The following is a 55757-nucleotide window of genomic DNA, read 5'->3' as shown; positions in this document are numbered from 1 at the left end:
GTCGCCTGGTGGACCACGCCCGAGATGGTGATCGCCATCAGGTCGCTGATGAAGGCGGGGTTGATGCCCGATCCGTGAAAGGAGACGCCGCCTTCCTTCGCGGCGTCGTTCAATGTGTCGAACACCGCCTGGCCATAATAAAGCGGGTAGACGTTGCTCGCGATGGTCACGACGTTGACGCCCTTGCGCAGCATCGCCGCGACCTCGTCATAATCGGTCATCCGCGGGCAATACATGACGCAGTCGGCGCGATCGAAGGGCAGCGCGTCGATATCCACCGTCACCGGCACGCCGATCGGGCCGACGCCGACCAGCTCGCCCGCATCCCTGCCCGCCTTCTCCGCCGAGAAGGCTTTCACCGCGATCACCTCGAACATCGGATTGCTGAGCATCTCGCGCAGCGCGATCGAGCCGACGCCGCCGAGGCCCCACTGGATGATCCTGATCGGGCCGCCCGCCTTGGTCTTCGCCATTCCGCCTCTCCATCTTGTCTTGGGTTTCGGCGCCGCTCAGCCCATGAAGGTCAGCCCGCCGTCGAGCATGAAGGTGCAGCCGGTCATGTAGGCGCTGTCGTCGCTCGCCAGGAACGCGATCGGCCGGCCGATATCCGCCTCGGGATCGCCGATCCGGCCGAGCGGGATGAACTGGACGAGCTGGTCGTGATCGGTGGGGTCGGCGTCGTTGGCGGGGCTTTCGACCATCGGCACCGCCACGTTCACGCGGATCCTGTCCTTGCCCCATTCCACCGCTGCGGCACGGCTGATCGACCGGATCGCGGCCTTGACGCCGGCATAGACGCCGTAATTGGCCGGCCCGAACTCCGCGCCGCTGCCGAAATTGATGATGCTGCCGCCGCCGGCCTTCACCATGTGCGGATGGACGAGGCGCATGAAGGCGAGCGTCGCCGCCGCGCCCGACCGCCACAGCTCGTCGACCACCGCCGGGTCGATCTCGAGCAGCGGCGCGGTGCGCATCTCGGGCGACTGGGCGGCATTCACGAGGATATCCAGCCGGCCAAAGCGTTCGATCGCGAGATCGATCGAGCGCCGGAGATCCGCCTCCACCGTCACGTCGCCGCCGAACGCCACCGCCTTGCCGCCGCGCGCATCGATCTGCGCGGCGACCTTCTCGACCTTGGCAAGGGTCCGCCCGAACAGGATCACCGCGGCGCCCTCCGCCGCCAGCGCCAGCGCGGCGCCCATGCCGGCGCCCTGCCCCGCGCCGGTGACGATCGCGACCTTGCCGTCCAGCTTCCCGTTCATTCGCTTATCCTTTTATCGTTGTCGGCCGCCCTGTCCGTCATGCTGACGAAAGTCAGCATCCATTGACGCTCCGCCTGCATTTTCGAGGGAGCGCGAATGGATCCTGACTTTCGTCAGGATGACGGTGAAGAAGAGAGTTCATCGCAGCCTTACGAATCATACTTGCTCCACGCGATATCCCCGCGCGGCTCGACCGCGTGCTTGGCCTTCAGCGTCGGCATGTCGAGGATGCTCTTGAAGCCCGGCGAGGCCTCGACCACCTCGTTGATCGCGTTGGTGACGAGGTTGGCGGTCCACACGAGGCCATCCTCGGCGGGCACCTCGCCGAGCGGATGGATCTCGGAGCGGACGCCCGGCGAGCCCTCGATCTCGACGACATAGTTGAGCCCCGTCATGGGATAATCCCATTTCTTGTCGAGCTTGTCGGCCATGCGCCAATAGGTCTTGCACTCGATGATCGTCTTGCCGTCGGCGATCGCCTCATAATTGAAATGCTGCCCGCCGACGCGGCCCGCCTTGATCACGCCGGCCGAGGTCGGGCTGTCCTCCAGGGTCAGCGCATATTCGTGGCGCGTGCGATATTCGTCGATCCGCCAGCCGAGCCCCTTGGCCACGGTCTGCATCGTCTCGATGAAGATCTTGCTCATCGTCTCGAGCAGATAGGGCGGCGTGTTGTCCGCCGTCTCCTTGTCCATGTCGAAGCCGAGGGCATGGACCATGTCCGGGCTCTCGCTCATCGTCGCCATGCTGACCAGCTCGTAGATGGTGACCTTGGTGATCTTGTTGCAGAGCGCGGAGAGTACCAGCACCTGCCGGTCGCCCGAGAAGCCGGGATGGATGCCCGAGGCGAACAGGGTCGACTGACCCTTCGCGCAGGCCGCATCGATGCGCTTGCGGCGCTCGGTTCCCTCGACGAGGTAGAAGAAGCCGGAAGGGGTGATCAAGTCCTTGCCCGAGGCGAGGATGTCGCACATGTCGTCGAGATCGACGAACAAGGGCGTGTAGAGCACCACGTCGGCGTCGGTGTCGAGGATCGCCTGCTTGTCGATCCGCGCGGTGACGCCGACCGGGCCGGTGCCGAGAATATCGCCGACATCCTTGCCGTCCTTGGCCTCGGAGAAGACCTTGACGCCGGCGAGCTCGAGGTCCGGCCGGCGCAGCGTCTCGTTGATATTGTACTTGCCGATCGCGCCCGTGCCCCACTGGATCACGCGAATGGGTTCGTTGGCCATGTTCCGTCCTCTCGCCTCGTTCGTCTTTGCGGCAGATCGCCGTTGTCCGGGGCATATTTCCTTCCGGAGCCGATCCTGGTTCAAGGCGGGAGAGTTGTTGTTTCCGGACGAGTCCTTTTGCTCTGGGCGAGCCGCGCTTGCCCCATCATCCTCCCCGGAACGGGGAGGATGATCAGATGATCAGGCGCCTGGATATGCACGCGACGGCTGGCGCACGGCCCGCGAAACGCTTAGGGGCTGCCGACTGCAGAGACCCAAGAAGGAAAATTCATGCGCCCCTCCGGCCGCGCGCCCGATCAAATGCGTGCCATCAGCATCGAAACCGCCTTCACCCGCCACGCCGAGGGATCGTGCCTGATCTCGTTCGGCGACACGCGGGTGCTCGTCACCGCCTCGATCGAGGAGCGCGTGCCGCCCTTCCTGCGCGGCAAGGGCCAAGGCTGGGTCACCGCCGAATATGGCATGCTGCCCCGCGCCACCCACACCCGCGGCAGCCGCGAGGCGGCGAAGGGCAAGCAGTCCGGCCGCACCCAGGAGATCCAGCGACTGATCGGCCGCTCGCTGCGCGCCGTCGTCGATCTGGAGAAGCTCGGCGAGCGCCAGATCACGCTTGATTGCGACGTGATCCAGGCCGACGGCGGTACCCGCACCGCCTCCATCTCGGGCGCCTGGGTGGCGCTGCGCCTCGCGGTCGACAAGCTGATCGCGGGCGGCCAGCTCACCGTCGATCCGATCGTCGCGCAGGTCGCCGCCGTCTCCTGCGGCATCTATGAAGGCACGCCAGTGCTCGACCTCGATTATATCGAGGATTCGAACGCCCATGCCGACGCCAATTTCGTGCTGCTCGACAATGGCAACATCGCCGAGGCGCAGGCGACGGCCGAGGGCGCGACCTATGACGAGGAGGCGCTGCTCCGCCTGCTGCGGCTCGCCCGCATCGGCTGCACGGACATCTTCGCCGCGCAGAAACGGGCCGTCGGACGGTGAGCGGCGGCGCCGAGATCCCGCACCGCAAGCTTGCCCCCGGCAAGCTCGTCATCGCCAGCCACAATCAGGGCAAGGTGCGCGAGATCGAGGCGCTGCTCGGCCCCTACGGCATCCAGCCGGTCTCGGCAGGCGCGCTCGGGCTGCCCGAGCCGGACGAGACCGGCACCACCTTCGCCGCCAATGCCGAGCTCAAGGCGCGGCAGGCGGCGGATCTCTCGGGTCTTCCCGCACTGGCCGACGATTCGGGCCTGTGCGTCGAGGCGCTGAACGGCGATCCGGGCATCTTCTCGGCGCGCTGGGCCGGGCCGACCAAGGATTTCCGCATTGCCATGCAGCGCGTGCAGGACGCGATCCTCGCGGTCGGGCCCGATGCCGGCCATGACGCCCATTTCGTCTGCGCCCTGTCGCTCGCCTGGCCGGACGGCCATGTCGAGACCTTCGAGGGCCGCGTCGACGGCACGCTCGTATGGCCGCCGCGCGGCGACCGCGGCTTCGGCTATGATCCGATGTTCCAGCCCTGGCACCACGCCGTCACCTTCGGCGAGATGGATCCCGACGCGAAGCACGCGATGAGCCACCGCGCCGATGCCTTCGCCAAGCTGGTCAAGGCGGCGTTTTGAGAGTGACCCGTCACCCCAGCGAAAGCTGGGGTCGCTCTCCTGCGGCAACCGGCTGACAGCAGAGAACGATCCCAGCTTTCGCTGGGATGACGTGCTCACGCTCCCTCACGGCATCCCCGTCAACGGATCGCGCCCGACGACATTGCCCGACGGCAGATAGCGGCAGACGAGATAATCATCGGTCGCATTGGCGGCGGTGCCGCAGCCGACCGCGGTCGTCGTCCGCCATACGATCTGCGTATAATGTCCGACGGCGGTCCAGTCGCTGTTGCGGCTGACCTTTGGGAAGCGGCCCGGCTTGAACAGCCGCCGCTCGCCGATCCAGCCGCCGATCATCTCGTCATAGCTGTAGGCCGTCCGGGTCCCCATCCACAGATTCTCGCCCTGGCTGGGCGTACCGCGCGGCACCGGGCTGTGCGCGAAGCGGCGTTCGCGGGCGAGCTGCACGGCATATGCCGCCGCATCACGCGCCAGCGCCTCGCTCCAGGCCAGCGGCGGCACGCCGGCCGCGGCGCGCGCGGCATTATGCGCGGCGAGCATGGATTGGCGGAGCAGCGCCGGCCCGCGCGGCTGCGGCCGGGTGTCGGTCCAGGGCTGCTGCACCAGCTGGTCCGCGGCCTGCGCCGGCGACGCTGCCCCGAAAATTGGCCACAGCGCCAAGAGGACGCTAAAGCGCCTGCCCATCCTCTCCCCGAGTCCTTTCCAGCCGATGGATGCCATCATAACCGAGCCGCTCGCCCTCTATATCCATTGGCCCTTCTGCGTGTCCAAATGCCCTTATTGCGACTTCAACAGCCATGTCCGCGAGGGCGTCGACCAGGCGGCGTGGCGGGCCGCGCTGCTCGCCGATCTCGCGCATGAGGCGGCGCTGCTGCCGGGGCGGACGCTGGGCTCGATCTTCTTCGGCGGCGGCACCCCCTCGCTGATGCCGCCCGCCACGGTCGCCGCGCTGATCGAAGCGGCCGGCCGCCACTGGCGCTTCGCCGGGGATATCGAGATCACGCTGGAGGCGAACCCCTCCTCGGTCGAGGCCGCGCGCTTCGCCGATCTCGCCGCCGCCGGCGTCAACCGGGTCAGCCTCGGCCTGCAATCGCTCAACGATGAAGCGCTGCATTTCCTCGGCCGCGCGCATGGCGTGGAGGAAGGCCTCGCCGCGCTCGCCACCGCGCAGCGCCATTTCGGGCGGGTGAGCTTCGACCTCATCTATGCGCTGCCCGGCCAGAGCGGGGAGGCATGGGAGGCGGAGCTGGAGCGGGCGATCGGCTTCGGCACCGGCCACCTCTCGCTCTACCAGCTGACCATCGAGCCCGGCACGCGCTTCGCGACCCTGGCGCGCGAGGGCAAGCTCACGCCGGCCGATCCCGATTTCGCCGCCGACCTGTTCGAGCTGACCCGCGAGCGCGCCGCCGCCGCAGGCCTTCCCGCCTACGAGATTTCGAATCATGCCCGCCCCGGCGAAGAAAGCCGGCACAATCTCACCTATTGGCGCTACGGCGATTATGCCGGCATCGGCCCCGGCGCGCATGGCCGCCGCGGATCGCGCGCGACGCTGCGCCACCGCAAGCCCGAGAACTGGCTGGGGGCCGTCCAGGGGAGCGGGCACGGCATCGCCGGCGAGGATCCGCTGGATGCGGTCACGCAGGCGCGCGAGGCGATCCTGATGGGGCTGCGGCTGAACGAGGGGCTAGACCTCGCCCGCGTCCGTGCCGCGGGTGCCGGCGAGGCGATCGACGCCGATGCGGCGGCGCGGCTGGAAAGGCTCGGCCTCATCCGGCGCGAGCCCGCGCGCATCGTGGTGCGCGAGGCGGGAATGCTGCTGCTCGACCGGATCGCCGCGGAATTGGTCGGGGTTTGACCTGAAGCCCTCTCTCGCGAGCGGAAGAGGGGGAAATCCCAGCTACTGCCCGAAGCTCTTCGCCGCCGGCGATGCCACCACGATCCCGCCGGGCTCGATCTGCCGGACCTCCAGCGCGCGCTCGGCAATGCCGTTGTCGCCGAAGCGGAAGGCACCGTCGACGCCCGAGAAGCCGTCGGCATCGGTGAGGCGCTGCGCCGGGAAACGGTCGCCGATCTTCCAATCGGCGGCGATGCGCACGGTCAGCAGCACCGCGTCATAGCCGAGACTCGCCAGGCGATAGGGCGCCTTGCCGAAGCGCGCCCGATATTTGGCGGCAAGCTGGCGGTAGAGGCCGTCGGACACGCTGGCGAACCAGGCGCCGTTCAGCGCGGGCTGGGCGGCGAGGCCGGGCTCGGCATTCCACAGCTCCGTACCCATGATATGCGCCGCGACATCGCCGCCCTTGCGGACGAGCGGCACGATCTGCACCGCGATGCGGCCGCCGTCCGCGATCAGCAGCGCGTCGAAATCGGCTTCGCCGGTGAGCTTCTGGGTCGCCGCCTTGATCGACTGCGGCGCGCGGTCATAGGTTTCGAGCGCCAGCATCTTGCCGCCCGAGGATTCGACCGCGCGAATCATCGCGGTGGAGGCGCTGCGACCGTAGAGCCCGGTCGGCGCCAGCGCGGCGAAACGCGTCGCGCCGCGCGAACGGGCGTAACGCACCACCCGGTCGATCGACTGGTTCGGCGTGAACCCCATCAGATAGACGCCATTGCCGGCAACCGTGGCGTCGTTGGAGAAGGCAATCACCGGAACGCCGGACTGGCGCGCCACCGGCGCGACGACGCGCACGTCGTCGGCAAGCAGCGGGCCGAGGAAGAGCCTGTTGCCTTCAGCCACCGCCCGCTGCGCCGCCGCGGCCGCGCCCGCATTGGTGTCATAGGTGGTGATGCGCACCTTGCGGCCGCCCGTATCCAATATTGCGAGATTGGCCGCATTGGCGATCGACTGGCCGACCGCAGCATTGGGGCCGGTCAGCGGCACGAGCAGGGCGACACGCTGGCGCTCCCTGTCTTCGGGCAGGGCGCCCACCGGGCCGGTCTGCTTGGGCGGCGGCGGCGCCTGCGTGCCGGGGCCATGCCCTTTCGGGATCATGCCGCCGCAGCCGGCGAGGAAGAGCGCGAAGGCAAGCCCCGCAAATTTCAGCAACGACCGTCTCGGTTGCGGCCGGGTGGCCTGCTCTGCCATGACATCCATCTTATGAACGACCCCTCGAACGCCGGGTTGGAGCCCGGCCTCTACATTGTCGCGACCCCGATCGGCAATCTCGGCGACCTTAGCCCACGGGCGGCCGCCGTCCTTGCCGGTGCCGATCTGATCGCCGTGGAGGACAGCCGGGTCACCGCAAAGCTGCTCCACCATATCGGCACCAAAAGGCCGATGACCCCCTATCATGATCACAATGCCGATCAAGTGCGCCCCGGCCTGATCGCGCGTATGGGCCGGGAGGCGATAGCGCTGGTCTCCGATGCCGGCACGCCGCTGATCTCCGATCCCGGCTTCAAGCTGGTGCGCGACGCGCGGGCCGCGGGCCATCGCGTGACGACCATCCCCGGCCCCTGCGCGGCCGTCGCGGCGCTCACCCTCACCGGCCTGCCGACCGATCGCTTCCTCTTCGTCGGCTTCCTGCCCGCCAAGGAAAAGGCACGCGGCGAGGCGATCGCCGAGATCGCCGCGGTGCGGGCGACGCTGATCTTCTACGAATCCGGCCCGCGGCTCGGCGCGACGCTGGCCGCGCTCGCCGCCGGGCTCGGCGAGCGCGAGGCCGGCGTCGCGCGCGAGATCAGCAAGACGTTCGAGGAATGCGTCACCGACACGCTCTCCGCGCTCGCCGCGCGCTATGCCGAGGCCCCGCCCAAGGGCGAGATTGTGATCGTCGTCGCGCCGCCCGGACCCCGCCCCGCCGCCTCCGCCGACGATGCCGACACACTGCTGCGCGAAGCGCTGACGCGCATGTCCACCGGCAGCGCGGCGAGCGAAGTCGCCAAGGCGACCGGCCTTCCCCGCCGCGATTTATACGCCCGTGCATTGGCGATGAAGGACGAGGCGTGAGCCGCCAGGCCGCCGAGAGGCGCGGCCGGACGGCCGAAACGCTCGCGGCCTGGTATCTGCGCTTCAAGGGCTATCGCATCGTCGCGCGCCGTGTCCGCACGCCGCTGGGCGAGATCGACCTGGTCGCCCGGCGCGGCGGCACGCTCGCCTTCGTGGAAGTGAAAGCGCGCGCCAGCGAGATGGAACTGGCGCTGGCGATCGACCAGCATCGCCTGCGCCGCGTGGCGGCTGCGGCCAACGCGCTCGCGCCGCGCTTCGCCCGCGCCGACGATGCGATCCGCATCGACGTGATGCTGCTCGCCCCCGGCCGCTGGCCGCGCCATCTCGAAAATGTGTGGCACGGCTGACCCGCCGACACTAGATCACCGTCATTCCCCTTCCGTTCGCCCGAACGGACCCGCAACGCCCCGTTGAGGATCTGCCCATGTCGCTTCGTGTCGCCGTTCAGATGGATCCGCTCGAAACCATCAACATCGCGGGCGATTCCACCTTTGCCGTGATGCTCGGCGCGCAGGCCCGCGGGCATCGGCTGTGGCATTACAGCGCGGGCGACCTCACCTATCGGGACGGCCGCGTCGTCGCGCCGGCACGCCCCGTCACCGTGCAGCGCGTGGCGGGGGACCATTTCTCCTATGACGACTGGCAGACGCTGGATCTCGGCAGCGACGTCGACGTGGTGCTGATGCGCCAGGATCCGCCCTTCGACCTGGCCTATATCACCGCCACCCACCTGCTCGAGCGGATCCAGGGGGAGACGCTGGTGGTCAACGATCCCGCCGCCGTGCGCAACGCGCCCGAAAAGCTGTTCGTGCTCGATTATGCGCAATTCATGCCGCCGACGATCATCACCCGCCGGCTGGAGGAAGCCCGCGCCTTCCACGAGGCGCATGGCGAGGTGGTGGTGAAGCCGCTCTACGGCAATGCCGGCTCGGCCGTGTTCCACGTCGGCCGCAAGGACGCAAATCTCGCCGCGCTGACCGAGCTGTTCGGCCAAGTCTGGCGCGAGCCCTTCATGGTCCAGGCCTTCCTGCCAGACGTCTCCAAGGGCGACAAGCGCATCGTGCTGGTCGACGGCAAGCCGGCGGGCGGCGTCAACCGCCTGCCCAAGCCGGGCGAGATCCGCTCCAACCTCGCCGTCGGCGGCACCGGCGCCGCGACCGAGCTCACCGCGCGCGAGCTGGAGATTTGCGAGGCGATCGGGCCGGAACTCGCCCGCCGCGGCCTGCTCTTCGTCGGCATCGACGTGATCGCGGGGCATCTCACCGAGATCAACGTCACCTCGCCCACCGGCATCGTCGCGATCGATCGGTTCAACGGCACGGACACGCCCGCGCTGATCTGGGACGCGATCGAAGCGAAGGCCCGTATCTGAGGAACTTGGCTGGCGCGCCGCCGTTGCGCCGCAGCATCATCACAAATGCATAACCGGACTATCATTCAATAGTCACGGAGGCGTCACGACGAAGCAACCTCCCATCCCCAAGGCGGCGGCGCACGCGATGATCGCGCTGCACTGCAAAAGGGATGAGACAATATGCTGTCCACCGTCGCCCGCCTGCTCGGCGCGACCGCGCTCGCGCTGGTTCCGGCCTACGCCTATGCGCAATCCGACGCGCCGGTTCAGTTGGCCGCCGCGGATGCGTCCGATGCCGGGGCGCAGAACGAAATCGTCGTGCTCGGCTTCGGCCAGGCCCGCCAGGTGCAGACGCTCGCCGCGAAGGACATAGCGGTGCTGACCCCCGGCAGCAGCCCGCTGAAGGCGATCTCCAAGCTGCCCGGCGTCAATTTCCAGTCGGCCGACGCGTTCGGCGCCTATGAATGGTCGACGCGCATCACGCTGCGCGGCTTCAACCAGAATCAGCTCGGCTTCACGCTCGATGGCGTGCCGCTCGGCGACATGAGCTACGGCAACTATAACGGCCTGCACATCAGCCGCGCGATCATCTCCGAAAATCTGGGCGCGGTGACGGTGGCGCAGGGCGCCGGCTCGCTCGGCACCGCATCGACCAGCAATCTCGGCGGCACGCTGCAGTTCAGCTCGCGCAAGCCCGGCGACCATTTCGACGTCGCCGCCGGCGGCACCTATGGCAGCGACGACACGATCCGCGGCTATGTCCGCCTCGATACCGGCGATCTCACCGGCCACGGCCTCAAGGGCTATCTGAGCTATTCCTATCTCGGCACCGACAAGTGGAAGGGCGACGGCAAGCAGCGCCAGCACCAGGTCAACGCCAAGCTCGTCCAGGAGCTCGACCGCGGCAGCATCACCGCCTGGTTCAACTTCTCGGATCGCCGCGAGAACGACTATCAGGACATGAGCAAGGCGATGATCGCGCGGCTCGGCTATAATTGGGACAATATCTCGGACGATTGGGCGCTGGCCAAGCGGATCGCCCATATCGCGGCCAATCGCGGCGACGTGGCGAGCTATCCCGATCCCTCGCTCGGCACCACCTATCCAGGCGCGATCGAGACCGTGGATGACGCCTATTTCAACGCAGCCGGCCTCCGGAAGGACTATATCGGCGCGGTCACCTTCGAATCGCACCTGACCGACGCCGTCTCCGCCAAGCTGACCGGCTATGCCCACCACAATGAAGGCCAGGGCATCTGGTTCACGCCCTACGTCCCCACGCTGCCGGGCGCGCAGAATCAGGACGGATCGGTGATCACCAATCCGGCGCCGATCTCGGTCCGCACCACCGAATATGACATCACCCGCGGCGGCGCGATCGCCTCGGTCGCCGTCGAAACCGGGCGGAATCGTCTCGAAGTCGGCGGCTGGTACGAAAGCAACAGCTTCCGCAACGCCCGGCGCTTCTACGGCCTGACCGATGCCGACACCGTCTCGCGCGACAGCCTGGAGTTCCAGAAGAACCCGTTCGCAACCCAGTGGGACATCAAATATGATACGGAGACGATCCAGTATTTCGTGCAGGACAGACTGGATCTCGGTCGCGTCACGCTGACCGGCGGCTGGAAGGGCTACAAGGTCACCAACAGCGCCAATCCGATCGTCTCGGGCGGTCTCGCCACCGGCAGGATCGACGCGACCGACTGGTTCCTGCCGCAGGTCGGCGGCGTCTTCCACGTCACCGACGATGCCGAGCTGTTCGCGACCTTCACCCAGAATATGCGCGCCTTCGTCTCGGCGGCCACGGGCGGCCCTTTCTCGACCACCCAGGCGGGCTTCGACAACATTAAGAACACGCTGAAGCCCGAGCGTTCGGATACCTATGAGTTCGGCGGCCGCTTCCGCGCAGGCGGCTTCCAGGCCTCGATCGCCGGCTATTATGTGAACTTCACCAACCGCCTGCTCGCCTTCCAGAATGGCGCGGGCATCCTCGGTAATCCCGCCGTGCTGCAGAATGTCGGCGGCGTGCACAGCTACGGCGCCGAACTCTCGCTGCTCTACAAGCTGAACTCGGTGCTCTCGCTGCTCGGCACCTATTCGTACAACCACTCGACCTATCAGGACGATGTCATCGACAAAAGCGGCAAGCTGATCGCCGCCACCAAGGGCAAGACTACCGTCGACAGCCCGCGCAACATGGCGACGGCCGAGATCAGCTATGACGACGGCCACATCATGGGCCGGATCGGCGCCAACTACATGTCGAAGCGCTTCTACACCTATGAGAACGACCAGTCGGTCGGCGGGCGCGTGCTGGTGGATGCCAGCATCGGCTATCGCTTCACCGACGTCGGCCCGATCGGCGACTTCTCGATCGAAGGCAGCGTCACCAACCTGACCGACAAGCGCTACATCTCGACGATCGGCTCCAACGGCTTCGGCGCGCGGGGCGATGCCCAGACGCTGCTGCCGGGCGCGCCGCGCCAATGGTTCGTCACCGTGCGCAAGGGTTTCTGAAAATGAAGCGCCAGTCGCGTGCCTTCTTACCACACGCGTTGCTTGCCCTCGCCGCTTTTGCGGCGGCGGCAGGCGCGGGCCCGGCCGAGGCCGCGCCGGTCCTCCTCGTCTCGCTCGACGGGCTACGGCCCGCCGACGTGATCGAGGCGGACGCGCGGGGCATCAAGGTACCCGTGCTCCGCCGGATCATGGCCGAAGGCGCCTATTCCAGCGGCGTGCGCGGCGTGCTGCCGACATTGACCTATCCCAGCCACGCGACGCTGATCACCGGCGTCGCCCCCGGCAAGCACGGCATTTCGAACAATCTCACCTTCGATCCCACCGGCATCAATCAGATCGGCTGGGATTGGTATGCCAGCGATTTCCGCGTCGCGACCCTGTGGGACGCTGCAAAGGCCAAGGGCCTCGTCTCGGTCAACGTCCACTGGCCGGTCAGTGTCGGCGGTGCGGCTGACTTTAATCTGCCGCAGATCTGGCGCACCGGCCACGACGACGACCGCAAGCTGCTGACCGCCCTCGCGACACCCGGGCTGGTGAAGAGTCTCGAGGCGAAGCTCGGGCCCTATGCGATGGGCATCGACGAATCGGTCGAAGGCGACGCGGTCCGCACCCGCTTCGCCGCCGAACTGATTACCGAGAAGCATCCCGCACTCACCACCGTCTATTTCGCCGGCATCGACCATATCGAGCATCTCCACGGCCCCGGCTCTCCGGAAGCCAAGCAGGCGATCGAGGCGACCGACGCGCTGGTCGGCCAGCTCGTCGACGCGGCGCGCAAGGCCGATCGGACGACGGTGATCGCGGTCGTCTCCGACCATGGCTTCCAGCCGGTGGAGACCGACGTCAACCTGTTCGCGCCCTTCGTCCAGGCCGGGCTGATCCGCATCGACGCGGCCGGCAAGGTGACCGGCTGGGACGCCGAGCCCTGGCTTGCCGGCGGCTCGGCCGGCGTCGTGCTGGCGCGGCCCGACGACGCCGCGCTGGTCGCCAAGGTGCGGGCGCTGCTCGACACGATCAAGGCCGATCCTGCCTATGGCATCGCCAGCGTGATCGACCGCGCCGAGATCGCCCGCCGCGGCGGCCCGCGCGAGGCGAGCTTCTTCATCGACCTCAAGCCCGGCTACGAGACCGGCCGCAACCCCGCCGGCCCGATCGCCGGCCCGAGCGGCTACAAGGGCATGCACGGCTATTTTCCGGAGGCGGCGACGATGCGCTCCTCGCTGTTCGTCACCGGTCCCGACCTCGCCCGCCACGGTGACCTCGGCGAGATCGACATGCGCGACATCGCCCCCTCGCTGGCGCGGGTGCTCGGCGTCAGCCTGCCGGAGGCGGAGGGCAAGCCGGTGTTTTGAGCCTGTGTTTTGACCCTGGGGGACGCGCCTCGCGCGCCGATCCCGATCATTTTTTTACACATATCAACGTGTTTGAAGTGATGAATGGATCCAGATCATATCTTACAAAATAGAATGGATAGAGATATTGTCCGCTTTTTCGGAAATTTATAAGATTATATATTAAGCCTATCCTCCCCCCACGCTCATTATAGGAATTATGTTCCTGGGAAAATTTATCGAGAGGCAACGGATGTTTATCTCTTAACGTGAGTTGATAGGAAAATTCTTCTCCTTTTCGAAGAAGCACCACATCCTCTTTCTTCATGGCTTCGAGGAGATAGGGGATGTTGTAGCCATCGCCGATCGTGCTCGTTACTTTTCCCTTGACCAGGATCCTGGCGGTGAACAGGGAACCAAAACCAACACCGCCGTTCCTGGGCAGAGCCAGCTCTTTGTCGCCCACGTTGCGGACGATCGCCCGGATATTTCCGTCGGGATTGCAGGCCGGTCCATCCCATTCGATCCGCAAGGCAAGAGGCACGGCCGCGGCGGATTCCGGCGTCGTTTCGTTCGGTGCCAGCAGCATCAACAGCAGCGTCAAGGCAGACAACGGAACTTGCAATATGATCTCCCAGGCGTTCCACGTTGCAGCTCATCAAAATGGCTGACTAAGCCGCCGCTCGATTGCTACCGGCATTTATTCATAAACCCTGATACGCTCCACCTTCGTCGAAATATCATCAAAGGTGCATTCGCTTAAATATATACTCATGGACCCATCATCATCTGATTCTATTTCGATAAATCCACGGTCTTCATCTATATAAACGCTAAGATAATATTGCGATTGAACATCATATTGCGTCCCCCATGGCTCGATCGCTACTATAATTTGGTGATCGCGCCTGTTAATCACTCGGCATATTTCACCCATAGGTCACCATCTTCTTACTATCTGCTGCAAATAATAGCTTCTAAACGCCGCTGCTTCGTTGCCTATGTCGCGGAAGGCAGTGTAACTATAAAAATCGGCAACCTTTGACACTTCGCTTTTCGTAATTCCCGCACTTTTCAGCCTCCTTATCCCAGCTTCGGTTTCCGCTCGCGTAAAAACCCTCCACCCTCTGTCCGCCTTCGAAAGACCCGCAAGGCTACCAAATTCAGCTTGACCTATTCCAGCGCCGTTGGTGGGAAATTTGATCTTTGGCATGGCGTACCTAAAGGTTTCACGTAGCGCTTCGCGCACGAGGCCCGCCAACCCTCCTCGTGGACGAAAGCCAATTTGGTGAAAATCTGAATCGGACGATAATTCTAAATTATTGCCGTCCAATTCTGGCTTCGACTCGCCGAAGCTCATATCGCCAGCGTATTCATTCGCTGACTTCGCTGACCACATATTTGTCAACCGCTGCTTGAGACCATCGGCAATCATCGGGTTGAGCCCCATCGCATCCACCGCAGCATGCTGGGCCGGCAGGTCACCGCCCTCGTCACGGATCAAGTCGGCCAACCCCTCCTGCTGCTGCTCGGCCACATAGGGCTGCATCATCCGGCTGAGCCGATCCACTTCCACCGGATCGGCGATCATTCCGGCATGCGCGTTCAGCCACGCTTGCGCCCGTTGCGGATCGTGCTGCGTCAAATGCTCCACTACATCCGCATGCGCCGCGCCGCGCGCGTCCGTCTCCGCCGCACTTGCCGCATCGGGATCGAGGCCCTGCCGCCGGCTGCGCCCGCGCACCTCGCCGACGAGGCGCCGCTCGCCTTCTGCCACCGCGCGCATATCGCCCAGCCGCGCGCCGCGGCGCATCGCTTCCAGCGCGATATCCTGGCGCCTCTGCGACTCCGCATCGTTGAACGCCTGGGTCTCGCGCTCCGCATGAGCGCGCGCCTCGTCGCCCCAGGCCGAAAGGCGCGGACCCATGATGTCGCGATACATATTCCGCTGCCACACCGTATCCAGCTCGCCGAGCGGCCGGCGCACGATCTCGTTCAGCGACTGCTCGATATCCTTCCAGCGCGACGCGGCATCCCCGCCGCGCGCGGCAAACCACGGGCCGGACAGTGTCTTCCAGCGGTCGACCGTGTCATTGTCGGCCTTGCGCACCAGCGCCTCGTCGAGGTGCAGCTGGATCGGATCGTCGTCCTCCGGCAGGCCGGAGACAACGGGGGTTGCGGGGCTATCCGGCACGGTGGGCGTGTCGGCCCAGACGACGGGATAGAGCGGATCGGGGTGTGGGACTCTTGGCATGGCCAACTCGTCCCACCGAGCCGCGGATTGCCGCCAGGGTTGCGCGTGCCATGCTACGAATCAAGATCCGTGCGCCCCCGTCTCTCCGGTTCGATATGCCTCGGGGAATCTGCCAGCCCACATCGGTGAAGCGCGCGTCGCGAACAATTTCATCGTTCAACGTGATGAGCGGTCGGGGCCACGGCTCCTTCAACGGCGCGGCGGAGTTGCGGCTCGATCATGCGTGGGGCATGGGCCTTGCCGCACGGATCGGCGCGATAGCGGGATGATTGCACAAGAGCAGGCCGAACCGCTCCGTAATCCCCGACGGCGTATCCGACTGTTACCAAAGTCATTTACATCTGCCGCTGGAACGGGCGATGCTCGGCCAGGCTGTAGGGCTGTATTGATCCGGGGAGAGGAAAGCCGATGATCGGTTGGATAATGATCGGCATTGTCGTTCTGCTGCTGCTTTACCTGGTGGCGATCTATAATCGGCTCGTGCGGCTCCGCGCTCTGGTACGCGAAGGGTTCAGCGGGATTACCGTGCAGCTTCGCCGCCGGGCCGATCTGGTGCCCAATCTCGTCGCGACCGTAGAGGGCTATGCCGCGCATGAGCGCGAACTGATCGAGCAGGTGACCGCGCACAGGGCAGATGCGATCGCGGCCAAGGGGGTGGATGCCACTGCACGCGCGGACGCGCAGATGAGCGGCATGCTGGGGCGGCTGGTGGCCGTCGCCGAGGCCTATCCCGAGCTCAAGGCAGATGCCAATTTCCGCCAGCTCCAGCAGGAGCTGGCGGATATCGAGGAGCAGCTGTCCGGCGCCCGACGTTATTACAATGCCACCGTGCGCGATCTGAACACGGGCGTGCAATCCTTTCCCAACATCCTGATCGCACGACCGATGGGCTTCCACGAAGAGGAGCCCTATGCGGACGACGTCGTGGCGCTGCAGACCGCCCCGCAGGTGCGCTTCGGCAGCGGCAAGAGCTGAGCCGTGCGCGTCATCGCGCGGCTGATCGCCGCGGTCCTGTTGCTGCTCGCCGGGCTGGCGCGCGCGCAGGACATGTCCGACGATGGCGGGCAGACCGCCGGGAGCGAGCGCATCCTTTCCTTCCAAAGCGACGTTTCGATCGCGCGCAACGGCGATCTGGATGTGACCGAGACGATCCGCGTCGTCGCGCTCGGCGACAGGATCAACCACGGCATCTACCGGGATTTCCCGACCAGCTACACAAGCCGATATGGCCAGCGCACGCATGTCGGCTTCGCGCTCGCCTCGGTCGAGCGAGACGGTGCTGCCGAGCCCTACAGAGTGGAACATGCTTCCAACGGCCTGCACATCCTGATCGGCGACAAGGATCGGCTCGTGCCGCACGGCGAGCACGTCTATGTGCTTCATTACCGGACGACGCGGCAGATCGCCTATGGCAGGGACAGCGACGAACTCCATTGGAACGTCACCGGCAATGGCTGGATCTTCCCGATCGACAGCGCCGAGGCGCGTATCCGCCTGCCCTCCGCCGTCCCTTTCGGAAACCGCGCCGTCTATACCGGACCGCAAGGCGCGACCGACCACAATGCCGCGGTGGTGGTGGAGCAGCCGGGACTGATCGTTTTCCGCACTACCCGGCCGCTCGACAGCCATGAGGGGCTCACCGTCGCCGCGGCCTTTCCCAAGGGCGTGCTCGACAGGCCGGGCACGGATCGCCGGCTCGGCTGGTGGCTGCAGGACTGGGCAGCCTTCGGCGCAGCCCTTCTCTCCCTGACCGGCATCGCCGGCTATTATCTCCGCGCCTGGGCCAAGGCGGGACGCAATCCCCGTCCAGGCCCGGTGGTTCCGCTGTTCACGCCGCCGGACGGGCTCAGCGCCGCCGCCTGCCGCTACATCAGCCGGATGAAGCTGGACAATCGCGCGTTCACCGCCGCGATCGTCCAGCTGGGCGTGCTCGGCCGGCTGCACATCCGCAAGGCGAAGGACGGCTGGCTCAGCACCGGCACGACGACACTGGAACGCCAGCCCGGCGACGGTACCGCGCCTCCGCCGGAAGAGGCGATGCTCGGAGCGCTCTTCCCGGGCAGCGGCGACACGCTGGAACTGAAGCAGGCCAATCACAGCACGCTGCAGGGTGCGCGCCGGGCACTGGAGCGAGGCCTGGAGGCGGAGTATCTGGGCCCGCTATTCCTGCGAAACAGCGATTGGGCGATCTATGGCCTGTTCCTGATTCCGCTTGCCGTGCTGGCTACGTCGTGGATCGCGATCCTCGTGCAGCCGGATGGCGGCGGCGGGGCGGCGATGCCGGCGCTCGGCGGCATCGCGCTGCTCGGCGCCGCGTGGTGGCTGTTCAGCTTCTCGTCCCGTGCCTCGGGCGGGACGAAGCTGCTCGCCTGGCTGGGCCTCGTCCTCGCCCTCGCCTTCGGCTCGATCCTGGCGCTGACGGCACTGATCGCCGCGCTTGGCGCAGGCCAATGGGCGGTGCTGCTGCCGCTGATCGCGATCCCCCTTGCCCTCTCCGCCTTCGTCTGGATGTACGCGCCGACCGCGAAGGGACGCGAGGTGATGGATCGCATCGCTGGCTTCCGCCACTATCTCGGCATCACAGAGGAAGACCGGCTCGAAACGCTGCATCCTCCGGAAAAGACACCGGAGCTGTTCGAACGCTATCTTCCTTATGCGATCGCGCTCGACGTGGAGAATCGCTGGGCGGACCGCTTCGCCGGCGTCCTTGCCGCGGCAGCGGCCACGGGCGCCGCTGCCCATGGCATGGGCTGGTATTCGGGCGACGGTAGCAGCGTCTGGAGCGATCCGGGCGATTTCGCGAACAGCGTCGGCTCCGCCCTCACCAGCACCATCTCCTCGGCCTCGGCCTCGCCAAGCAGCAGCAGTGGCTCGGGCGGCGGCGGTTCCTCAGGCGGAGGCGGCGGGGGTGGCGGTGGCGGCGGATGGTAGCGCGGCCGCCCCTGCTAACCCGAACCATATGGAATAAGCACGAAATCCCTCCATCTTCGCGCCATTTTCGGGCTGACCCGCGGGGGCTTTCCGGCTAGACCGGCCCCGGGGCGAGGGGTTTCGATGATCATAGGAATCGATCTCGGCACGACGAACAGTGCCGTGGGCATCTGGCGCGACGGCAAGGCGGAACTGATTCCCAACGCGCAGGGCGATCTGCTTACGCCCTCCGCAGTGAGCCTCACCGAGGACGGCACCGTGCTCGTCGGCATCGCCGCCCGCGACCGGATGGCAACGCACAGCGGCCGGACCGTCACGGCCTTCAAGCGCCGCATGGGCACGCAGCAGACGGTGAAGCTCGGCAAGACCGAATTCACCGCCGAGGATCTCTCTTCGCTGGTGCTCCGCAGCCTCAAGGCGGATGCCGAGGCTTATCTAGGCGAGACGGTGACGGGTGCGGTCGTCACCGTTCCGGCCTATTTCAACGACAAGCAGCGCAAGGCGACGCGCCGCGCTGGCGAGCTGGCCGGGCTCAAGATCGAACGGCTGCTCAACGAACCCACCGCCGCCGCCCTCGCCTACGGCATTCAGGACCGGGAGGAGAAGGAGCCCTTCCTGGTCTTCGATCTGGGCGGCGGCACCTTCGACGTCTCGATCGTCGAGGTGTTCGACGGCATCGTCGAGGTCCGCGCCTCGGCCGGCGACAACCGGCTGGGCGGAGAGGATTTCAACGCCTGCGTCGCCGCCATAGCGCGGCCACGCATGGATCCGGACGGGATACTCTACCGCCTGCCCGCGGCCGACCAGACGGCCCTGCTTTCCGCGGCGGCGGAGCGTACCCGACGTGCGCTGAGCGAGGCCGACCGGGCCGAATGCATCGTGGTTGCCGAAGGCCATCGGCTCGGCACCGAAGTGACCGCGGCCGAGTTCGAAACCGCCGCCGAACCGCTGATCTCACGCCTGCGCGAGCCCGTGCTGCGCTCGCTGCGCGACAGCGGCATCCGCGTCGAGACGCTGAGCGAGATCGTGCTGGTCGGCGGCGCCACCCGCATGCCGATCGTGCGGCGCGCGATCACCCGCATGTTCGGCCGCTTCCCCAACACGGCGGTGCATCCCGACCACGCCATCGCGCTCGGCGCCGCCGTGCAGGCCGGTCTGCTGGCGCGCGACAGTGCGCTGGACGAAGTGCGGCTGACCGACGTCTGCCCCTTCACCCTCGGCGTCGACCACACCGAGATCGACGCGCGCGGCAACTATCATCAGGGGCTGTTCTCGCCCATCATCGAGCGCAACACGCCGATCCCTGCCAGCCGGATGAAGCAATATCGGACGATCTCCGATAATCAGCGCGAGGTCCATTTCAACATCTACCAGGGCGAGGCGCGCGAGGTATCCGGCAATGTGAAGCTGGGATCGCTCCGCATCCCGGTGCCGCCCCGGCGGGCCGGCGAAGTGGTCGTCGATTGCCGCTTCAGCTACGATACGAGCGGCCTGCTCGAGGTGGACGTCGCCGTGCCGCTGACCGGCGAATCCCACAATCTGCTGATCGCGGACGAGGCGGATGCGATGACGCCGGCAGAGCTGGAGAAGCGGCGCGAGACATTGGCCGCGCTCAAGATCCACCCGCGCGAGGATCAGGAGAATGCCGCGCTGCTGGCACGCGCCACCCGCTGCTACGAATCCTTCCTGGGCGATGCGCGCCACGCGATCGGCCAGTGGATCACGGCGTTCGAAGCCGTGCTGGACGGACAGAATCTGCGCGCCATCGCCCAGGCGCGCGAGGAACTGACCCGCCAGCTCGATGCCCTGGAAGGCGAGCGTTTCCTGTGAGACGCGGCGGCTATTGGGCCGAGCTCGGCATCGATCCCACCGACGATGCGCGCGCGATCAAGCGCGCCTATGCCGGCCGGCTCAAGCAGATCGACATGGACGCCGATCCGGACGCCTATATCGCGCTGCGCGATGCGCGCGACGCGGCGCTCGCGGCCGCCGCAGCGGGTCTGATCGACGTCGGCGGCCATGCGGACCAGGACAATGCCGGGATCGAGGTCCCGCAAGTCCCGAACCGCTTCGATCCGACGCTGCTCGCCACCCTGCCCCCGATCGTCGTCGTCAGCGGCTTCGGAACGCCCACGCTGCTGGCCTTCTACGGATCGCTGCCGGAGGGGCTTCGCGTTGCCCTGCCGGCCGCGCCTCCGGACGGAGAATGGCTGTATCGGCGCGAGCCCGTGGCCCATGCGGCGGAGGGCGAAATCGAGCCGACGCCTCTCGCAAATCGGTTGCGGCTCACCGCGCCCACGGTGGATCCCACCGGCCTCGCGCCCGGCGACATCATCATCGCCCCGCGCGAGCAGGCGACCGACTATCAGGCCCATTATGATGCGCTCCTTGCGATCCTGCGGCCCAATGACGAACAGCATCCTGCCGCGGATTTCGCCGAGCAATCGGCGATGCAGCATCATTTCACCACCCTGCTCGGCGATCCGCGCATGCAGGAGATCGGCTTCTTCGCCGAAGCCGAGCGCTTCTTCGCCGGCCTGATCGCGCGCGCCGCGCCGCGATCGGACGCGCTGCTCGAACGCGCGGCAAGCCATTTCGGCTGGTCGGAAGACGCCGACACGGTGGACCAGTCGGCAGAGATCGCCTGGAACATCGCCCGGCGGAAGACGCTGCGCTTCCGCGACGAGATGAGCCAGCGCAGCCATCCGTATCACCGCGAATGGCGCGAGCTGACGACGCCGGCCAACGAACATTCGAAGCGCAACCGGAGCCTGTCCCGCAAGAAAGTGCGGCAGTTCCTCGCGACGATCCGCCGCGATCATCCCAGCCTGGAAAGCGATTTCGACTGGTATCGCGTCGCCATGTGGGAAAAGGATATTCCCGCCGCCGGCAAGTTCGGTGGCTTGGCGGTCGCGCTCTACATCCTCTTCACGATCATTCGCATCGCGGCCAACGACACATCCCATCCGCCTTCGCAGCCCGTCACGTCACCGCCCGTCTCCGGTGGTCTGGAAGCCCGCTATGCCGACATCGACGTGGCGCTTGAGCAGAATTTCGGCGACGCGCTGAATGCATCGACGCTCCGGGACGACAATCCCAAGTTGTACGCGCTTCTCGATGACCGGTGGTCCACCGCCGCGGCAGCCGGCCGATCGCGCATGGATTTCGCCGACGAGATCGGGAAATTGCTATTCGCCCGCTTCCGGTCCGATCTCGACCGCGCTCCCTATCCTCTCGTTTCTGAGTATCGTCGCATTTCCCTGGAGCGGCTCAAGCTGGCACGAACAAATGGTTGGGACACTTGCGACGCCGTCTTGAGCGGCCGGCCGTATCTAGGTTTTGTCGTTTCGGACGAACTGTTGAAGCGATACAGGTCCGCCGTGGCACAGGTGCTGCTGAAAGTGGATGATGGCGGGAGCCTACCGGCAACGAATGGGCAATTCTCGGTATCGACGAAAGTGCTCGACGCCGCTGCCAAGCAAGCGGGGCTCACGCATGAAGCCATGGTCGATGCGCTGCGGGACGTCGGCACCAACGAGGCGCGCTGCAATGCCAGGATTGCTCTCACCGACGTGGCATTGACGCTCCCCCGCAAAGAGGGGCTGCCATTGCTCCGTGGAATGTGATGTCCGAAGGCGATGTCCCGACGATCCGGCCGCTGAAAGACCCGGCCGGAGAGAAGCGCAAGCTACACGAATTGGTCGAGCGGCTGCGGGCATTGCCTCATCCGGACGAAGTCGAACAACGCGAACTGATCGAATTTCCGGATCGGCCGGGTCTCTATTGATACCGATTCTCTGTAGAGCGCCCTTGGCGCCGAGAAGAAATTACCCCTCGTCCCCCATGCGAAGCGCGGCGATGAAGGCCTCCTGCGGGATCTGCACGCTGCCATATTCGCGCATCCGCTTCTTGCCTTCCTTCTGCTTCTCCAGCAGCTTCCGCTTGCGGGTGATGTCGCCGCCATAGCATTTGGCGGTCACGTCCTTGCGCAGCGCCGCGATCGTCTCGCGCGCGATCACCTTGCCGCCGATCGCCGCCTGGATCGGGATCTTGAACAGGTGCCTGGGGATCAGGTCCTTCAGCCGCTCGCACATGTGCCGTCCGCGCGCCTCGGCCGCGGAGCGGTGGACGATCATGCTGAGCGCATCGACCGGCTCGTTGTTGACGAGGATCGACATCTTGACGAGATCGCCCTCGCGATAGCCGGTCTGGTGATAGTCGAAGCTCGCATAGCCGCGGGTGATCGATTTCAGCCGGTCGTAGAAATCGAACACCACCTCATTGAGCGGCAGTTCGTAGGTCACCTGCGCACGGCCGCCCACATAAGTCAGGTTCTTCTGGATGCCGCGGCGATCCTGGCAGAGCTTGAGGATCGAGCCGAGATATTCGTCAGGCACGTAGATGGTCGCCTCGATCCACGGCTCGTAGATCGATTCGATCCGGCTGGGATCGGGCATGTCGGCCGGGTTGTGCAGCTCCAGCTCGCCCGCCCCGTGGGTCAGCACGATGCGGTAGACCACCGAAGGTGCGGTGGTGATCAGGTCGAGATCATATTCGCGGGTCAACCGCTCCTGGATGATCTCCAGGTGCAAGAGGCCGAGGAAGCCGCAGCGGAAGCCGAAGCCGAGCGCGGCGCTGGTCTCCATCTCGAAGGTGAAGCTGGCATCGTTGAGGCGCAGCTTGGAGATGGATTCGCGCAGCTTCTCGAAATCGTTGGCATCGACGGGGAACAGGCCGCAGAACACCACCGACTGGACTTCCTTGAAGCCGGGCAGCGCCTCGGCCGCGGGCTTGCGCGCATCTGTGATGGTGTCGCCGACCATCGTCTGCGCGACTTCCTTGATCTGCGCGGTGATGAAGCCGATCTCCCCAGGCGACAGCTCGGTCAATTGCTCGATCTTCGGGCGGAAGCAGCCGACGCGGTCCACGAGATGCGTGGTGCCGGCGTTCATGAACTTGATCTGCTGGCCCTTCTTCAACACGCCGTCGACGACACGCACGAGGATGACGACGCCCAGATAGGGATCGTACCAGCTGTCGACCAGCATCGCCTTGAGCGGCGCCGTCGCATCGCCCTTGGGCGGCGGGATCTTGGCGACCACCGCGTCGAGTATCTCGTCGATGCCGATGCCGGTCTTGGCGCTGGCGAGCACCGCCTCCGAGGCGTCGAGCCCGATCACCTCCTCGATCTCGGCCCGCACCTTCTCGGGCTCGGCCGCAGGCAGGTCGATCTTGTTGATAACCGGCACGATCTCATGGTCATGCTCGATCGACTGATAGACGTTGGCGAGGGTCTGCGCCTCCACGCCCTGCGCCGCATCGACGACGAGCAGCGCGCCTTCGCAGGCGGCGAGGCTGCGGCTCACCTCATAGGCGAAGTCGACATGGCCGGGCGTGTCCATCAGGTTGAGGACATGCCCCTTCCAGTCGAGGCGCACGGTCTGCGCCTTGATCGTGATGCCGCGTTCCTTCTCGATATCCATGTTATCGAGCACCTGCGCGGACATCTCGCGCTCGGAAAGGCCGCCGGTGCGCTGGATCAGCCGGTCGGCCAGGGTCGACTTGCCATGGTCGATATGCGCGATGATCGAGAAATTACGGATCTTGTCGAGTGGAGTCATGGCGGGCCGTTAGCGTAAAAGCGCGCCGGGGGTAAGCCCGTCGCGCAACGGGCGCGCATCCACGGCAGAAAGATGCCCGCAGAAAGATGATCTGCCAGAATCTGTTCGCGCGGCGTCAGGCCTTCCTGAGCGCCTTAGCCTTGTGCGCCGCTCGTTTGCCGTCGCCAGTCTCGACGATATATTCGGGATTGTCCTTCGATGCGGCCACCTTGTGGCCCTTGATCGTCATCGGGCGGGTCTGCTTGCGGACCACCTTGCCCTCGGCGGTACCGCCATGGCTCTTCCAGCGTACCGCGTCGCCCTTATGCAGTTCCTTGGCCATGCTATGCCTCCGTGGCCATCAATGCACGGCCGCAGACAATGTTTCGCCAAATGCCGGCTTGCCCTCCCGGGCCGCGGGTCTAGCATCCGTGCCAAAAGCAGAGGAGAGCAACCGGCATGCGCCAGATCGCCGTAATCGGTTCGGGCCCCGCGGGCTATTATACCGCGGAAGCCTGCCAGAAGCAGTTCGGCGGCGACGTCGCCATCGATATCATCGACCGGCTTCCGGTTCCCTACGGCCTGATCCGCTTCGGCGTCGCGCCGGACCATCAATCGATCAAGGCCGTCTCGCGGCGCTACGAGGCGGTCTCCCTCAGCAACAATGTCCGCTTCGCCGGTAATGTCTCGGTCGGCGAGCATGTCTCGATCGCGGAGCTCAAGGAGCTGTACGATGCAGTCATCCTGGCAACCGGCGCTCCGGCAGACAGGCCGCTCGGCATCCCCGGCGACGATCTGCCGGGCGTGATCGGATCGGCGGCATTCGTCGGCTGGTATAATGGCCATCCGGAATTCACCCATCTCGATCCGCCGCTCGACATCCGCGACGTCACGGTGATCGGCAACGGCAACGTGGCGCTGGATGTCGGCCGGATCCTCGCCAAGACACCCGAGGAATTCACCGGATCGGACATCGTCAAACACGCCTTCGACGCGCTGGGAAAGAGCGCGGTGAAGCGCGTGACCTTCGTCGGCCGGCGCGGTCCGCACCAGATCCAGATGACACCCAAGGAGTTGGGCGAGCTCGGCCATCTCACCCGGGCCGCACCGTTCGTCGACCCCGCTGACCTGCCGCCGATAGAAGCGGATGCCGCACTGGAGCCGGGCCAGCGCAAGTCGGTCAACCATCTGCGCGATTTTGCCGCCCATCCGCGCGCGGCGGAGGTGGAGGTGATCTTCGATTTCTTCGCCAAGCCGCTGCGCGTGGAGGGCGACGGCAAGGTCGAGCGTCTGATCGTCGAGCGGACGCATCTCACCGCGGAGGGCAATGCCGAGGGCACGGGCGAGATCTACGCCATAGACTGCGGCATGGTCGTCTCCTGTATCGGCTATCGCACGCCGCCGATTCCCGACGTGCCCTATGACGAGCGCGCCGGCCGATTCGCGAACACCGACGGGCGAATAGCAGACAATCTCTATTGCGTCGGCTGGGCGCGGCGCGGCCCGACCGGCACGATCGGCACCAATCGGCCGGACGGCTTCATGATCGCCGAGACGATCGCCGCCGATCAGCCCGCGCCAACGCCCGGCAAGAAGGGTGGCGCCGGCCTGGACGCGTTGCTCGGCGAGCGGGGCGTGGACCAGGTGAGCTTCGAGGAATGGCAGAAGATCGAAGCCGCGGAGAATGCGCGCGCCCGCGATGGCGCGCCGCGCGAGAAGTTCGTCGAGGTCGCCGAAATGTTGGCTGCAAGAAGCTGAAGAAAGGTGCTTGAACGGCGCGGAAGCCACGGCTATAGGCGCCGCTCTTGGCTCAACCGGTCGGCTCCCGAGGCCACTTCAGACCGGACTCCGTCGGGGAGTAGCTCAGCCTGGTAGAGCACTGTCTTCGGGAGGCAGGGGCCGGAGGTTCGAATCCTCTCTCCCCGACCATTTTCCTGCCGCTTCGCTTGGGAAGCGTGCAGGGAAGCGGCCCTGATCCCGCCCTTTTCAAGCTTTCGGCCACGCCGCAGACCGCAGTATATCCTTGTGGCGCCGATGATCGGCCTGCGGCTGCCCGTACCCCCGATGCGCCCTTGGCCAGCCGGACCCCGACGCAGAGACCGCCACGCGCCTGTGGAGCCTCATTGGTAGGCTATGATGGCCGGCAAGCCCATCAGGGCCGCATCCGCCTGCGGGCCTGCGACCGGTCATGGTATCCCCTATCGTAGAGGGAGCGGCGCGCTACCTCCACGCGAAGCCGGGATCGCAGGCGATTGCTCCGCTGCTCCGGCCTCGGCGATTTGCCGGCACCGCGATTGGGTGCAAAAAAACGGCCCCCGCGCGAGGCGAGAGCCGCTTCGATGGAAATAGCGGAGCTTGTGCCTGCGGCGCGGGCTCAGTGGCCTCCGCCGCCGGCGAGCTCCTTCACCATGTCCGCAGTCACCGCCTTGGCATCGCCGAACAGCATCTGGGTATTCTGATTATAGTAAATCGGATTGTCGATGCCGGCGAAGCCCGCATTCATGCTGCGCTTGATCACGAACACCGTCTTGGCCTTGTCCGCCTCGATGATCGGCATGCCCGCGATCAGGCTCTTCGGATCGTCGCGCGCCGAGGGGTTCACCGTGTCGTTGGCGCCGATGATCAGCGCCACGTCGGTCTGCGGCAGCTCGGGATTGATGTCCTCCAGCTCGACGAGCTGCTCATAGGGCACGTTCGCTTCGGCCAGCAGCACGTTCATATGGCCGGGCATGCGGCCTGCGACCGGATGGATCGCGAACTTCACGTCGACCTTCTTCTTGGTCAGCGCCTGATAGAGCTCGCTCACCTTGTGCTGCGCCTGGGCGACGGCCATGCCGTAACCGGGGATGATCACGACGCTGTCCGCATTCTCCAGCACCATCGCCGCTTCCTCGGCCGAGGCCGAACGGACCGGGCGATCGTCCTTGCCGCCGGCGGAGCCTGCCGCGAGCGTTCCGAAGCCGCCGAACATCACATTGGCGAAGGAACGGTTCATCGCGCGGCACATGATCACCGCGAGAATGAAGCCAGACGCGCCGTCCAGCGCGCCCGCCACGATCAGCAGCTTGTTGCCGAGCGCGAAACCCATCGCGCTGGCCGCAAGGCCGGCATAGCTGTTGAGCAGCGCGATCACGGTCGGCATGTCCGCGCCGCCGATGGGGATCACCAGCAGGATGCCGAACAGCAGCGCCAGGCCGACGAAGAGTGGAAACAGGGCCGTGTTGGTCGGCGCGAAGATCAGCGTGATCGCAACGCCGAGCGCCGCCGCCGCGATCAGCGCATTCACCACCCGCTGCCCGCCGAAGATGATGGGTCGGGTCGGCATGATCTCCTGAAGCTTGGCGAAGGCGATGACGCTGGCCGTGCAGGTGAGGAAACCGAGCAGCATCTCGAGCATCAGCGCCCAGAAGACGAAGCTGCCCGGCGCCGCGACGTGCGCATATTTATAATATTCGGCGGCGCCGATCAGGCCGACGGCAAGCGCGCCGAAGGCGTGGCTGATCGCGGTCCGCTGCGGAATCGCGGTCATCGGCATCAGATAGGCCATGGGTACGCCGACGACCGTGCCGATCGCCATCGCGATGAGGATCAGGTTGTAATCGACGATCTCATGATGGACGAGCGTGCCGATGATCGCGATCACCATGCCGATCTCGCCGGCGCGCACGCCTCGGCGCGCGGTCGATGGATGGCTCATCCACATCAGCGCCAGGATGAACAGCGCGCAAGTGGCGATCAGAGAGAGCTGGACGATGAGCTGTTCCATCTCAGCCGTCCTTCCGCTTGAACATCTTGAGCATGCGATCGGTGATCAGGAAGCCCGAGACCAGGTTGATCGTCGCGGCGAGCACGGCGACGAAGCCGAGCGTCTTGGCCAGCGGCGTCGCACCTTCCTCACCCGTGATCGTGATGGCGCCGACGATCACCACCGCCGCAATGGCGTTGGTGAGAGACATCAGCGGCGAATGCAACAGCGGCGAAACACGCTTAATAAGCTGGAAGCCCAGGAAGGCCGCCAGCATGAAGACGAAGAGATAGTCTGGATTGAAACCATCCACCATGCGAACCTCGAATTGCTCGGGGCCATGTGTTCGACACGCATGTCTCCCCCCCAACATGGTTCCGATGGACGATGACATGCCCCTACGTCAACCGGACTGGGTCCGTCATCATCCTATCAAAATGATTTACTGACTCAAAAAAACTGCACCACGTTGCAATAATAACCGTTAAAATTGCACGTCGTTGCAATTATGCCACGCGATGTGTCTGCCCGCTCGCCGAGCATGGGCGGAAAGCGCGGCAAATCAGTGTAGCCGCCCGGCCGCGCCGCTGCCTGATTCGGACCGGCGCAGAAACCGGAAACGTCCAGGCGTCTGTCCGGTCTCGTGCCGAAAGGCGGTGGAGAAGTTCGCCGCGCTCGAAAAACCGAGGCGCCACGCGATTTCCTTGAGCGGCAGATCGCCCTCCGCCAGCAGCTGCTGCGCCCGCAGCAGCCGCCATTCGATGAGATAACGCCCGAGGCTCTGGCCCGTCGTCTGGCGGAACAGCTTGGCGAAATAATGGGTGCTGTAGCCGCACAGCCGGGCCAGGTCGGCGGGCTGCGGCATACCCGCCTCCACCGCGTCCAGATATTCCTCGATCATGCGCAGATGGCGGGGCTCCATGACGTGGCGATCATTGGCCAGATCCGACGGAATGGCGCGAAAAATCTGCCGCGCGCATTCGACCAGCAGCAGCGAAGCGATCGAATCGATTACGATCTGGCCGCCGAATCCGGGATGCTGCGCCTCCTGGATCAACCGCCGCATCAGCGCGCCGATCGCGACGTTGCCTACGTCCAGGGCGCGACACAGCTCGGCATCGGTGAACTCCTCGGCCGGCGACAGCAGCTCCTGGTACAGCCGCCGATCGAAGATGCAGCGCGCCGCCTTGATCCGCCCGCCGGTGCCGCGGCCGAGCAGCTCACGGTCCGGCGGCAGGATGAAGGTGCGTCCGATCTCGGCATAACCCGATCCGCGCGAACCGGCGAAGCGGCCCTCCTGGCGATAGGAGCGAGGCATGAACATCATCGAGAGCACCGGCTGCGGCGCCGTCCAGGCGAGCTCGACAGGTTTCGGCCATTCCGCCTGCGCCAGCTCGAAGCGGCAGGACGGCGTGTCGACGCAGGTCACGGTCTCCAGCAGGCCCATATCTCTCTCCCTCGGCTCACGCCGGACCGCGGCGCCGATTCTTCCGGTTTGCCGCTCCCCCATCTATGTCGCCGGTAGGCGCATTCGGCAATCTGGCCCTTCTTTTGCGCCATGTGGGCGAGATTTGCGGTGTCGACTGCCGTGTCCCCGCTCGACAAGGGCGCGCGGAGGCTTCACCACCCCCGCGCATTTGTGCAGCGCAAGGGGCCGCCCCCGACGCCCGAACCGCCGACGGAGACCTATGCAGAACCGCCGAACCTTCCTCGCTCTTTCCAGCGCCACCTTCGCCGCCGCCTCGCTCGGCGGCATCGCCGAAGCCGCCCGCGGCGGCGGCCTGCGCTATGGCAAGCCGGCGCCTTTCTCTTTCGACACACTGATCGCCGAAGCGCGCGCCGCGGCCGGCAAGCCCTATGCGGCGCCCCACGCGGCACTGCCCGACGCGCTGCTCGACCGGATCGACTATGCCGCGCTCGGCCATATCCAGTTCGATACCGATCACGCGCTCTATCGCGATGGCCCCGGCCAGTTCCCGGTCACATTCTTCACGCTCGGCCGCTTCTTCCGCACGCCGGTACGGATGTACGCGCTCAGCGGCGCAGGCGCGGGCGCCAGCGCGCGCGAGATCGTCTACGACAGCAGCTATTTCTCCATGCCCGCGAACAGCCCCGCGCACGCGCTGCCGACGAATGCGGGCTTTGCCGGCTTCCGTTTCCAGGAAAGCCGGCACGGCGACCAGAAGGCGCTGGACTGGCGCCGCAACGACTGGGTCGCCTTTCTCGGCGCCTCCTATTTTCGTGCGATCGGCGAGCTCTACCAATATGGCCTCTCCGCGCGCGGCATCGCGATCGACGTCGCCGTGCCCGACCGCCCGGAGGAGTTTCCGGCTTTCACCCGCTTTTATTTCGAGCCGCCGGCGGACGGCAGCGACACCGTCGTCGTCCACGCCTTCCTCGAGGGGCCGAGCATCAGCGGCGCCTATCGCTTCACCATGCGTCGCGACAAGGCGGTGGTCACGGACGTGGAGGCGCACATTTTCCTGCGCCGTGCGGTCGAACGGCTTGGCCTCGCGCCGCTCACCTCCATGTACTGGTTCTCCGAGACGGTGAAGCAGACCGCGATCGACTGGCGGCCGGAGGTCCATGATTCGGATGGTCTCGCGCTCTGGACCGGAGGCGGCGAGCGCATCTGGCGGCCGCTGGTCAATCCGCCGGCGACCACCGCGTCCGCCTTCGGCGACACCCATCCGCGCGGCTTCGGGCTGATGCAGCGCGACCGGCTGTTCGATCATTATCAGGATGGCGTGCGCTACGAGAACCGGCCGAGCCTCTGGGTCGAGCCGCTCGAGGATTGGGGCGAAGGCTCCGTCCAGCTGATCGAGATCCCGACCGACGACGAGATCAACGACAATATCGTGCTGGCGTGGGTGCCCAAGGCGCCGGCGCGGGCGGGATCGAGCTATCATCTGCGCTATCGGCTCCACTGGACGGCGAACGATCCCTTCCCGCCGAACATCGCAACCTGCGTCGCGACGCGGATCGGGCGCGGCGGCCAGCCGGGGCAGCCGCGGCCAAAGGGCCGGGAGAAGTTCGTGGTCGAATTTTACGGCCAGACACTGGCAGGTCTGCCCTTTGGCACCCTGCCGGAGGCGGTGCTCTCCTCATCGGCCGGGAGCTTCTCCGACGTGTTCACCGAGGCCGTGCCGGACGGCGTCGCCGGCCACTGGCGCGCGCAATTCGATTTCGCACCCGCCGGCCCCGGGCCGGTGGACATGCGTCTCTATCTGAAGCTGGGCGACCGGACGCTCAGCGAGACCTGGCTCTACCACTATGACCCGGCCAGCCTGAAAGGCTGAGCAGGTCAGAACAGCAGCTTGCGGATCGACAGGCGGATCTGCCGGCCAAGCGGATCCAGATAGTCGGGCTGGTAGCTGAGCGGCGTCTCGCCAGAGGCGTCGCGCACGCGAATGCGCTGGTTGGTGAGGTTGGTGACCGACAGCGTCACCCGCATGCCCCGCGCCCAGCGATTCTTCATCAGCGAGGGTATCTGACCGAGATTGGCGAAGAGCCGCAAATTGGCCGTGCCGAGCGAGGAGAAACGCAGATCGCCGAGCGCGCTGCTGCCGGTGCCGCCGGTGACGGTCGTGCCACTCTGCCAGTTCACGCTCAGTCGCGCGCCGAGGCCGTTGTTGGAATAGCCTGCCTGCACCTCCACCTTGTGGCGCGGCGCGCCGCCCGAATTGCCGGTGGCGCCACCGTTCAACAGATCGATCACCGGCACGCCTTCGCGCACCAGCATGTCGTCGCGGAACAGCCAGGTGTGATAGACGGCGAATTGCAGCGCGCCGCCCCCACCGCCACCGCGCCCGCCGAAGCCGCCGCGCCCGCCGCCAAAGCCACCGCCTCCGCCCGGGCCTCCGCCGCCCGGCCCCCCGCCGGCATTTGCACCGCCCTGGCCGCCGCCTGCCGTGCCGCTGCCGCCTGAACCGGAGCCGCCCGCGCCGAAATTGCGATTGGCTTCGCCGCCGGGTGGTCCACCTTCCGCGCCATCGCGCCGGGGGAACTGCAATGCGCCGGATTCGCGCAGCGCCCGGAAAGCGTCGATCACCTTCTGGCTGGTCTTCAATCGCTTCGAGAAATTGAAGCCCCAGCGCAGCTGCTCGCGATCCTCGCGCGCGAAATTGACCGGCCGATTGTCGATGGTGACGAGATTGCCCTCATCGTCGCGGATGAAATGATCGGGGAATGCCGCCTCGATCTGCGCAGTCGGCGCCGGCAGCGAGGCGATCGCGTTGCGGATGCGGCTGCGAATATAGTTGGCGGTGAAGCTGAGATCGGTGGATTTGAACGGCTTGAAGGTAAAGCCGAGCTTGGTGATGCGCCGATCGTCATGCTTCAGCGACGCATTGCCGCCATCGATCTGGGTGACGCTGGCCGTTTGCCCGCGCACATAATCGAATACGCGCACGTCGAACGTCTCGACCTGCGGGTTGCCGAGTTGCTGCACCGTCGGCGCGCCCTGGTCGTGCGTCACCGACCAGATGAGGGTGAGGTTCGTGCGCGGCTTCCAGGTGACGCCGTAGCCGATCGTGGTGAGCGTGCCGAAATCCGAGACACGATCGATCGCGCCGTTGAAATTTGCCGAGAGGTCGCCGATCGCGGCGAGGAAATTGTTGCGCCGGCTGGTGATCGGCAGGTCAAGGTTGATCTGCGCGTTGGCATCGTTGCGCGACAGGTTGACCGTGCCCGACCTCGTCGAACGCGTGTCGAACCAGCTCGCCTCGTTGCCGAACTTGATCGAGGTCGAGAGATCGCCGGCCGGCACCGAAGCCAGCTTGCCCATTAGCACGGCCTGGATGTTGCCGGTGTTCGACGTGGCATGGGCCTTGTCCGCCGGCAGCATGCCGATCAGGTTCGACGGCAACGCGCCGAAGGGGTTCAGCGTCAGGCTGAGCGCATCGAGCTGATCCTGGATGGCGGAGACGTCGACGCCACGCTGCGTAGTCGTGCGGGTATCGCTGAAATCGTAATTGCCCGTGACCGTCCAGCGCCATTTCGCGAGATCGCCGTTGAGCGTGAAGCCAAGATGCGCCGTCTCGCCGGCTACATGCTGGCGCAGCGCGGTACCGTCCAGATATCGATTGAGCAGGACGTCGTTCGAGAAGGGCGAGAAGGGATCGCCCGCCGGTACGGTCAGCAACGTGCTTGCGGGACCGCGCAACGCCGTGCTGCCGCTGGCGCCGAAGCTGCCGTTGATCGTGGCCGAGACATTGCCGAAGATGGTGCGGGCGAGCACCGCATTAGCCGAGAACTGGTCGCTGGCCGGGCTGAGCGTGCGCGCACGGGTGATGTCGCTCATATCGACCCGGCCAGCGGTGGCCGCAAAATCGGCGAGCGTCGGCATGGTGTTCGGCACGCCGGCAATGCTGGGCGCCCCTCCAACGAGCGCGCTGAGCGCCGGATCGATCGCACCACCTCCGGCACCGGTGACGTTGCCGGCATAGGCATAGGGCGAGCGGCCTTGATCCGCGATGTCACGCTGGCTTTCGAGCAGCCGCGCGCTCGCCTGATAGTTGAGGTCCAGGGTAAAGCGGTTGTCGCCGCGGATGCGCAGCAGGCTGGCATCGGCCTTGCCCGTCTCCCCGCCGCCGTCGGTCGTGGTGGTGCCGTTGAACTCCCCGGTCAGCGCGCGGAAGCGGCGGCGGAGCACGACGTTCACCACCTTCTGGTTCGCCGGATATCCATATTTGAGCGCCACCTCCTCCGGCAGGATCTCGACGCGCATGATCGCCTCGGTCGGGATGTCGCGAATTTCGGACAGGCTGGAGATGCGCTTGCCATTCAACAGCACGACGGGGGATTCCCCGCCCCGCCCCCGGCCGCTTTCGGTCTCGGGCGACAGTTCGTTGAGCAGATCCGTGATCGTGCTGACGCCGTAGGAGCGGATTTCGGCCTGCCCGATCGTCACCTCGGGCGGGATATCGCCGATCACCGATCCGGGCAGCTTCTGCCCCGCGCCGTTGACGACGATGGTATCCTCATCCTCATAGTCCGTCGACGGCTTGTGCGCGGACGATCGCTGTCCTTCTGCTCCCCCCTGCGCCTGAAGCGCGGCCGGTATCGCGCCGGCCAGCAGTATCATTGCCGTCGACGCACGCAATCTGATCACGCGGAAATAACCCCGTATGCCTGTCCCACTCCTGCCCCCTAGCAGCGGATTTTATTCGATGGATTTCAACATTGAATTTTTGGCGCCGGGTCGGCAGCCACGCGTCCATCGGCACCCTTCCCGAAAGCCACGATCCCGCCGCACGCCGGAATCACGATGAAGCCTTAACCTCCTTCGATTAGAGGAGCGGCACTGAACAGGGCAATGGGCGGATCGATGGCGATTTTGATAACGGGTGCGGCGGGCTTCATCGGGTCTCATGTCGCCGAGCGGTTGATGGCCCGCGGCGATGCCGTGATCGGCATCGACAGTCTCAACGACTATTACAGCGTCGCTCTGAAGCAGGACCGGCTCGCACGGTTACGCGAGCGCTATGGCGATCTGTTCCGCTTCGCGCAGGTCGACTTTTCCAATCATGTGGCGCTGGACGCGGCGCTGACGGATGCCGACATCACCGGCATCGTCCATCTCGGCGCGCAGGCAGGCGTGCGCTACTCGCTCGAAAATCCGCGCGCCTATGTGCAGGCCAATCTGGTCGGCCACGTCAACATGCTGGAGGTAGCGCGTGCGCGCAAAGGCGTGCCGATGGTCTATGCCTCCTCCTCCTCCGTCTATGGCGGCAACGAGACGCTGCCCTTCCGCGTCGAGGACCGGGTGGACCATCCCCTCTCGCTCTACGCCGCCACCAAGAAGGCGGACGAGCTGATGAGCGAGACCTATGCCCATCTCTACCGCATGCCGCTGACCGGTCTGCGCTTCTTCACCGTCTACGGGCCTTGGGGACGGCCCGACATGGCGATGTGGATCTTCACCAAGGCGATCCTTGCCGGCCAGCCCATTCCGGTTTTCAACCACGGGCGGATGCAGCGCGATTTCACCTATATCGAGGATATCGTGACCGGGGTCGTCGCCGCCCTCGACAATCCGCCGCCCGACGACGGCGCAGAAAAGGCGGGCGGCAGTCGTGCCCCGCACCGGCTCTACAATATAGGCAACCATCGATCCGAGGAGTTGACCAAGGTCATCAGCCTGATCGAGACCGCCTGCGGACGCGAGGCGCTGCGCGACTATCAGCCGATCCAGCCCGGCGACGTGCCGGCAACCTATGCCGACATCAGCGCCATCCAGCGCGATCTCGGCTTCGCGCCCACCACCACGATCGACGTCGGCGTGCCGGCCTTCGTCTCCTGGTACCGCGACTATCATGGCGCGTGAATTTCCGTCGTCGCGGAGAAGACCCCCGCGCATCTGCTATTTCCGGTCCCGCGGCGCCTTGCGGCGCCGAGTAAACCGGGCGAACGCGCCCCGCGCATCCGCTATTTCCGGTCCCGCGGCGCCTTGCGGCGCCGAGTAAACCGGGCGAACGCGCCCCGCGCGTCCGCTATTTCCGGTTTACTCCCACTCGATCGTGCCCGGCGGTTTGCTCGTATAGTCGTAGGTGACGCGGTTGATGCCCTTCACCTCATTCACGATCCGCGTCGCGACACGGCTCAGGAATGCGGCATCGAAGGGATAGACGTCGGCAGTCATGCCGTCCGTCGAGGTGACCGCACGTAGCGCGCAGACGGAATCATAGGTGCGCCCGTCGCCCATCACGCCGACGGTACGGACCGGCAGGAGTACGGCGAAGGCCTGCCAGATCGCATCGTAAAGGCCCGCGTTGCGGATCTCCTCGAGATAGATGGCGTCGGCCTTGCGCAATATGTCGCAGCGCGCCTTGGTCACCTCCCCCGGAATGCGGATGGCCAGGCCCGGACCCGGGAAAGGGTGGCGTCCGACGAATATCTCGGGCAGGCCGAGTTCGCGGCCGAGAGCGCGAACTTCGTCCTTGAACAGCTCGCGCAGCGGCTCCACGAGCTTCATGTTCATCCGCTCGGGCAAACCGCCGACATTATGGTGGCTCTTGATCGTGACGGAGGGGCCGCCGGTGAAGCTGACGCTCTCGATCACGTCGGGATAGAGGGTGCCCTGGGCCAGGAAATCGGCGCCGCCGATCTTGCGCGCCTCCGCCTCGAACACATCGATGAAGGTCTTGCCGATGAACTTGCGCTTGGCCTCGGGGTCGGTGACGCCGGCAAGGCCGTTCAGGAACAGCGTCTCGGCATTCACGTGAACGAGCGGGATTCCGTAATGCTCGCGGAACAGGCTCACCACCTGATCCGCCTCGCCCATGCGCATCAGCCCGTGATCGACGAACACGCAGGTCAGCTGGTCGCCGATCGCCTCATGGATCAGCACGGCGGCAACCGCGGAATCGACGCCTCCGGAGAGGCCACAGATGACGCGCGAGGAGCCGACCTGCTCGCGGATCTCGGCGATCTTGGTTTCGCGGAACTCGGCCATCGTCCAGTCGCCGCGCAGGCCGCAGACATGGCGCGCGAAATTGGCGATCAGCTTGCCGCCGTCGGGCGTGTGGACCACCTCGGGGTGGAACTGCACGCCGTAGAAGCGCCGCTTCTCGTCCGAAGTGACGGCGAAGGGCGCTCCCTCCGACACCGCGATCGGCGCGAAGCCCGATGGCAGCGCATCCACCTTATCGCCGTGGCTCATCCACACTTGATGGCGCTCGCCCTCTTTCCAGAGCCCGTCGAACAGGGCGGAGCGCGCCTTGACCTCGACGAAGGCGCGGCCGAACTCGCGCCCGTCGCTGGACGGAGCGACCGAGCCGCCGAGTTGCTGGCACATGGTCTGCTGGCCATAGCAGATGCCGAGGATGGGAATGCCCGCCTCGAAGAAATGCTGCGGCGCACGGGGCGAGCCGGCCTCGGCCACCGAGGCGGGGCCTCCGGAGAGGATGATGCCCCGGGGCTTCAGCCGATCGAATGCTGCCTCGGCGGCATTGAACGGAGCGATCTCGCTGTAAACGCCGGCCTCGCGCACGCGGCGCGCGATGAGCTGCGTCACCTGGCTGCCGAAATCGACGATGAGGATAGATTCGTTGGGCTGGACTGTCATGGGCAGCCGATAAAAGCCCGCCCGCCGCTTGTCCAGCTTATGAAAGCCGGGCCGCCCGCCGCCAGACAGGGAACGGCGCGGGCGACCCGGCCCTCGTCGATCAGCGCTCGGTGGACTGATCGACGAACTGGATGAAATTGACTCGTGCGGAGCGTACGCCGCAGACGAAGTGATGGCGGATCTGGCCCTTGTAACCGGTGCCGACATTGCCCTCGACGCGCCAGCCCTGGCCGTCGCGGCCGGAATAGGTGATGTCGTCGACGCGCGCGTCGCGATCGTACCGGGTGGCCGCCTGTGCGCCGGCCGCATCGGCGCAGGCATCGACGGCAACATCCTCTTCGGTGCGCGGCGCGTCTCCGCGGCCATCGTCCGCATAGGGGCCGCCCGGCGGCGGCACGTCGTCATAGCCGCGCTCGGCCTGGCCGGCGACCTTGTTCCTGTTGGCCGAAGAGACGGCAGCGATCACGCCGCCGGCCACGATCGCGCCGAGCAGGAAATTGCCCAAACCATCGCCGCCGCCGCGATGCCAATGACGATGCGGGTAATAGCCCCAGGGCCGCGCCGCCGCAGGAGCCGCCGCCCCGACGAGCATCGCCGCGATCGCCACCGTCCCGATCAACCTGCGCGCCTTCGCCATTGCCAAAAGAACCTCTCAGTCGCTGCAGCGCGGCAAATGCGCCCTGTCGCCCTGGATCGTTAGGATAGCGTGGCTGTCGGCACGATGAACCGGTCTGCATCAAGGACGAACCGGTTCATCGATCTGTGCACCGGCTGAAGGCCGGGCGACGACCTATTCCGTCTTCATCCCCGTCCACTTGGCCGCAAAGGCCCACATGTCGGCGAATTCCTCGATGATCTTGTCGGTCGGCTTGCCGGAGCCGTGGCCGGCGCGCGTCTCGATACGGATCAAGTGGGGCTTAGCGCCGATTTCGGCCGCCTGCAGCGCGGCGGCATATTTAAAGCTGTGTCCCGGCACGACACGGTCGTCGGTGTCCGCCGTCGAGACTAGGATCGCCGGGTAATCCTGGCCCGCTCGGATATTATGGTAGGGCGAATAGGCATAGAGCGTCCGGAAATCGGCTTCGCGATCGGGATAGCCATAATCGTCGACCCAATAGCGGCCGGCAGTGAAGCGATCGAAGCGCAGCATGTCCATCACACCGACCTGCGGCAGCGCGGCCGCGAACAGGTCCGGCCGCTGGTTGACCACCGCGCCTATCAGAAGCCCGCCATTGGAGCCGCCCCGGATGGCGAGCTTGCCCTTGGCGCTGATGCCCTGAGCGATCAGATATTCGCCGGCCGCGATGAAATCGTCGAAAACATTCTGCTTGTTGGCGAGACGGCCTCCATCGTGCCACGCCTTGCCATATTCGCCACCGCCGCGAATGTTGGCGAGCGCAAAGACGCCGCCTTGCTCCATCCAGGCGAGATTGGCGGGATTGAAGCTCGGGGGCAGCGAGACGTTGAAGCCGCCATAGGCATAAAGCAGCGTCGGCGCGCCGCCCTTGAGGTTCAGCCCCTTTTTGTGGACGACGAAGATCGGCACGCGCGTGCTGTCCTTCGAGGCGTAGAAATGCTGCTCGACGACATAATCGTCGGGGCTGAATGCGACCTTCGGTGCAGCGAAGGACGTCACCGCGCCGCTCGCCACGTCATAGCGATAGATGGTACCCGGCACGTTGAAGCTGGAGAAGGCGAAGAAGGTCTCCGGATCGCCGGCCTTGCCGCCGAAGCCGCCGACCGATCCGATGCCGGGAAGCGGCACGACGCCGTCCGCCTTGCCCTCCAGCGTGAAGCGGCGCACCTCGCTCTTGGCGTCGACCAGATAGGAGACGAGCAACCGATCGCCGACTAGCGCGGCACCGTCGATCGTCGACTTCGCCTCCGGCACGATCGGACGCGGCGCCGCGGCGGGATGCGCAGCATCGATCGCTACGATCTTCTGGAGCGGCGCGTCCTTGTTAGTGATGAAATAGAGGGTATCGCCGATCGATCCGGCGAGGTGCCAATTATAGTCGAGTCCCTTGATGAGGGTGATCGGTTTCGCATCCGACCTGCGCAGGTCCTGAACCGTGATCTCATAGCGATCGTCGGTGCCCGCCGAGGAGGTAATCACCAGCCAGGCGCCATCGTCCGTCACCTCCGCGAAATGGCCGAGCTTCGGCCGGTCGGGCGTGTGGTAGACAAGCCTGTCGGCCGATTGCTGCGTGCCGATACGGTGGAAATAGACCTCCTGATTCTCGTTCAGCGCCTGGAAGGCCTGGCCGGACGCCGGCTCGGCGAAACGCGAATAATAAAGACCCGTCCCGTCATGCGCCCAGGCGATGTTGGAGAATTTCACCCATTTGAGCTCGTCGGCGAGCGGCTGGGCGGTTGCAACGTCGAGCACACGCACGGTGCGCCAGTCGGTGCCGCCGTCCTGGACGGCGTAGGCAAGCCTGCTGCCGTCATGCGAGGCGACCCACTCGGCGAGCGCGGTGGCGCCGTCCTTCGACCATGTGTTGGGATCGATCAGCTGGCGTGGCGCGCTGTCGAGTCCGGAGCGCACGAACAGCACCGCCTGATTCTGCAAGCCGCTGTTGCGCGTGTAGAAATAGTTTGCACCCTCCTTTTCGGGCACACTGAATCGCTCATAATTCCAGAGCTGCTCCAATCGCGCCTTGAACGCGGCCCGGCCCGGCAGGGTCGCCAGATAAGCGTCGGTGACCTTGTTCTCGGCCGTCACCCAATCCCGCACCGCGGGATCGGTACGCACGTCATTCTCCAGCCAGCGATAGGGATCATGGACCGTGATGCCGAAATGCGTCTCGACGACGTCGGCGCGCTTGGTGTCGGGATAGGGCAGCGGCATGACGGGCTTCTCGTTGGGAGCGGCGAAAGCCGCGACGGCGAAGGAAAGCAGCGGGAGGATGAGGGCGGTACGCAACGGCAACCTCCGGACATGGAAAAGGGGCCGCGAGCGTAACAGCCGCGGCCCCTTTCTCAAGCCTTGCGATGAAGCGAAGACGTGCCGATCAGGCCGCTTCGTCGAGATCCTCGTCGCCCTGCACCGGACCCGAATCCTGGCCCTTGGCCGAGACGTCGCGATCGACGAACTCGATGATCGCCATCGGTGCCGCGTCCGAAGCGCGGATACCCGCCTTCACGATGCGGGTGTAGCCGCCGGCGCGCGACGCGTAACGATCGGCCAGCACGTCGAACAGCTTCACCAGCTGCGCATCGTCCAGCAGTCGGGCGTGGGCGAGACGGCGATTGGCGAGGCCGCCCTTCTTGGCCAAGGTCACGAGCTTCTCGACATAGGGGCGAAGCTCCTTCGCCTTGGCGAGCGTGGTCGTGATCTGCTCATGCTTGATGAGCGCGGCCGCCTGATTGCGGAACAGGGCGGTACGATGAGAGGCGGTGCGCTGAAGCTTCCGACCGCCGACGCGATGACGCATGCTATCTTCCTTCGTTCGTCAGGGGGCCGTCCAAGGTACCCCAAGCCAGGCGGTGCAAACGGGGGCCACCGCCCAAAGCCCACGCCCTCTCCCTTGAGGGAGAAAGGGAAATGCTCAGAATTCCTGCTCGAGCTTCTTGGCCATTTCCTCGATGTTCTCAGGCGGCCAGCCCGGGATTTCCATGCCGAGGCGCAGGCCCATCGAGGCAAGCACTTCCTTGATCTCGTTGAGCGACTTGCGGCCGAAATTCGGCGTGCGCAGCATCTCGGCCTCGGTCTTGCCGACCAGATCGCCGATATAGATGATGTTGTCGTTCTTGAGGCAGTTGGCCGAGCGGACCGAAAGCTCCAGCTCATCCACCTTCTTGAGCAGATAGCGGTTGATCTGGTTCGAATCGGCTTCCGGCTCGCCGCCGCCCGACATCGCCGGCAGGCCCGCGGGCACGGTGGCCGGGACTAGCTGATCGTCGAAGTGCACGAAGAGCTGGAGCTGATCCTGCAGGATGCGCGCGGAATAAGCGAGCGCGTCCTCCGGCGTCACCGTGCCATCGGTCTCGATGGTGATGGTGAGCTTGTCATAATCCAGTTCCTGGCCGACGCGGGTGTTCTCCACCTTGTAGGCGACCTGGCGAACCGGCGAATAGAGCGCATCGACCGGGATCAGCCCGATCGGCGCGTCCGCCGGACGGTTGGACGCCGCCGGGACATAGCCCTTGCCGACATCGGCGGTGAATTCCATGTTCAGCGTCGCGCCATCGTCGAGGTGGCACAACACCAGATCGGGGTTCATCACCTCGATGTCACCGGAGGTCGCGATCAGACCGGCGGTGACCTCGGCCGGGCCGGTCGCCGAAAGCTGAAGCCGCTTCGGGCCTTCGCCCTGCATCTTCAGCGCGATCTGCTTCACGTTCAGGACGATATCGGTCACATCCTCGCGCACGCCGGCGAGGCTGGAGAATTCGTGCAGCACATTCTCGATCTTGATCGAGGTGACTGCCGCACCCTGCAGCGAGGACAGGAGAACGCGGCGAAGCGAATTGCCGAGCGTGAGACCGAAGCCGCGTTCCAGAGGCTCGGCGACGAAGGTCGCGCGGCGACGTCCATCGCCACCGGCCTTCTTCTCGAGGCCATTCGGCTTCTTCAGTTCCTGCCAGTTTTTCGCGTTGACAGCCATGGACTTCCCCTTGGGGGTTTGGGCCGGGACGCGTCCGTCCCAGGCCGGGACAATAAGGCGGAAGGCGACCCCTTCCGCAAACAGATTCAGACGCGGCGGCGCTTGGACGGCCGCACGCCGTTGTGCGGAATGGGCGTCACGTCGCGGATGGAGGTGATGTGGAAACCGACCGCCTGCAGCGCGCGCAGCGCCGACTCGCGGCCCGAACCCGGGCCCTTCACCTCTACTTCGAGCGTGCGGACACCATGTTCCGCGGCCTTCTTGCCGGCGTCTTCGGCCGCGACCTGGGCGGCATAGGGCGTCGACTTGCGGCTGCCCTTGAAACCCATCATGCCGGCGGACGACCAGGCGATGGCGTTGCCCTGCGCGTCCGTGATGGTGATCATGGTGTTGTTGAAGCTGGCGTTCACATGGGCGACGCCGGCGGTGATGTTCTTGCGTTCGCGCCGACGAAGGCGCTGCGGTTCACGTGCCATAGTATCGAATCCTGACCCTGATGTGCGTTACGCCGGGACGGCGCCAAGGGCGGCCTGCCTCCGGCGGAGACATAAGCGCCCCGCGCTTATTTCTTCTTACCGGCGATCGGCTTCGCCTTGCCCTTGCGGGTGCGCGCATTGGTATGCGTGCGCTGGCCGCGGACGGGCAGGCCCTTGCGGTGACGCAGGCCGCGATAGCAGGCCAGGTCCATCAGGCGCTTGATGTTCATCGCGACTTCGCGGCGAAGATCGCCTTCCACAGTGTAGCCGGCGTCGATCGTCTCGCGGATCTGAAGGACTTCCTGGTCCGACAGGTCCTGCACGCGGCGCTCGCGCGCGATGCCGAGCTTCTCGGTGATCTCCTTGGCTTTGGCCGGGCCGATGCCATGGATATAGGTCAGCGCGATCTCGACGCGCTTGTTGGTCGGGATATTGACACCCGCAATACGTGCCACTTTCTCTTTCTCCTGCTCCACGGGGCGGATTGGCGTACCGCCCCATCTCGACGCTCAGTCCCAAGAGGGAACGAAAAAACGGCGCACGCCGAAGCGCCGCCGGGGCCGGTCTCTTGGGAGGTGCCGCACCTAGGATGCAGGGACCGGACTGTCAAGCGCCGAACTCGCGGGAATTGCGATCACCGCGCGGAGCCCGGGATTATTGCTTTCCAGCACCAGCTGGCCGGCGTGCAGATGCGCCACGGCCTCGACGAGCGCAAGCCCGAGGCCGGCCCCCGGGGTCGATCGCGACGAATCAAGCCGGCCGAATCGGCGCCGCGCCTCCGCCTCATCGCCCGGCGCGATGCCGGGGCCGCTGTCCGCCACCCCGATGCGCACCTCATCCCCGCCATGGCCAAAGAGCCGGATGGTGCCGCCGCGGCCGCCATATTTGAAGGCATTGTCCACGAGGTTGCTGATCGCCTGGGCGAGAAGCTGGCGATGACCGAACAACGGCGGCACGCCCGCGCAATCCAGGATCAGCGTCACGCCCGCCTCGTCCGCCAGCGGCTCATACATGTCCGCCAGCTCGGTCAGCAGTTCGGCGGGATCCAGCCAGGCGAACTGCTTGCGTCCCGCCATCGCCTCCGACCGGCCGATATCGACGACGGTCGACAGGATCCGCATCAGCGCATCGGCCTCCTGGATGACACCACCCAGCGCGGCCTCGCGCTGCGCCTCGTCGGACACCGTCATGGCGCGTTCGATCCGCGCGCGCAGCCGGCTGACCGGAGAGCGCAGATCATGGGCGAGGCTGTCGGTGAGGAGGCGGATCTCTTCCATCAGCCCGACGATGCGATCGAGCATGAGGTTGATCCGCGCAGAGAGTTGATCGAATGCATCGCCAGCCCCGCTGATCGGCGCGCGACGGGACAGGTCGCCGCCGCCGACGCGATCGGCGACATGCACGATCTCCTCCACGCGCCGCCCGACATAGGAAGCGAGCACGAGGCCGCAGATCATGCCCAGCAGCACGGACATAGCGAGGGCGAGCAGCAGGGACCGCTCCAGCGTCCGTTCCAGACTCAGCCTTTCGTTCAGGTTGCGCCCGGTGATCAGCCAGTCCCCGTTCGCAAGCGGCCGGATCACGACGCCGGCCTCGATCGGCGTCGCGCGCCCGCGGACGCGCAGCTTTACGATCTGGAACTCGAGATGATCCCGCGTAGATGGCGGCGGAAGGGTGGTGACGTTACCGATGATCTGCTGGTTGGGTCCGTGCAGCAGACTGAGCACCAGCTGTGGATCGCGCGCGCGCAACGCATCGCGGATTGCCGCCTTCAGCGCGTCCTGACCGCCGACGCGATAGACGTGGCTCAGCGCCTGCGTCTCCTCTTCCACCCGCTGACGCAGGCCGCCCATCGATTCATCGTGGGTGCGGATGTGGATGAAACCGAGGAGCGCAAGATTGGAGAGCAGCGCGAGCAGCATCGACAGCGCCGCGACGCGCACGGTGGTAGGGATCGGACGGCCGAGCATCAGAACACGCCCGGTACGGCGCATCGGGCGCGGCCTGCGGCGGCGCCCGATGGCTCGCCTTGCGATGGCCGGCCGGATCGGCGACGCGGCAGGCTAATGGCGGGGTTCAAACCCTAGCCCGCGGCATCCAGCCGATAGCCCGCGCCGCGTACGGTGTGCAGGATGGGCAGATCGAACCCCTCCTCCAGCTTGCGCCGCAGCCGGCTGACGTGCACGTCGATCACGTTCGTGCCTGGATCGAAATGATAGTCCCACACCTGCTCCAGCAGCATGGTGCGGGTGACCACCCGGCCCGCATTGCGCGCAAGATACTCGAGCAGCAGATATTCGCGCGGCTTGAGCTCGATCGTCTTGCCACTGCGCTTCACCATGCGCGCCAGCAGATCGATCTCGAGGTCGCCGACGGTCAGTCGCGTTTCGGTGGAGGCAGCCGCCCCTTCGCTGCGGCGGAGCAGCGCGTTCACGCGCGCCAGCAGCTCGGCGAAGGAGAAGGGCTTGACCAGATAATCGTCCGAGCCGCCTTCCAGCCCCTCGATCCGATCGTCGACCGAGGCCAGCGCGGAGAGCATCACGACCGGCGTACCGACCCCCGCAGCGCGTAGGGCGCGCATCAGCGAGAGGCCGTCGAGGCCGGGGAGCATGCGATCCAGGATGACGAGATCGAAGCTGCCGTCGCTGGCGAGGAACAGGCCGTCGCGGCCGTTGGCGGCATGATCGACGACATGGCCCTGCTCGGCGAGGCCCTTGACGATGTAATCGGCGGTCTCGTCATCGTCTTCGACAAGAAGGATTTTACGGCCCATGGCGTTTCCCGTCTCCGCTACGCCGGGCATAGGTCCGATCGCTTCCGCACGGCAAGTCTACTCTAACGACTCTACACTAACGACCTGATCCAAATCGCCCGACGGATCTTGCGATCCGTCGGGCGCAGGGACTGACAGGGACTTCATCAGGCCGATCCCGGAGTTCCCGGCGATGCCGCGCGAAAAGCATCGGCGGTCGTTCCGGCATCGGCCCGAACAGGGTGCGAAGAGTGGCGCCCTGTAGGCAAAGATATAGGTTTGGGGCGCGGTCCGGAGCGTGGCCGGAACATGAAACTCCTGTAACCCGCGAGTTCATGAGCATCGACTTGCCGACAAGTCATCTTCGCACGGGCGTGGGCAGGAGAGACTGGTGCCCTGACCGTCACCCTCCAAGCCGAGGCCGGCGACGGTGAGATGCGAATCGCTACCGTCCGACGGCAGCGATTCGCATAAACAGCCGCCGGCGTACCCACCGACACCAAGCCGGCCCGCGTCGCCCGACCATTTATGCTACGGGTTCCATCACGTGAACGACCTCAGCAGCGGCGTCCACACGGCCGCGGGAGGAGCCGCAATGGCTATGGCGTCGCCAACATCGAAACCGCCTGCATCCGCCACCACGATCCTGGGGCTGACCGGGACTGCCGGACGGGAGCCGCCAGAACGACGATTGCGAAACGCCGAGTTGCCCCCCGGCGGTGGGCTATTTGCCGGAAAGGATCGCTTCGATCTGGGCGCTGACCTGCTCGATATCGGCCATGCCATCGACGCGCTTCACGAGGCCGCGCGCTTCGTAAATCGGCAGGATCGGCGCGGTCTTGGCGCGGTACTCGGCCATGCGCGTGCGCACGGTTTCCTCATTGTCGTCCGGGCGGCGCTTGAACTCGGTCGAGCCGCACACGTCGCACACGCCGGCGACTTTCGGCAGCTTATAGCGATCATGATAGCCCTCGCCGCACTTGGCGCACGAGAAGCGGCCGGTGATACGATCCACCAGCGCGTCCTCGTTAACCTCCAGCTCGATGACGTGATCGAGTGTCCGGCCGCGGGACGCCAATATGCCGTCGAGCGATTCGGCCTGTGCCGCAGTGCGGGGATAGCCGTCGAAGATCGCGCCTTCGTCGGGCTTCATGCTGTCGAGCTTCTCGCCGATCAGGCCGGAGACGATCTCGTCCGAAACGAGCTGTCCCGCATCCATCACCGCCTTGGCCTGCAATCCGATCGGCGTGCCCGCCTTGACGGCCGCGCGCAGCATGTCGCCCGTGGAAAGCTGCACCATGCCATGGTCGGCGACCAGCCGGCTCGCTTGCGTGCCCTTCCCCGCCCCCGGCGGACCCAGCAAGATGATATTCATGCCTTCCACTGTCCCTGTCGTTTCTATTTTGTCTAGAGCGCTTTCCGCCTGCGCGGAACCGATCTAGTTTCCTGGATGAGGCGATACTGCTTAAGACCGGAGATACCCGCCGGTTTTTGCCTCACCGGCGGTTGCGGCCCTTCAGTTTCGCCTTCTTGATCAGGCTGTCATATTGCAGCGCCAGAAGATGGCTCTGGATCTGCGTCACGGTGTCCATTGTGACATTGACCACGATCAGAAGGCTAGTCCCACCAAGGTAGAAGGGAATGCCGAGCTTGGAGATCGCGAACTCCGGCACAAGGCATATCAGCGTGAGGTAGATCGCGCCGATCACGGTGATGCGGACGAGCACATAATCGAGATAGTCGGCCGTGCTCTTGCCTGGGCGAATGCCGGGGATGAAGCCGCCGTAGCGCTTCAGATTGTCTGCCGTCTCTTCCGGATTGAAGACCACCGCGGTGTAGAAGAAGCAGAAGAAGATGATCCCGGCCGCGTAGAGCAGCATGTACAGCGGCGCGCCGTGCTGCAGCGCGGTCGTCACCGTGATCATGATGTCACCCCACCGGCTTTCGCCCGCGGTGTGCTTGCCGGCGAACTGCGCGATGGTGAGCGGCATGAGCAGCAGCGAGGAGGCGAAGATCGGCGGGATCACGCCAGCCGTGTTGATCTTCAGCGGCAAATGGCTCTTTTCGGCCTGCATGCCGTGCTGGGTCTGCCGCTTGGGATATTGGATCAACACCCGGCGCTGGGCGCGCTCCATGAAGCAGATGAAGAGGATGAGGCCGAACACCACCACGACGGTCGCAATGATCAGCGGCGCCGACATCTGGCCGGTGCGGCCATTCTCGAACAGCGCAGCGAGCGCGTGCGGAAGCTGCGCCACGATACCGGCCATGATGATCAGCGAGGTGCCGTTGCCGATGCCCCGGCTGGTGATCTGCTCGCCCAGCCACATCAGGAACATGGTGCCGCCGATCAACGAGATGACCGTGGTGATGCGGAACAGGAGGCCCGGATCGATCACGGCGGACGCGCCCGACGAGGCGCCCCAGCTCTCCAGCCCGACGGAGATGAAATAGCCCTGGATCGCGGTGAGCGCGACCGTGCCGTAGCGGGTGTACTGGTTCAGCGTCTTGCGGCCCGCCTCGCCTTCCTTCTTCAGCGCGGCCAGGGCCGGCGAGAGCGAGGTGGCGAGCTGCACCACGATCGAGGCGGTGATGTAGGGCGTCACGCCGAGCGCGATCAGCGACATGCGCGACAGCGCGCCGCCCGAGAAGGTGTTGAAGAAATCGAGCACGCCGCCCTGCGTGGTCGAGAAGAGCGATTCCATCGCACGCGGATCGATACCCGGCAGCGGAATGAAGCTCAGCAGGCGGAAGACGATCAGCGCGCCGAGGGTGAACCAGAGCCGCTTCTTGAGCTCGGTCGCCTGGGCGAAATTCGCCAGGCTGATATTGGCGGCCATCTGTTCGGCTGCGGATGCCATGTACGTTCGACCCCGGAAATGAAACGGCGGCGGGATGCGTGTCTCGCCCCCCGCCGCCTCATATAGTGTCCGGCCCGCGCTTGTCTAAGGCGAACCGAGGCAGCGCTCAGGCCTTTTTCTTCGCAGCCTTGGCCGTGCCCTTCTTCGCCGCGGCCTTCTCGGCGGCCGGAACCACCTCGATCACCTCGACGGAACCGCCCGCCTTCTCGATCGCCTCGCGGGCGCTCTTGGAGACGCCAGCGACCTTGAAGCTCAGCTTGGCCGAGAATTCGCCCTTGGCGAGGATACGCACGCCGTCCTTGCCGCCGCGCGCGATACCCGCCGCCTTGAGCGCGGCATGATCGATCACGCCGTCGGAGGCCAGTTTGCCGCCGTCGACCAGCTTCTGGATCGCGCCGAGATTGGCCTCGGCATAATCCTTCGCGAAGATGTTGTTGAAGCCGCGCTTCGGGAGCCGCATGTGCAGCGGCATCTGGCCGCCCTCGAAGCCCTTGATCGAAACGCCCTCGCGGCTCTTCTGACCCTTCTGGCCGCGGCCGGCGGTCTTGCCGAGGCCGGAGCCGATGCCACGGCCGACGCGGACGCGATCCTTGCGGGCGCCCAGATTGTCACGAATATCGTTCAGTTTCATCGTCTGCACTCGCTTTCGCTTTTGTCGCGCAAGGCCTGACCGCCGGTAGCGATCAGGCCATCGCCCCGGCGAAAGCCGGGGCCGCTTGCCGTAAGAGCAATGCCCTCTTGGCGGAACATCCCAGCTCTCGCTGGGATGATGGAGGGTTTCAGCCCTCCACCTTCACCATATGCTGCACCTTGCGGATCATGCCGCGCACCTCGGGGGTGTCGGTCAGCTCGCGGGTGCGATGCATCTTGTTGAGGCCGAGGCCAATCAGCGTCGCGCGCTGATCCTTGGTCCGGCGGATCGGCGAACCGACCTGCGTCACCTTGATGGTCGCCATCGTCTGTTACTCCGTGACGGCCGCCGCATCGGCTTCGGCAACTTCCGGAGCCGAACCACCGCGACCGAGGAGGTCGGCGATCTTCTTGCCACGACGCTGCGCCACCGACTTGGGGCTGGTCTGCTCCGTAAGCGCCTCGAAGGTCGCACGGATCATGTTGTAAGGGTTGGAGGTGCCGACCGACTTGGTCACCACGTCATGCACGCCCAGGCTCTCGAAGATGGCGCGCATCGGGCCACCCGCGATGATGCCGGTGCCCGGGGGCGCCGTGCGCAACGTCACCCGGCCCGCGCCGAAATGGCCGTTGCCGTCGTGATGCAGAGTGCGGCCCTCGCGCAGCGGAACGCGGATCATCGCCTTCTTGGCGGCCGCGGTCGCCTTGGAGATCGCTTCCGGAACCTCGCGCGCCTTGCCATGGCCGAAGCCGGCCCGGCCCTTGCCGTCGCCCACGACGACCAGCGCCGCGAAGCCGAAGCGCTTGCCGCCCTTCACCGTCTTGGAGACACGGTTGATGTGGACGAGCTTCTCGATGAGCTCCTCGCCCTGCTCTTCGTTGTTGCGACGATCGTCGCGACGGCCACGGCCGTCCCGACCACGACCGCCACGATCACCGCCCGGGCCGCGCCCACGACCGCCGCGACCGCGACGCTCGGGTTGCTGCTCGCCGCCCTCGGCCGGCGCAGCCGCCTGGATTTCGGTTTCGTCTGCCATATCAGAACTCCAGTCCGCCCTCACGGGCGGCATCGGCCAGGGCCTTCACCCGGCCATGAAACAGGAAGCCACCGCGATCGAACACCACCTGGGTGATGCCGGCCTTCACGGCACGCTCGGCCACGCGCTTGCCGACCTCGGCCGCAGCCTCGGAGGTCGCGCCGGTCTGGCCGCGCACGTCCTTGTCGAGGGTCGAGGCTGCAGCGACGGTACGGCCCTGCGCATCGTCGATGATCTGCGCGTAGATGTGCCGGCCCGAACGATGGATCGACAGCCGTGGGCGGCTGCCGCTGCGCGCGCGGAGCGCGGTGCGGACGCGCTGGCGACGCTTGGCGAAGAGAGAGAGCTTGGCCATCTTACTTCTTCTTTCCTTCCTTGCGGAAGATGAACTCGCCCGCGTACTTGATACCCTTGCCCTTATAGGGCTCGGGCTTGCGCCAGCGGCGGATCTCGGCGGCGACCTGGCCGACCTTCTGCTTGTCGATCCCTGAGATGTTCACCGTCGTCTGATCCGGCGTCGCGATCGTGATGCCTTCGGGCACCGCGAAATCGACGTCGTGGCTGTAGCCGAGCTGCAGCTTCAGATTCTTGCCCTGAAGGTTCGCGCGGTAACCGACGCCGGTGATGTTGAGGGTCTTGGTGAAGCCCTCGGTCACGCCGGTGATCAGGTTCTGCACGAGCGTACGCTGCATGCCCCAGAAGGAACGGGCGCGCTTGGTGTCGTTCGCCGGCTGCACCGAAATGCTGCCATCCTCGAGCGCGTAGCTGACCTCATCGGCCAGCGGCATCGAAAGGGTGCCCTTCGGGCCCTTGACCGAGAGCGTTCCGCCCTCGATCGTCGCGGTCACCCCTGCGGGCACCGGGACCGGCTTCTTGCCGATGCGGCTCATCAGAATACCTCCGCCAGGACCTCGCCGCCGACATTCTTCTCGCGCGCTTCCGCGTCGGAGAGAACGCCCTGAGGCGTGGACACGATGGTGATGCCGAGGCCGTTGCGCACGCGGGGCAGCTCCTTGCTGCCCGAATAGACGCGGCGGCCGGGCTTGGACACGCGAGCCAGATGCTGAATCGCGGGCTGTCCTTCGAAATATTTCAGCTCGATGCGTAGGCCGGCGTGGCCAGCGACATCTTCCTCGACATAGCCGCGGATGTAGCCTTCGCGCTTCAGCACGTCGAGCACGCGGGCACGCAGCTTGGACGCGGGCGTGACCACGCTGTCCTTGCGGGCGCGCTGGCCGTTGCGGATGCGGGTGAGCAGGTCACCCAGGGGATCGGTCAGAGCCATCTATGCTATCCTTACCAGCTCGACTTCGTGACGCCGGGGATGAGGCCCTTGTTGGCCAGTTCCCGGAGCTGCACGCGGCACAGCCGGAATTTCCGGTAATAGGCGCGCGGGCGGCCGGTCATCTCGCAGCGGTTGCGCACCCGCGTGGGGTTCGCATTGCGCGGAATCTCGGCGAGCTTCAGGCGGGCGATGAGGCGCTCCGTCTCGTCGACGCTCTCGTCGTCCGCGATCGCCTTCAGCCGCGCATATTTGCCCGCATACTGCTTCACGAGCTTCTTGCGACGCTCGTTCTTGTTGATCGAACTCAGTTTCGCCATGACTTAAGTTCTCTTTCCTCTAGCGCCCTCAGGCGGCCTTCTTCTGATCAGCCTGCGGCTGCGGGAACGGGAAACCGAACAGGCGGAGAAGCTCGCGCGCCTCCTCGTCGGTCTTGGCGCTGGTCGCGACGATCACGTCCATGCCACGAATCTTGTCGACCTTGTCGTAGCTGATCTCCGGGAAGATCAGCTGCTCCTTGAGGCCGGTCGCGTAATTGCCGCGGCCGTCGAACGACTTGTCCGAAAGCCCGCGGAAGTCGCGGACGCGCGGCAGCGCGATCGTGACGAAGCGGTCGAGGAACTCGTACATGCGCTCGCGGCGCAAGGTGACCTTGCAGCCGATCGGCATGCCCTCGCGCAGCTTGAACTGTGCGATCGACTTTTTCGCCTTGGTGATCACGGCCTTCTGCCCGGCGATCGCGGTCATTTCCTGAGCCGCGGTCTCGACGCGCTTCTTGTCCTGGGTGGCCTCACCGACGCCCATGTTCAGGACGATCTTGGTGATCTTCGGCACTTCCATGACGTTCTTGTAGCCGAACTTCTCGGTCATCGCCTTGGCGATGCTGTCCTCGTACAGCTTCTTGAGACGAGGCTTGTAAGCGTCAGCCATTGATCTTCTCCCCGGACCGGACGGCCACACGGACCTTCTTGCCGTCCTGGACCTCGAAACGGACGCGCGTCGGCTTTCCGGTCTTCGGATCCTCAAGCGCAACCTTCGACACGTGCAGCGGCGCCTCGATGCGCTCCAGCCCGCCCTGCGGGTTGGCCTGCGTCGGCTTGCGATGACGCGTCGCGACGTTGACGCCGGAAACGATCACCTTCCCCTCCTTGGGAAAAGCGCGCGTCACCTCGCCATGCTTGCCCTTGTCCTTGCCGGACAGGACGACGACCTTGTCGCCTTTCTTGATCTTCAGCGCGGACATCACAGCACCTCAGGCGCGAGCGAAATGATCTTCATGTGACCACGGCCGCGGAGCTCGCGGACGACCGGGCCGAAGATGCGGGTGCCGATCGGCTCCCCGCTGTTCTTGTTGATCAGCACCGCGGCGTTGCCGTCGAAGCGGATCGTGCTGCCGTCCGGACGATGAATGTCCTTGGCGGTGCGCACGATGACCGCGCGGTGCACGTCACCCTTCTTCACCTTGCCGCGCGGCGCCGCTTCCTTGATCGAGACGACGATCACGTCGCCCACGGTCGCGAAACGCCGCTTGGAGCCGCCGAGCACCTTGATGCACTGGACGCGCTTGGCGCCCGAGTTGTCGGCGACGTCGAGGGTGGACTGCATCTGGATCATGGTTCAGTCCTCCTTCAGGCGGCTGCAGTGGTCTTGTCCAGGACGCGCCACGTCTTCAGCTTCGAGATCGGCGCGCATTCCTCGATGCGGACGGTCTCGCCTTCCTTGAAGACGTTGCCCTCGTCATGGGCATGATATTTCTTCGAACGGCGGATGATCTTGCCGTAGAGCGGGTGCTTCACCTTGCGCTCGACCAGCACCACCACCGTCTTGTCGGTCTTGTCGGAGACCACCGTTCCCGTCAGCACACGCTTCGGCATCGTGCGATCCTCCTTACTTGCCCGCTTGAGACGCGCGCTGCGTCTGAAGCGTCTTGATCTGCGCGATCGTACGGCGGACGACACGAACCCGGCTCGGCTTTTCGAGCTGGTTGGTCGCGGCCTGGAAGCGCAGGTTGAACTGCTCGCGCTTGAGCTCGCCGAGCTGGGTCGCGAGCTCATCGTCGGTCTTGGCGACCAGATCCGAATAAATGCTCATGTCAGGCGGCCTCGTGCACGGACTCGCCCAGGCGGGCGACGACCTTGGTCTTGATCGGCAGCTTCTCCATCGCGCGCTCGAAAGCGACGCGGGCGAGCGGACCGGGCACGCCGTCCAGCTCGAACAGGATGCGGCCGGGCTTCACGCGGGCGACCCAGAATTCGGGCGCGCCCTTACCGGAGCCCATGCGAACCTCGGCGGGCTTCGACGAGACCGGCACGTCCGGGAAGATGCGGATCCAGAGGCGACCCTGGCGCTTGATATGACGCGTGATCGCGCGGCGGGCCGCCTCGATCTGGCGGGCGGTGATCCGATCCGGCTCCAGCGCCTTCAGGCCGAACGCGCCGAAGTTCAGCGCGGTGCCGCCCTTGGCGTCGCCGTGGATGCGGCCCTTATGGGCCTTGCGGAATTTGGTGCGCTTCGGTTGCAGCATTGTCCTGTTCCTATCAGCGCGCCGGGCGGACGCCGGAGGTTTGAGCCTCCATCATCAGCCGGTCCTGCGCGAGGGGATCGTGGCCGAGAATCTCGCCCTTGAAGATCCACACCTTGATGCCGCAGACGCCATAGGCGGTGTGCGCCTCGGCCTCGGCATAATCGACGTTCGCGCGGAGCGTGTGCAGCGGCACGCGGCCCTCGCGATACCACTCGGTCCGGGCGATCTCAGCGCCGCCGAGACGGCCGGCGCAGGTGATCCGGATGCCCTCGGCGCCGAGACGCAGCGCCGACTGCACCGCGCGCTTCATCGCGCGACGGAAGGCGATGCGGCGCTCGAGCTGGTCGGCGACGCCCTGGGCAACGAGCTTCGCGTCGATCTCCGGCTTGCGGATCTCGACGATGTTGAGGCTGACGTCCGAGGTCGTCATCTTGCCGAGCGCGCGGCGCAGCTTCTCGATGTCCGCGCCCTTCTTGCCGATGATCACGCCAGGGCGCGCGGCATAGATGGAGATGCGGCACAGCTTTGCCGGACGCTCGATCACCACCTTCGAGATGGCGGCTTGCGGGATCGACTTCATGATGTGCTGGCGGATCTTGAGATCCTCGAGCAGCAGGCGGCCATAGTCCTGGCCATCCGCATACCAGCGGCTGTCCCAGGTGCGGTTGATCTGCAACCGCATGCCGATCGGGTTTGACTTCTGACCCATGATCTTATGCCTCTTCCTGCTCGCGCACGACCACGCGGATCCGCGAGAACGGCTTCACGATGCGCGTGGAGCGGCCGCGGGCGCGGGTCGCGAAACGCTTCATCGAGATCGACTTGCCGACCGACGCTTCCTTCACGACGAGCGCGTCGACATCGAGATTGTGGTTGTTCTCGGCATTGGCGATCGCCGAAGCGAGCACCTTGCGCACGTCCACCGCCATCGCCTTCTTGGAGAAGGTGAGAATGTTCAGTGCGTCGCCGGCTTTCTTGCCGCGGATCAGGCCCGCGACGAGATTGAGCTTATAGGCCGAACCGCGCACGGTGGTCGCGACCGCCAGCGCTTCCTTTTCGCCGACCTTGCGGGGGGATGCAGGCTTGCTCATCAGCGCTTGCCCTTCTTGTCCGCGGCGTGGCCGGGGAAGTAGCGCGTCGGCGCGAATTCACCCAGCTTCATGCCGACCATGTCCTCATTGACCGTCACCGGCACGAACTTGCGGCCGTTGTAGACGTTGAAGGTCAGGCCGACGAACTGCGGCAGGATCGTGGAACGACGCGACCAGGTCTTGATCGGCGCGCGGCCATTGGCTTCCTGCGCGGTCTCCGCCTTCCGCAGAAGGTGCAGGTCGACGAACGGACCTTTCCAGACGGAACGGGCCATGATTACCTCTTCTTCTTCGCGTGGCGCGAACGGATGATAAACTTGTCCGTCGCCTTGTTGTGGCGGGTGCGCGCACCCTTAGTCGGCTTGCCCCAGGGGGTCACCGGATGACGGCCGCCCGAGGTCCGGCCCTCACCACCGCCATGGGGATGGTCGACCGGGTTCTTGGCGACGCCGCGGGTGAGCGGACGCTTGCCGAGCCAGCGGTTACGGCCGGCCTTGGCGAGGTTCTGGTTGGCGTTGTCGGGGTTCGACACCGCGCCCACCGTCGCCATGCAGTCCGAACGGACATAGCGCTGCTCGCCCGAGTTCAGGCGAACCATCACCATGCCCTTGTCGCGGCCGACGATCTGCACATAAGTGCCCGCCGCGCGCGCCAGCTGGCCGCCCTTGCCGGGCTTCAGCTCGACATTGTGGACGATCGTACCGACCGGCGCCTGGCCGATCTCCATCGCGTTACCCGGCTTGACGTCGGTCTTCTTGCCCGCGACCACCTGATCGCCGACGCCGAGGCGCTGCGGCGCGATGATGTAGGCGAGCTCGCCATCCTCATACTTCACCAGCGCGATGAACGCCGAACGGTTGGGGTCATATTCCAGACGCTCGACAGTCGCGGGCTGATCCCACTTGCGGCGCTTGAAGTCGACGATGCGATACTTCTGCTTGTGGCCGCCCGCGATGCCGCGCGCCGTGGCGTGGCCCTGGTTGTTGCGGCCGCCGGACTTGCGCTTGCCTTCGGTCAGCGCCTTGACCGGCTTGCCCTTCCACAGCGCCGACTTGTCGACGAGTATGAGGCCGCGGCGGGCCGGGCTCGTCGGGTTATAATGCTTGAGCGCCATGGCGTCAGATCCCCGTCGTCACGTCGATCGACTGACCTTCGGCCAGCGTCACGATCGCTTTCTTCACGTCCGTGCGCGTGTAGGGCTGCCCCTTCCAGCGCTTCGTCTTGCCCTTCTGGACGATCGTGTTGACGCCCGTCACCGTGACGCTGAACAGCGCCTCGACGGCCGCCTTGATCTCGGGCTTGGTCGCGTCGCCCGCGACCTTGAAGACGACCGCGTTATGCTCGCTGAGCAGCGTCGACTTCTCGGTGATGTGCGGGGCCAGCACCACGTCATAGTGGCGGATGGCAACCGCTTCCTGCTTCTTCTTAGCCATTGAGCCGCGCCTCCAGAGTCTCGACCGACGCGCGCGTCAGGACGAGAGTCTCGTGCTTGAGGATGTCGTAAACATTGGCGCCGATCACCGGCAGCAGGTTCACCGACTTCAGGTTGGACGAAGCGAGGGCGAAGGGGCTCTCCACCGCCGCATTGTCGATGACGAGCGCGCTCTTGCCGAAGCCGAGCGCCGCGATCTGAGCCGCCAGCGCC

General features: G+C 65.7%; 59 protein-coding genes and 1 tRNA gene (2 of these 60 running past the window's edge). 17 read left to right on the top strand and 43 right to left on the bottom strand.

The features are described from left to right. The 3 genes from GQY20_RS04115 to GQY20_RS04105 form a co-directional block, all read right to left on the bottom strand. Positions 1-473, bottom strand: the 5' portion of a protein-coding gene (locus GQY20_RS04115) for an NAD(P)H-dependent amine dehydrogenase family protein (RefSeq protein WP_157215731.1). 640 nt of this gene lie to the left of the window's left edge; only the first 473 of its 1113 coding nucleotides appear in the window; its start codon is at positions 471-473; the stop codon falls past the left edge of the window. A gap of 36 nt (positions 474-509) precedes the next feature. Next, positions 510-1262, bottom strand: a complete 753-nt coding sequence (locus tag GQY20_RS04110) for an SDR family NAD(P)-dependent oxidoreductase (RefSeq protein ID WP_157215730.1) — start codon at positions 1260-1262, stop codon at positions 510-512. Between the two features lie 149 nt (positions 1263-1411). Then, positions 1412-2494 carry an NAD(P)H-dependent amine dehydrogenase family protein gene (locus tag GQY20_RS04105; protein WP_157215729.1) on the bottom strand — a complete coding sequence of 361 codons (1083 nt, stop codon included), beginning with the start codon at positions 2492-2494 and terminating at the stop codon, positions 1412-1414. A gap of 270 nt (positions 2495-2764) precedes the next feature. On the opposite strand from GQY20_RS04105, the gene rph reads away from it, so the two are divergent. Both rph and rdgB read left to right on the top strand, forming a co-directional pair. Then, the gene (gene rph, locus GQY20_RS04100; RefSeq protein WP_157215728.1) at positions 2765-3481 is read left to right on the top strand and encodes a ribonuclease PH; all 717 of its coding nucleotides are present in this window, start codon (positions 2765-2767) and stop codon (positions 3479-3481) included. Then, positions 3478-4101, top strand: a complete 624-nt coding sequence (gene rdgB / locus GQY20_RS04095; RefSeq protein ID WP_157215727.1) for an RdgB/HAM1 family non-canonical purine NTP pyrophosphatase — start codon at positions 3478-3480, stop codon at positions 4099-4101. Before rph ends, rdgB begins: the two co-directional genes overlap by 4 nt. 105 nt (positions 4102-4206) lie before the next feature. On the opposite strand, the gene GQY20_RS04090 is transcribed toward rdgB, so the two are convergent. Further along, positions 4207-4785 (bottom strand): CAP domain-containing protein, encoded by a 579-nt coding sequence (locus GQY20_RS04090; RefSeq protein WP_157215726.1) that lies wholly within the window; start codon positions 4783-4785, stop codon positions 4207-4209. Positions 4786-4810: 25 nt separating this feature from the next. On the opposite strand from GQY20_RS04090, the gene hemW reads away from it, so the two are divergent. Continuing rightward, complete coding sequence (hemW, locus tag GQY20_RS04085) at positions 4811-5956, top strand: radical SAM family heme chaperone HemW (RefSeq protein ID WP_157215725.1); 1146 nt, start codon at positions 4811-4813, stop codon at positions 5954-5956. 42 nt (positions 5957-5998) lie between these two features. Here the strand turns inward: hemW and GQY20_RS04080 are convergent, their stop codons facing one another. Continuing rightward, positions 5999-7186, bottom strand: a complete 1188-nt coding sequence (locus GQY20_RS04080; protein ID WP_157215724.1) for a penicillin-binding protein activator — start codon at positions 7184-7186, stop codon at positions 5999-6001. A gap of 12 nt (positions 7187-7198) precedes the next feature. Between GQY20_RS04080 and rsmI the strand changes: the two genes are divergently transcribed. From rsmI to GQY20_RS04055, 5 genes are all read left to right on the top strand, one after another. After that, positions 7199-8050, top strand: a complete 852-nt coding sequence (rsmI, locus tag GQY20_RS04075) for a 16S rRNA (cytidine(1402)-2'-O)-methyltransferase (protein WP_157215723.1) — start codon at positions 7199-7201, stop codon at positions 8048-8050. Then, on the top strand, positions 8047-8397 hold the full coding sequence (locus tag GQY20_RS04070) for a YraN family protein (RefSeq protein ID WP_157215722.1): 351 nt from the start codon (positions 8047-8049) through the stop codon (positions 8395-8397). Before rsmI ends, GQY20_RS04070 begins: the two co-directional genes overlap by 4 nt. Before the next feature lie 77 nt (positions 8398-8474). Next, positions 8475-9422: a glutathione synthase gene (gshB, locus tag GQY20_RS04065; RefSeq protein WP_157215721.1), complete on the top strand. Its 948-nt coding sequence runs from the start codon at positions 8475-8477 to the stop codon at positions 9420-9422. Between the two features lie 162 nt (positions 9423-9584). Further along, entirely contained in the window at positions 9585-11921 is a 2337-nt protein-coding gene (locus tag GQY20_RS04060) for a TonB-dependent receptor (protein WP_157215720.1), read from the top strand. Between the two features lie 2 nt (positions 11922-11923). Further along, positions 11924-13273 (top strand): alkaline phosphatase family protein, encoded by a 1350-nt coding sequence (locus GQY20_RS04055; RefSeq protein ID WP_157215719.1) that lies wholly within the window; start codon positions 11924-11926, stop codon positions 13271-13273. Between the two features lie 46 nt (positions 13274-13319). On the opposite strand, the gene GQY20_RS04050 is transcribed toward GQY20_RS04055, so the two are convergent. After that, entirely contained in the window at positions 13320-13877 is a 558-nt protein-coding gene (locus tag GQY20_RS04050) for a hypothetical protein (protein ID WP_157215718.1), read from the bottom strand. A gap of 315 nt (positions 13878-14192) precedes the next feature. Next, positions 14193-15506: a hypothetical protein gene (locus GQY20_RS04045; protein WP_157215717.1), complete on the bottom strand. Its 1314-nt coding sequence runs from the start codon at positions 15504-15506 to the stop codon at positions 14193-14195. A 408-nt stretch (positions 15507-15914) separates the two neighbouring features. Between GQY20_RS04045 and GQY20_RS04040 the strand changes: the two genes are divergently transcribed. The 5 genes from GQY20_RS04040 (at position 15915) to GQY20_RS04020 (ending at position 22224) form a co-directional block, all read left to right on the top strand. Continuing rightward, positions 15915-16481 carry a LemA family protein gene (locus tag GQY20_RS04040; protein ID WP_157215716.1) on the top strand — a complete coding sequence of 189 codons (567 nt, stop codon included), beginning with the start codon at positions 15915-15917 and terminating at the stop codon, positions 16479-16481. A gap of 3 nt (positions 16482-16484) precedes the next feature. Then, complete coding sequence (locus GQY20_RS04035; protein ID WP_157215715.1) at positions 16485-18437, top strand: DUF2207 domain-containing protein; 1953 nt, start codon at positions 16485-16487, stop codon at positions 18435-18437. Positions 18438-18560: 123 nt separating this feature from the next. Then, complete coding sequence (locus GQY20_RS04030; protein WP_157215714.1) at positions 18561-20267, top strand: Hsp70 family protein; 1707 nt, start codon at positions 18561-18563, stop codon at positions 20265-20267. Further along, positions 20264-22063, top strand: a complete 1800-nt coding sequence (locus GQY20_RS04025; protein ID WP_157215713.1) for a hypothetical protein — start codon at positions 20264-20266, stop codon at positions 22061-22063. Before GQY20_RS04030 ends, GQY20_RS04025 begins: the two co-directional genes overlap by 4 nt. Continuing rightward, entirely contained in the window at positions 22063-22224 is a 162-nt protein-coding gene (locus GQY20_RS04020) for a hypothetical protein (protein WP_157215712.1), read from the top strand. Before GQY20_RS04025 ends, GQY20_RS04020 begins: the two co-directional genes overlap by 1 nt. Positions 22225-22264: 40 nt before the next feature. On the opposite strand, the gene lepA is transcribed toward GQY20_RS04020, so the two are convergent. Both lepA and GQY20_RS04010 read right to left on the bottom strand, forming a co-directional pair. Beyond that, entirely contained in the window at positions 22265-24058 is a 1794-nt protein-coding gene (lepA, locus tag GQY20_RS04015; protein WP_157215711.1) for a translation elongation factor 4, read from the bottom strand. Between the two features lie 115 nt (positions 24059-24173). Next, entirely contained in the window at positions 24174-24380 is a 207-nt protein-coding gene (locus GQY20_RS04010) for a hypervirulence associated TUDOR domain-containing protein (RefSeq protein ID WP_157215710.1), read from the bottom strand. Between the two features lie 116 nt (positions 24381-24496). Between GQY20_RS04010 and GQY20_RS04005 the strand changes: the two genes are divergently transcribed. Both GQY20_RS04005 and GQY20_RS04000 read left to right on the top strand, forming a co-directional pair. Then, positions 24497-25795 carry an FAD-dependent oxidoreductase gene (locus GQY20_RS04005; protein WP_157215709.1) on the top strand — a complete coding sequence of 433 codons (1299 nt, stop codon included), beginning with the start codon at positions 24497-24499 and terminating at the stop codon, positions 25793-25795. Between the two features lie 94 nt (positions 25796-25889). Continuing rightward, positions 25890-25966, top strand: a tRNA-Pro gene (locus GQY20_RS04000). A 445-nt stretch (positions 25967-26411) separates the two neighbouring features. On the opposite strand, the gene GQY20_RS03995 is transcribed toward GQY20_RS04000, so the two are convergent. The 3 genes from GQY20_RS03995 to GQY20_RS03985 all read right to left on the bottom strand — a co-directional run bounded on the left by GQY20_RS03995 (position 26412) and on the right by GQY20_RS03985 (position 29229). Next, complete coding sequence (locus GQY20_RS03995) at positions 26412-27803, bottom strand: NAD(P)(+) transhydrogenase (Re/Si-specific) subunit beta (protein ID WP_157215708.1); 1392 nt, start codon at positions 27801-27803, stop codon at positions 26412-26414. A 1-nt stretch (position 27804) separates the two neighbouring features. Further along, positions 27805-28098 (bottom strand): NAD(P) transhydrogenase subunit alpha, encoded by a 294-nt coding sequence (locus tag GQY20_RS03990; protein ID WP_232475874.1) that lies wholly within the window; start codon positions 28096-28098, stop codon positions 27805-27807. Between the two features lie 246 nt (positions 28099-28344). After that, a complete protein-coding gene (locus GQY20_RS03985) occupies positions 28345-29229 on the bottom strand; it encodes a helix-turn-helix domain-containing protein (RefSeq protein ID WP_157215707.1) in 885 nt (294 codons plus the stop codon). Between the two features lie 241 nt (positions 29230-29470). On the opposite strand from GQY20_RS03985, the gene GQY20_RS03980 reads away from it, so the two are divergent. Continuing rightward, positions 29471-31081 carry a glucan biosynthesis protein gene (locus tag GQY20_RS03980; RefSeq protein ID WP_157215706.1) on the top strand — a complete coding sequence of 537 codons (1611 nt, stop codon included), beginning with the start codon at positions 29471-29473 and terminating at the stop codon, positions 31079-31081. A 5-nt stretch (positions 31082-31086) separates the two neighbouring features. Here the strand turns inward: GQY20_RS03980 and GQY20_RS31915 are convergent, their stop codons facing one another. Beyond that, complete coding sequence (locus GQY20_RS31915; protein WP_332836075.1) at positions 31087-33894, bottom strand: TonB-dependent receptor; 2808 nt, start codon at positions 33892-33894, stop codon at positions 31087-31089. Positions 33895-34110: 216 nt separating this feature from the next. Here GQY20_RS31915 and GQY20_RS03970 point away from each other — a divergent pair, with 216 nt between their 5' ends. After that, the gene (locus GQY20_RS03970; RefSeq protein WP_157215705.1) at positions 34111-35109 is read left to right on the top strand and encodes an NAD-dependent epimerase/dehydratase family protein; all 999 of its coding nucleotides are present in this window, start codon (positions 34111-34113) and stop codon (positions 35107-35109) included. A 177-nt stretch (positions 35110-35286) separates the two neighbouring features. Here the strand turns inward: GQY20_RS03970 and guaA are convergent, their stop codons facing one another. The 30 genes from guaA to rplD form a co-directional block, all read right to left on the bottom strand. Next, the gene (gene guaA, locus GQY20_RS03965) at positions 35287-36849 is read right to left on the bottom strand and encodes a glutamine-hydrolyzing GMP synthase (protein ID WP_157215704.1); all 1563 of its coding nucleotides are present in this window, start codon (positions 36847-36849) and stop codon (positions 35287-35289) included. Positions 36850-36949: 100 nt separating this feature from the next. Beyond that, complete coding sequence (locus GQY20_RS03960; RefSeq protein ID WP_157215703.1) at positions 36950-37486, bottom strand: hypothetical protein; 537 nt, start codon at positions 37484-37486, stop codon at positions 36950-36952. A gap of 153 nt (positions 37487-37639) precedes the next feature. Continuing rightward, positions 37640-39700, bottom strand: coding sequence for a prolyl oligopeptidase family serine peptidase (locus tag GQY20_RS03955; RefSeq protein WP_157216156.1), 2061 nt, complete (start codon positions 39698-39700; stop codon positions 37640-37642). Positions 39701-39863: 163 nt separating this feature from the next. Then, a complete protein-coding gene (gene rplQ, locus GQY20_RS03950; RefSeq protein ID WP_157215702.1) occupies positions 39864-40286 on the bottom strand; it encodes a 50S ribosomal protein L17 in 423 nt (140 codons plus the stop codon). A gap of 114 nt (positions 40287-40400) precedes the next feature. Next, a complete protein-coding gene (locus GQY20_RS03945; RefSeq protein WP_157215701.1) occupies positions 40401-41459 on the bottom strand; it encodes a DNA-directed RNA polymerase subunit alpha in 1059 nt (352 codons plus the stop codon). Positions 41460-41545: 86 nt separating this feature from the next. Beyond that, positions 41546-41935: a 30S ribosomal protein S11 gene (gene rpsK, locus GQY20_RS03940; protein WP_010123860.1), complete on the bottom strand. Its 390-nt coding sequence runs from the start codon at positions 41933-41935 to the stop codon at positions 41546-41548. Positions 41936-42021: 86 nt separating this feature from the next. After that, positions 42022-42390, bottom strand: a complete 369-nt coding sequence (rpsM, locus tag GQY20_RS03935; protein WP_157216155.1) for a 30S ribosomal protein S13 — start codon at positions 42388-42390, stop codon at positions 42022-42024. A 129-nt stretch (positions 42391-42519) separates the two neighbouring features. Then, positions 42520-43929, bottom strand: coding sequence for a sensor histidine kinase (locus GQY20_RS03930; RefSeq protein WP_157215700.1), 1410 nt, complete (start codon positions 43927-43929; stop codon positions 42520-42522). A gap of 89 nt (positions 43930-44018) precedes the next feature. Next, positions 44019-44708, bottom strand: coding sequence for a winged helix-turn-helix domain-containing protein (locus GQY20_RS03925; protein ID WP_157215699.1), 690 nt, complete (start codon positions 44706-44708; stop codon positions 44019-44021). 703 nt (positions 44709-45411) lie between these two features. Beyond that, entirely contained in the window at positions 45412-46062 is a 651-nt protein-coding gene (locus tag GQY20_RS03920; protein ID WP_157215698.1) for an adenylate kinase, read from the bottom strand. A 121-nt stretch (positions 46063-46183) separates the two neighbouring features. After that, positions 46184-47548, bottom strand: coding sequence for a preprotein translocase subunit SecY (gene secY, locus GQY20_RS03915; RefSeq protein WP_157215697.1), 1365 nt, complete (start codon positions 47546-47548; stop codon positions 46184-46186). A 106-nt stretch (positions 47549-47654) separates the two neighbouring features. Further along, positions 47655-48179 (bottom strand): 50S ribosomal protein L15, encoded by a 525-nt coding sequence (gene rplO, locus GQY20_RS03910; protein ID WP_157215696.1) that lies wholly within the window; start codon positions 48177-48179, stop codon positions 47655-47657. Positions 48180-48327: 148 nt separating this feature from the next. Beyond that, entirely contained in the window at positions 48328-48504 is a 177-nt protein-coding gene (gene rpmD / locus GQY20_RS03905; protein ID WP_157215695.1) for a 50S ribosomal protein L30, read from the bottom strand. Between the two features lie 6 nt (positions 48505-48510). Further along, positions 48511-49215: a 30S ribosomal protein S5 gene (gene rpsE / locus GQY20_RS03900; protein ID WP_157215694.1), complete on the bottom strand. Its 705-nt coding sequence runs from the start codon at positions 49213-49215 to the stop codon at positions 48511-48513. Between the two features lies 1 nt (position 49216). Continuing rightward, positions 49217-49570, bottom strand: a complete 354-nt coding sequence (rplR, locus tag GQY20_RS03895) for a 50S ribosomal protein L18 (protein WP_157215693.1) — start codon at positions 49568-49570, stop codon at positions 49217-49219. Position 49571: 1 nt separating this feature from the next. Continuing rightward, entirely contained in the window at positions 49572-50105 is a 534-nt protein-coding gene (gene rplF, locus GQY20_RS03890) for a 50S ribosomal protein L6 (RefSeq protein WP_157215692.1), read from the bottom strand. Further along, positions 50105-50500, bottom strand: a complete 396-nt coding sequence (gene rpsH, locus GQY20_RS03885) for a 30S ribosomal protein S8 (protein WP_157215691.1) — start codon at positions 50498-50500, stop codon at positions 50105-50107. Before rpsH ends, rplF begins: the two co-directional genes overlap by 1 nt. Positions 50501-50511: 11 nt before the next feature. Beyond that, positions 50512-50817: a 30S ribosomal protein S14 gene (rpsN, locus tag GQY20_RS03880; RefSeq protein ID WP_157215690.1), complete on the bottom strand. Its 306-nt coding sequence runs from the start codon at positions 50815-50817 to the stop codon at positions 50512-50514. 28 nt (positions 50818-50845) lie between these two features. Then, complete coding sequence (rplE, locus tag GQY20_RS03875; RefSeq protein ID WP_157215689.1) at positions 50846-51427, bottom strand: 50S ribosomal protein L5; 582 nt, start codon at positions 51425-51427, stop codon at positions 50846-50848. Next, positions 51420-51740, bottom strand: coding sequence for a 50S ribosomal protein L24 (rplX, locus tag GQY20_RS03870; RefSeq protein WP_157215688.1), 321 nt, complete (start codon positions 51738-51740; stop codon positions 51420-51422). The genes rplE and rplX overlap by 8 nt, the downstream gene beginning before the upstream one ends. Then, entirely contained in the window at positions 51740-52111 is a 372-nt protein-coding gene (gene rplN, locus GQY20_RS03865) for a 50S ribosomal protein L14 (protein ID WP_157215687.1), read from the bottom strand. Before rplN ends, rplX begins: the two co-directional genes overlap by 1 nt. A gap of 14 nt (positions 52112-52125) precedes the next feature. Beyond that, a complete protein-coding gene (gene rpsQ / locus GQY20_RS03860) occupies positions 52126-52371 on the bottom strand; it encodes a 30S ribosomal protein S17 (protein ID WP_157215686.1) in 246 nt (81 codons plus the stop codon). Positions 52372-52384: 13 nt separating this feature from the next. Beyond that, positions 52385-52588, bottom strand: a complete 204-nt coding sequence (rpmC, locus tag GQY20_RS03855) for a 50S ribosomal protein L29 (RefSeq protein ID WP_157215685.1) — start codon at positions 52586-52588, stop codon at positions 52385-52387. Position 52589: 1 nt separating this feature from the next. Further along, entirely contained in the window at positions 52590-53021 is a 432-nt protein-coding gene (gene rplP, locus GQY20_RS03850; RefSeq protein WP_157215684.1) for a 50S ribosomal protein L16, read from the bottom strand. Between the two features lie 13 nt (positions 53022-53034). Further along, positions 53035-53730, bottom strand: a complete 696-nt coding sequence (gene rpsC / locus GQY20_RS03845) for a 30S ribosomal protein S3 (protein ID WP_157215683.1) — start codon at positions 53728-53730, stop codon at positions 53035-53037. A 4-nt stretch (positions 53731-53734) separates the two neighbouring features. Further along, positions 53735-54112: a 50S ribosomal protein L22 gene (rplV, locus tag GQY20_RS03840; RefSeq protein ID WP_157215682.1), complete on the bottom strand. Its 378-nt coding sequence runs from the start codon at positions 54110-54112 to the stop codon at positions 53735-53737. After that, complete coding sequence (gene rpsS / locus GQY20_RS03835) at positions 54112-54387, bottom strand: 30S ribosomal protein S19 (protein WP_157215681.1); 276 nt, start codon at positions 54385-54387, stop codon at positions 54112-54114. The genes rplV and rpsS overlap by 1 nt, the downstream gene beginning before the upstream one ends. A 2-nt stretch (positions 54388-54389) precedes the next feature. Beyond that, positions 54390-55226 (bottom strand): 50S ribosomal protein L2, encoded by an 837-nt coding sequence (gene rplB / locus GQY20_RS03830; protein ID WP_157215680.1) that lies wholly within the window; start codon positions 55224-55226, stop codon positions 54390-54392. 4 nt (positions 55227-55230) lie between these two features. Beyond that, positions 55231-55545, bottom strand: a complete 315-nt coding sequence (locus GQY20_RS03825; RefSeq protein ID WP_157215679.1) for a 50S ribosomal protein L23 — start codon at positions 55543-55545, stop codon at positions 55231-55233. Then, positions 55538-55757 carry the 3' portion of a 50S ribosomal protein L4 gene (gene rplD, locus GQY20_RS03820; protein ID WP_157215678.1) on the bottom strand. Its footprint extends 407 nt past the window's final position, so only the last 220 of its 627 coding nucleotides appear in the window; its start codon lies beyond the right edge, outside the window — the gene reads right to left on this strand; the stop codon is at positions 55538-55540. Before rplD ends, GQY20_RS03825 begins: the two co-directional genes overlap by 8 nt.

Source organism: Flavisphingomonas formosensis (assembly GCF_009755815.1).
GTDB classification, from domain to species: domain Bacteria; phylum Pseudomonadota; class Alphaproteobacteria; order Sphingomonadales; family Sphingomonadaceae; genus Flavisphingomonas; species Flavisphingomonas formosensis.
This window is presented reverse-complemented; position numbering and strand designations above follow the sequence as displayed.

Coding starts and splice junctions, on each gene's coding strand:
- GQY20_RS04110 (WP_157215730.1), bottom strand. CDS start 1,262: ATGAACGGGAAGCTGGACGGCAAGGTCGCGATCGTCACCGGCGCGGGG.
- GQY20_RS04105 (WP_157215729.1), bottom strand. CDS start 2,494: ATGGCCAACGAACCCATTCGCGTGATCCAGTGGGGCACGGGCGCGATC.
- rph (WP_157215728.1), top strand. CDS start 2,765: ATGCGCCCCTCCGGCCGCGCGCCCGATCAAATGCGTGCCATCAGCATC.
- GQY20_RS04090 (WP_157215726.1), bottom strand. CDS start 4,785: ATGGGCAGGCGCTTTAGCGTCCTCTTGGCGCTGTGGCCAATTTTCGGG.
- hemW (WP_157215725.1), top strand. CDS start 4,811: ATGGATGCCATCATAACCGAGCCGCTCGCCCTCTATATCCATTGGCCC.
- GQY20_RS04080 (WP_157215724.1), bottom strand. CDS start 7,186: ATGGCAGAGCAGGCCACCCGGCCGCAACCGAGACGGTCGTTGCTGAAA.
- rsmI (WP_157215723.1), top strand. CDS start 7,199: ATGAACGACCCCTCGAACGCCGGGTTGGAGCCCGGCCTCTACATTGTC.
- gshB (WP_157215721.1), top strand. CDS start 8,475: ATGTCGCTTCGTGTCGCCGTTCAGATGGATCCGCTCGAAACCATCAAC.
- GQY20_RS04060 (WP_157215720.1), top strand. CDS start 9,585: ATGCTGTCCACCGTCGCCCGCCTGCTCGGCGCGACCGCGCTCGCGCTG.
- GQY20_RS04055 (WP_157215719.1), top strand. CDS start 11,924: ATGAAGCGCCAGTCGCGTGCCTTCTTACCACACGCGTTGCTTGCCCTC.
- GQY20_RS04045 (WP_157215717.1), bottom strand. CDS start 15,506: ATGCCAAGAGTCCCACACCCCGATCCGCTCTATCCCGTCGTCTGGGCC.
- GQY20_RS04040 (WP_157215716.1), top strand. CDS start 15,915: ATGATCGGTTGGATAATGATCGGCATTGTCGTTCTGCTGCTGCTTTAC.
- GQY20_RS04030 (WP_157215714.1), top strand. CDS start 18,561: ATGATCATAGGAATCGATCTCGGCACGACGAACAGTGCCGTGGGCATC.
- GQY20_RS04020 (WP_157215712.1), top strand. CDS start 22,063: ATGTCCGAAGGCGATGTCCCGACGATCCGGCCGCTGAAAGACCCGGCC.
- lepA (WP_157215711.1), bottom strand. CDS start 24,058: ATGACTCCACTCGACAAGATCCGTAATTTCTCGATCATCGCGCATATC.
- GQY20_RS04010 (WP_157215710.1), bottom strand. CDS start 24,380: ATGGCCAAGGAACTGCATAAGGGCGACGCGGTACGCTGGAAGAGCCAT.
- GQY20_RS04005 (WP_157215709.1), top strand. CDS start 24,497: ATGCGCCAGATCGCCGTAATCGGTTCGGGCCCCGCGGGCTATTATACC.
- GQY20_RS03995 (WP_157215708.1), bottom strand. CDS start 27,803: ATGGAACAGCTCATCGTCCAGCTCTCTCTGATCGCCACTTGCGCGCTG.
- GQY20_RS03990 (WP_232475874.1), bottom strand. CDS start 28,098: ATGGTGGATGGTTTCAATCCAGACTATCTCTTCGTCTTCATGCTGGCG.
- GQY20_RS03985 (WP_157215707.1), bottom strand. CDS start 29,229: ATGGGCCTGCTGGAGACCGTGACCTGCGTCGACACGCCGTCCTGCCGC.
- GQY20_RS03980 (WP_157215706.1), top strand. CDS start 29,471: ATGCAGAACCGCCGAACCTTCCTCGCTCTTTCCAGCGCCACCTTCGCC.
- GQY20_RS03970 (WP_157215705.1), top strand. CDS start 34,111: ATGGCGATTTTGATAACGGGTGCGGCGGGCTTCATCGGGTCTCATGTC.
- guaA (WP_157215704.1), bottom strand. CDS start 36,849: ATGACAGTCCAGCCCAACGAATCTATCCTCATCGTCGATTTCGGCAGC.
- GQY20_RS03960 (WP_157215703.1), bottom strand. CDS start 37,486: ATGGCGAAGGCGCGCAGGTTGATCGGGACGGTGGCGATCGCGGCGATG.
- GQY20_RS03955 (WP_157216156.1), bottom strand. CDS start 39,700: ATGCCGCTGCCCTATCCCGACACCAAGCGCGCCGACGTCGTCGAGACG.
- rplQ (WP_157215702.1), bottom strand. CDS start 40,286: ATGCGTCATCGCGTCGGCGGTCGGAAGCTTCAGCGCACCGCCTCTCAT.
- GQY20_RS03945 (WP_157215701.1), bottom strand. CDS start 41,459: ATGGCTGTCAACGCGAAAAACTGGCAGGAACTGAAGAAGCCGAATGGC.
- rpsK (WP_010123860.1), bottom strand. CDS start 41,935: ATGGCACGTGAACCGCAGCGCCTTCGTCGGCGCGAACGCAAGAACATC.
- GQY20_RS03930 (WP_157215700.1), bottom strand. CDS start 43,929: ATGCGCCGTACCGGGCGTGTTCTGATGCTCGGCCGTCCGATCCCTACC.
- GQY20_RS03925 (WP_157215699.1), bottom strand. CDS start 44,708: ATGGGCCGTAAAATCCTTCTTGTCGAAGACGATGACGAGACCGCCGAT.
- GQY20_RS03920 (WP_157215698.1), bottom strand. CDS start 46,062: ATGAATATCATCTTGCTGGGTCCGCCGGGGGCGGGGAAGGGCACGCAA.
- secY (WP_157215697.1), bottom strand. CDS start 47,548: ATGGCATCCGCAGCCGAACAGATGGCCGCCAATATCAGCCTGGCGAAT.
- rplO (WP_157215696.1), bottom strand. CDS start 48,179: ATGAAACTGAACGATATTCGTGACAATCTGGGCGCCCGCAAGGATCGC.
- rpmD (WP_157215695.1), bottom strand. CDS start 48,504: ATGGCGACCATCAAGGTGACGCAGGTCGGTTCGCCGATCCGCCGGACC.
- rpsE (WP_157215694.1), bottom strand. CDS start 49,215: ATGGCAGACGAAACCGAAATCCAGGCGGCTGCGCCGGCCGAGGGCGGC.
- rplR (WP_157215693.1), bottom strand. CDS start 49,570: ATGGCCAAGCTCTCTCTCTTCGCCAAGCGTCGCCAGCGCGTCCGCACC.
- rplF (WP_157215692.1), bottom strand. CDS start 50,105: ATGAGCCGCATCGGCAAGAAGCCGGTCCCGGTGCCCGCAGGGGTGACC.
- rpsH (WP_157215691.1), bottom strand. CDS start 50,500: ATGGCTCTGACCGATCCCCTGGGTGACCTGCTCACCCGCATCCGCAAC.
- rpsN (WP_157215690.1), bottom strand. CDS start 50,817: ATGGCGAAACTGAGTTCGATCAACAAGAACGAGCGTCGCAAGAAGCTC.
- rplE (WP_157215689.1), bottom strand. CDS start 51,427: ATGGCTGACGCTTACAAGCCTCGTCTCAAGAAGCTGTACGAGGACAGC.
- rplX (WP_157215688.1), bottom strand. CDS start 51,740: ATGTCCGCGCTGAAGATCAAGAAAGGCGACAAGGTCGTCGTCCTGTCC.
- rplN (WP_157215687.1), bottom strand. CDS start 52,111: ATGATCCAGATGCAGTCCACCCTCGACGTCGCCGACAACTCGGGCGCC.
- rpsQ (WP_157215686.1), bottom strand. CDS start 52,371: ATGCCGAAGCGTGTGCTGACGGGAACGGTGGTCTCCGACAAGACCGAC.
- rpmC (WP_157215685.1), bottom strand. CDS start 52,588: ATGAGCATTTATTCGGATCTGGTCGCCAAGACCGACGATGAGCTCGCG.
- rplP (WP_157215684.1), bottom strand. CDS start 53,021: ATGCTGCAACCGAAGCGCACCAAATTCCGCAAGGCCCATAAGGGCCGC.
- rpsC (WP_157215683.1), bottom strand. CDS start 53,730: ATGGGTCAGAAGTCAAACCCGATCGGCATGCGGTTGCAGATCAACCGC.
- rplV (WP_157215682.1), bottom strand. CDS start 54,112: ATGAGCAAGCCTGCATCCCCCCGCAAGGTCGGCGAAAAGGAAGCGCTG.
- rpsS (WP_157215681.1), bottom strand. CDS start 54,387: ATGGCCCGTTCCGTCTGGAAAGGTCCGTTCGTCGACCTGCACCTTCTG.
- rplB (WP_157215680.1), bottom strand. CDS start 55,226: ATGGCGCTCAAGCATTATAACCCGACGAGCCCGGCCCGCCGCGGCCTC.
- GQY20_RS03825 (WP_157215679.1), bottom strand. CDS start 55,545: ATGGCTAAGAAGAAGCAGGAAGCGGTTGCCATCCGCCACTATGACGTG.